Here is a 55,499-nt window from a genome sequence, read left to right on the forward strand (position 1 = left end):
GGTGCTTGTCAAGGCGGGAAAGATGCCTTGACAAGCACCTCCGCGCCGCGTTTTTGGCTTCGTATCGGGGTGCGGGGGTGGTGTGGGTGCCTGGTTGGTTGGGTGCATCGGCTGCGGTTCGGTGGGTGGTGGGGCTAGCGCCCCAATGTGGCATTGGGTGCGTGGGACGCACCGAACGCCACATTGGGTGCATCGCGGTAGCGGCGGCGGTGAGCGGAGTGGTCCGTGAAGGGCTCCTTGAGGGAATCAGATTCCCTCAAGGAGCCCTTCACGGACGGTGGCGGGTCGTGAGGGGAACCCTGACGGAATCAGATTCCCTGAGGGTGGCCCTCACGGAACGCTGGACCGGATGGCGGGTTTTGTCTACGCTTGGAGAATGACTTCCGCGTTTCCGGTCACTCGCACGCTTTCCAGTCGTCCTGTCACGGGGCCTCCGGTGGTGCTGATTCATGGGTTCGCCTCGTCGGCCGCGTGCGATTGGCCTGCGGAGTACTGGGCCGATCCGCTGGCGGCCGCGGGGCGGGAGACGATCGTGGTGCATCTGCCGGGACACCCTGGCGGGCCCAAGGTCGGTGCGGCGGCGGAGGTCACCGCGACTCGGGTGGTGGACGCGCTGGCGGAGTGCGCGGGAGCGGACGAGGTCGACGTCGTCGGGTATTCGCTCGGGGCGCGGCTCGCGTGGGATCTTGCTTCGCATCCCAAGGTTTCCGTGCGGCGGTTGGTGCTCGGCGGGTTGAGTCCGCAGGAGCCGTTCGCGGCGGTGGATCTCGTGGCCGCGCGCCAAGCTGTCCAAGGTGGACCGTCGCCGGATGACCCGTTGACCGGGGCGATCACGGCCATGGCGGCGGCGGGGGACTCGGCGTCGTTGCTGAATCTCGTCGAGGGGTTGGCCAGCGAGCCATTCGATCCGGGGGCGGGGGTTCCGCGGGTGCCGACATTGTTCCTCGCGGGGCGGCAGGACTTCATGGCGCACGGGATCGAGCAGCTGGTGGCGCGGGTGCCGGGCGCGCGGGTGCGGCAGGTCGCGGGGGACCACCGCGGGGCGTTGGTGGGGGTCGAGCTGCGGGAAGCGGTGTTCGACTTCCTCGGGGCCGAGACCGTCTGAGGAGTGTCGAAATGGCCTCGGCGGCGCAGTCGTGCCAGCCTGGGGGCCATGACGACACCGGCGCAGCTCCGCAGAACCGCCCTGTCCTACCCGGAGACGGCCGAGCTCGACGTTGACGGCACGGTCGCGTTCACGGTGCAGGGCAAGGAGTTCGCTGCCTTGCGACCGGACCGGCAGGTCGTGCTCCGGATGACTGCGTCCGATGTGGACGAGATGCGCGGGGAGCACCCGACCGCGCGCCGGGTCGCGCGGGCTGGGGTGCGGTTGCCGATCGGGGACATCAACGGGCAGCAGCTCAATCACTGGGTGCGCCGGGCGTGGCTGGCCCGCGCGCCGAAGCGGTTGGCGGCTCCGGTGGCCGCCGCGGGGACGGCGGTGGCGGGGGAGGTCGGCGACTTGCCCAAGGCGATCGGGAGTCCGGCCACCCGGGCGTTGCACGGTGCGGGGATCACGACCTTGGCGCAGACCGCCGAGTGGACCGACGCCGAGCTGCTGGCGTTGCACGGCGTCGGCCCGAAGGCGGTGCGTCTCCTTCGTGAGGCGCAGGGCTGATAGGCCCTCAGCGGCGCAGTCGGGCGGCTGTGGCCAGGATCGGCGTTAGCGCGGCGGTGGCCGCGGCGCCGAGCGGGGTGTCGGTGGCGAGGATCCATTTGACCGTCTTCATCGCCAGAGTTAGGACCTCGCTGCCGCGTTCGCGCATTTCGGCTTCGAATCGTGCGACGGCGGTGGTGCTGTCGGTTTCGGACAGGTGCTTGACCAGGCTGGCGGCGTCGCGAATGGCTGCGCCTGCGCCCATTCCGGCCGTGGGCGGCGTGGCATGGACGGCGTCGCCTAGGGCGGTGATCCGGCCGGTGGGCCAGGGGGCTAGGTCGGCCGCTCGGGTGGAGGCGGCGTTGAAGCGGAAGGCGGCGACGCTGTCCGGGTCGGCCTTGGCGATGACTTCCAGGGTGCGCTCGGCCCAACGGCGGTTGCGGAACGTCTCCAGGATCGCGGTCTGCAGTTCGCCGCCGCGGAGGGTGCGCAGGGCGTCGGTCGCATTCGACTCGGCGAGCATCGCGCCCCAGATGTAGGTGGGGCCCGTGGTGACCGACATCCGCAACTCGGGAGCGTCGAGTGCGGCATTGCCGACTGGGTCCAGGAAACCGACGTACAGCGCAGCCCCGTGCGGGGCGATCGCGGTGCCGGAGCGCGAGCGCAACCGTTCCTGTTCGGAGAGGCTGAGGTCTCGGCGGAGGGTGCGGCCGGAGAAGCCGACAATGCCTGCCGGGCGGTTGGTCGGGCCGCCTGCCAGGTGCCGCGCGACTACCGAGTGGGCACCGTCCGCGCCGACTATCAAGTCCGCTGAAACCGGTGTGCCGTCGGCGAAGAGGACTTGGGGGCCGTCGTCGCTGACGCCGGACACGGTGCGTCCGAGGTGCAGGTCCTCGCCGACTGCTTCGGCCAGCAGAGTGCGCAGGGTGATTCGGTCGACGTCCACGCTGCCGCTGCCGCTCAGGTCGGGGCCGTGTCCGAGAAGGCGGCCGCGGCGGTCCCAGAACGCGTCTCGTTCGCGGAGCCGGAGGGCCGAGCCTGACGCTAGCAGCCGCTGCATGATCTTTGGTTCCACCAGTTCTGCCAGTGCCGACTGTGCCCGGTCGTCCAAGGTGATGTGGTAACCGCCGGTCGCTGTCACGTCGGTGTCGCGGTCGAACACCGTCACCTCGAATCCCCGGCTGCGCAATCCCGCGCCCAACGCGAGACCGCCGATTCCGCCGCCGACTACCACTACTCGCATGCCTGACTGTCCTTCCGCTCTTTCTGGAACGGAACCGACCTTGCCCGGGGTAGTGGACATTGAGTGGCCAGTACATGATGGGGTGATGGCGAATACTTCCCACCGGGCGCTCCGGCTGCTGTCTCTGCTGGGGTCAGGACGGGTGTGGCCGCTGCGCGAACTTGCCAAGCGGCTCGAAGCCAGCGAACGCACTGTCCGCCGCGACATCGAGACCCTGCGCGGGCTCGGCTACTCGATCGCCACCGTGCACGGTCCCGACGGCGGCTACCGTCTCGGCGCCGGAAACACGTTGCCGCCGTTGCTGTTCGACCACGACCAGGCCCTCGCGGTGGCTGTGGCGTTGCAAACCGCGCCCAGCACGATGTTCGGATTAGGCGACGACGCTTCGCGCGCCCTGGCGACCTTGCAGCAGGTGATGCCTCCCGCGCTGCGGGCGTCGATGGAGTCCCTGCGCCTGACCCGGCTGCGGAACTACTGGGAATTCCCCGGACCGCCGATCGATCCAGCGGCTCTCACCGCTGTCGGAGCCGCCGTGCGGCACCGGCAGGTGCTCGTCGCCGAGATCCTGCGTCCGGACGGCACCCGCGCCGAACCCGGCGACGCCGACTTCGAGGCCGCGCACCGGATCGAGCCGCACCATCTGGTTGTCTGGGCCGCCCGGTGGTATCTGGCCGCTTACGACCGCACGGACCGGAAATGGCGAGTGCGGCGGGTCGACCGGCTGAAGGTTCGCCCGACCACACAGCGGTTCCCGGCCCGAGCGCTGCCTGTCGACGATCTCGCGCAGTTCGTGATGAGCACCCACGATCGCGGGGACACCCCCGCGGAGTGGGAGTGCACCGGATCCGCCCGTCTCAACCTGCCCGCGGCCGTCGTGGCGCGCTGGGCTCCGGGCGGCTCGGTGGCGGAAGACCTCGACGCCGGCCACTGCCGGCTCACGCTCGGGGCCTGGTCCTGGGCCGGGATCGCGGGCATCCTCGCCACTTTCGACGCCGAAATGACCGACGTCCGTCCGCCCGAACTCGTTGCCGCGTGCCAAGAACTCGCCCGGCGATGGACCGCTATGGGGACTCCGGCCCGGTAGGAGCGGGATCCGGCGGATCGCCCTCGAAGCCGTTGGCCCAGTAGCGGCCGCGCAGCGAGAGGTTCTGCAGCATCCCGGTGGCTTCTTCCGCCGACATCGGCGCGGGGTCCGTTTCGAGCCACCACCGCAGCACGGCGAGTTGTTCGCCGACCCACGCCCTCGCCAGCACGCCGAGGTCGATGCGCGGTTCGACCTCGTGGTGGTCGGCCCGGGACTTGAACACCGAGCGCACCGCGTCCGTCCGCGCGTCGGTGAACTGCCGCAGTGCCCGGCCGTCTCCTTCGCCGCGCAGGATGAGCAGGTACAGATCCCGGTTTTCGCGGGCGTGCCGGAAGAGTTCGAGCGCCGGTTTGCCGGTGAAGCCCACCGAGGACGCCGGGACCAGCGGGCGCAGCCGTTCGTCCAGGTCCTCCTGGAGTTCGGTGACGACGTGCCGCAGCAGCGCGTCCTTGTCCGGGTAATGGCTGTAGAACGTCGCGCGGCCCAGGTCGGCCCGTTCGGTGATGTCCTCCACCGTCACGTTGGCGTATCCGCGTTCGAGCACCAGCGACACCAGTGCGTCGCGGAGCAGGCCGCGCGTGCGGCGCGTCCGTCGGTCAGTGGTCGGCATGGGCCCCCTTCGGTCGTGACCGGCCGAGTGTAGCGAACTGTTGACACCGCGACCGTTAATAGACACAGTGTTCAGCATTGGTCAATCTGACGGATAACAGGGAGTCGCCGTGAACCTGGGCAGCTATGTCACCCGCGCCAGCACGTTCTGGCCCGATCAGCAGGCGCTGGTGTGCGGCGAGCGGCGGTGGACCTACCGCGAACTGGAAGAGCGGACGAACCGGCTGGCGTCCGCGCTGCTCGCGTCCGGCGTCGAGCCCGGGCAGGCGGTGGCCACCTTCTCCGGCAACAGCGCGGAGCTCGTGGAGACCGAGATCGCCTGCTACAAGGGCGGTTTCCTGCGCGTGCCGATCAGCGCGCGGCTGTCCGCGGGCGAGGTCGAGCACATCCTGGCCGACGCGGACGTGCGGGTGCTGCTGGTTGACGCCGAGCACGCCGACGCAGCCCGCAAGGCGGCCGCCGCGACCTCGTGTTCGCTGATCGACTACGACGGCCGCACGCCGGATGCCCAGTCTTATGCCGACGTGCTGGCCGCGGGTTCGCTGGAGCCGGTCGCGATGGAGGTGGCTGTGGAAGATCCGTCGGTCTTGCACTTCACCTCCGGATCAACCGGGAAGCTCAAGGCGGCGGTGCAGACGAGCGGGAACCGGCTGGCGAACATGCGCAAGCGGCTGATGAGTCCGGAAGGCGCGCCGTCCGCCTCGGAGCGGTATCTCGCGGCGGGGCCGATCACGCACGCCACCGGAATGGGTTTGCTGGCCGCGTTTTCGCGGGGCGCGACCGCGGTGGTGCTGCCGCGGTTCAGTGCCGAGGAGTTCCTGCAGGCGGTCGAGAAGGAGCGGATCACCTCGACGTTCCTGGTGCCGGTGATGCTGAACATGGTGCTGTCCCATCCCGCCGTTCACACCGCGGACGTGTCCTCGCTTCGCTGTCTGCGGGTGGGCGGTGCGCCGGTGTCGCCGCAGCGGTTGCGCGACGCGGTGGCGGCGTTCGGTCCGGTCGTCATGCAGGGCTATGGCCAGGGCGAGACCACCAGCGGCGTCACGGTGCTGACCTGTCAGGACGTGGTGCGCGGGATCGAGGAGGACCCGGAACTGCTGTCCTCGGCCGGTCGGCCGTTGTTCGACTCCGAGGTCCGGGTAGTCGACGACGAAGGAAGGCCAGTGCCCGCAGGGGAACTCGGCGAGGTGGTGGTGCGTGGCCCGGACTGCGTGACGGAGTACTGGCACGAACCGGACCTGTCCGCGGAGACGTTCCGGGACGGCTGGGTGTACACCGGCGACATCGGCTACCTGCGCGCCGACGGCTATCTGTTCATTGTGGACCGCAAGAAGGACATGATCATCTCCGGCGGCTACAACATTTTCTGCACCGAAGTGGAGTCTGTGCTCTACGAGCATCCCGCCGTTTCCGAGGCGTGCGTGGTGGGCGTGCCCGACGAGCAGTGGGGCGAAGCGGTGAAGGCGGTCGTCGTCCGCCGATCTGCGGTGACTGCCGAGGAACTGATCGAGTTCTGCGCGGAGCGGTTGGCGCGCATCAAGAAACCGCGTTCGGTGGATTTCGCCGACGAACTCCCGGTGAACCGCAACGGCAAGATCGACCGGCGCGCGGTGCGGGACCGGTATTGGGCGGGCGAAGCCCGGAAAGTCCACTGAGGAGGCCCGGCATGTCCTTCACTCTTACCCCGGCTTACGACGACAACCCACGCCTGGCGGAACTGGTCAGCCGATTGCGCGAATACCTGTCCGGCGAACTCGCCGATTACGAAGCCGCTCTCGGACTGACCCCGGAGACCCCGTTGACCCGGGCCGTGATCGAACCGGTCTGGAAACGCTGCCGGGAACTGGGTTTCTACGGCGTCCACCTGCCCAGCGAGTACGGCGGCCTCGATCTGAGCTACACCGAACTGGCCGCGCTGAAGGAGGAAGTCGGCGCGTCCGGCCGGATCCTCTACCATTGCGTCCTGGGCGACTTGGGCGGCCCGCTGCGCGCTGGCGCGATCTTCACGACGGCCACCGAAGACCAGCGCGAGCGGTACCTGCTGCCGGTGGTTCGCGGCGAGCGCGCGTGCTGCTTCTCGCTCACCGAGACCAACGCCGGGTCGGATGTGCGGGCCATGCACACCACCGCGACCCCGGACGGCGACGGCTGGCGGATCACGGGGCACAAGGTGTTCTCCTCAGCCGGTCCCATCGCGGACTTCTCCGTGCTGGTCGCCCGGATGGCGGGGGAGGACGAGAGCTACTCGGCGTTCGTGGTCGATCTGGACTCACCGGGCTGCACCGTCGCCGACGGCGAGGTTCCGATGTCTGGCCAGCACATCGAGTCCGACATCATCCTCGACGACTGCTACGTCGGCCCGCGGCAACTGCTCGGCCAGGTCGGCGACGGCCTGCGCATCGGCCTCGGCCGGGTCACCACCAACCGGCTGCTGCACTGTCCGACGGTGCTCGGCCACGCCCGCCGCGCGCTGGAACTCACCATCGAATTCGCCCGCACCCGCCAGGTGTTCGGCGGCCCGCTGGCGGCGCTGCAGTCCATTCAGCACAAGATCGCCGACATGGCCACCTCCTACTACGCGGCCCGCGCCATGACGTACGACGCACTGTCCGAATTGGACTCCGGCAGCAAACCGAGCACGGAGGCGTTCATGTGCAAGCTGTTCGTCGCGGAGAACGCCTTCCGCATCGCCGACGAGGCGGTGCAGATCCACGGCAAGGCCGGGCTCGTGCGCGGGGCCGAGGTGGAGTGGCTGTTCCGCCGTCTGCGGATGTTCCGCGTGCTCACCGGGTCGTCGGAAATCCAGAAGAACGGCATCGCCAAAGTCCTGCTCCTGCCGTCCGGGACCCAGCAGTGAAGCCCGCCGGCACCCGGCCGCGATCAGCCGCGGCGACGGACGGCGTGACCGGGAGCAGTTGGCTGCGCCGCTGGTCGGTGGTGGCGATGCTGCTGCTGTTCATGCTGATCAACTACGGCGACAAGGCCGTTCTCGGGCTGGCCGCGCGCCCGATCATGCACGAGTTCGGGCTGAGCCCGTCGCAGTACGGCCTGTTGTCCAGCGCGTTCTTCTTCCTGTTCAGCGTGTGCGCGCTGGGGGTCGGCTTCGCGTCGAGCCGGATCTCGACGCGGTGGATCCTGCTGGCGCTCGCGCTGGTCTGGGCAGTGACGCAGGTATCCGTGGTCGCCGCGAGCGGCGTCGGACTGCTCCTGATCAGCCGGATCGTGCTCGGCGCCGCCGAAGGGCCCGCACAGCCGATGGCGCTGCACGCCGCCTACAGCTGGTTTCCCAACGCCAAGCGCAACATCCCGAGCGCGCTGATCGTCGGCGGCGGCGCGCTGGGCGGGGCGATCGCGACCCCGCTGCTCACCGTGGTGATCGTGCACTTCGGCTGGCGGGCCGCGTTCCTGGCCATGTTCCTGGTCGGCTGCGTCTGGTGCCTGCTGTGGCTGGTGATCGGCCGCGACGGCCCGGTCGACCTCGCCCCGTCCGGCGCGGCGCCGGTCCCGGCGAGCCGGGTTCCGTACCGGCGGATCCTGCTGTCCGGAACGTGGCTCGGCGGGTTCACGGGCGCGTTCGGCGCGTACTGGACGTCGACGCTGATGGTTGCGTGGCTGCCGTCCTACCTCGAAATGGCGCTCGGCTACAGCGCCGGCGAGGCCGCCGCGATCACGACGATTCCGTGGGTGGCCGGGCTGATCCTGACCTTCACGCACGGCGCGATCACCCAGTGGCTGCTGCATCTCGGCGTGCCCAGCCGGATCGCCCGCGGCATCCTCGGCGGCTGCGTGCTGATCTTGGCGGGCTTGGCGATGGTGCTGCTGCCGACGGTCACGCAGCCCGCGCTGCGGATCGTCCTGATCGCCGTGGCGTTCAGCTTCCACGGCGTCACCTTCGCCAACGGCCAGACGGTCAACAGCGAGATCAGCCCGCCCGCGCAGCGAGGGGCGGTGCTGTCGGTCAGCGTTGCGCTGGTCACCGTCGCCGGGCTGGTCGCGCCGTATCTCACCGGTCGGCTCGTCGAGGCCGCCGACGGACCGGCCGCCGGTTTTGCGACCGCGTTCGCGATTCCCGGAGTCCTGATGATCGCGGGCGGGCTGGCCGCGCTGTTCTTCGTCCGCCCCGAACGCGACGCTCGCCGTATCGCGGCACTCGCCGTAGCCAAGGAGAAACCGTGACCACTCCGTACACACTGGACAATGCTTATTGGAGCCGCGGCTACGTCGACCCGGCGTTCGTCCGCCTCGGCATGACCAGGGCCAGGGAAACCGGCCCGACCCGGCGGGTGTGGCGCGGCTCCGGCCCGCGCTGGGACCTGCCCGAGGAGCCGCACAACCTCGACGACCTGATTGTCGGGCCGCTGGGGGTCACCCTGGCCGAGTTCCTGGCCAGCGCGGAAACCGACGCGATCCTGGTGGCACACCGGGGAAAGATCGTGTACGAGCGGTATTTCCACGGCATGCGGCCGCACGACGTTCACCTGTCCGCGTCGGTCGCGAAGTCGTGGACCGGGCTGCTCGCCGCGATGCTCCTGGACGAAGGCGTGCTCGACGCGGATCAGCCACTGTCTCACTACGCGCCTGAACTCGCAGGCACCGCATTCGGCGACGCCACGATCCAGCACCTGCTGCACATGGGCACCGTGATGGACTACAGCGGGCGGCCTTTCTGCAAACCCCTTGAGGCACAACGGTATTTCGCCGCCGTCGGCATCGTGCCCCGCCCCGCTGGGTACACCGGCCCGACGAGCGTCAAGGAGCACCTCGCCACCGCACGGGCCGTCGCACCGCCGGGAACCGAATTCCGCTACGACAACGGAAACACCGAGGCCGTCGCGGAAGCCCTCCGCCGCGTCACCGGCGTGAGCCTCGCCGATCTGTGGAGCGAACGGGTCTGGTCCCGATTGGGCGCCGACGAGGACGGGGCTTACTGCCTGGACCCCACCGGCACGGAGATCGCCTGCGGCCGCTACAGCGCGACCCTTCGCGACCTTGCCCGGATAGGGGAGATGCTGCGCAATGGCGGCGCGATCGGCGACCGGCAGACCGTACCGGAACGCGTCGTCGCCGACCTGACCAACGTGCCGCCCGGTCCCGCGCAGCGCGCCTTGCCGACTGGCGCCGCGTGGCCGATCGGCTACCACAATTTCTGGTGGGTCCCCGACGACGGCCACGGCACGTTCGGCGCGCGGGGCATCCACGGCCAGCGCCTGCAGGTCAGCCCGGGGCGGGAGCTGGTCATCGCGCACTACGGATCGCACCTGATGTCGCCGTCGGTCCCGGTGCCGCCGCTGGAAGCGGTGTTCGCCCAGATCAGCGACCACCTGGCCGGGTAATGCGACTCTGCTAGCGTTGCCTTGTGGTGCAGAAGATCCAGGTGTCCGAAGCGCGGTCGAGGCTGCTCGCGACGGCCACCCGGATCTTCTACGCCGAAGGCCTCCACTCGGTCGGGATCGACCGGATCGTCGCGGAAGCGAAGGTCACCCGGGCCACGCTGTACCGGCATTTCCCCGGCAAAGAAGACCTCGTCGTCGCGTACCTGCGGGGCGTCTCCGAGATGGAGCGCGACGGCATCGGCAAGATCCTCTCCGGCAACCCTCCCGCGGCCGACGCCCTGCGCGCCATCGCCGGATTCATCGCGGAGAGCATCCAGTCCGCGCACTTCCGCGGCTGCGCTTTCCTGAACGCGGCGGCGGAGTACCCGGACCCGAAACACCCGGTGCACCAAGCGGTCCTGGCGCACCGGGAATGGTTCCTGCGCACAATCACGGACCTCCTCGCCCAGATCGGCGACACTCCGCCGGAGCCCGCGGGACGGCATTTCGTGCTGCTGCGTGACGGTGCGATGGCGTCGGGCTGCCTGACGGACGCGGCTGCGGTGGGCGAGACGTTCCTGCAGGGCGTCGAGGGCATCCTGCAGTTCCGCCTCGACTCCGCGACGACGTAACACTTCGGAAAGACCCTTCTGCCTTGACGCTGTCCCGGCGTCGCGACAGGCTCAGAGAGAGACAGAACGTTCGTTCTACCTGTGCTTGGGAAGGATCCCCGTGACCATCGTTGACAAGCCCGCCGCCGAAACCTCGGCCCCGTTGCGTCGGCTGTATTTCGTCCGGTTCGCGTTCGCCGTCGTCTGGGCCGCGCTGCTGTTCCTCACCTCGAAGTCGCACGTCGGCCCGATCGGGGTCGTGCTCGTCGTCGGGTATCCGCTGTTCGACGTCGCCGCCGCGATCGTGGACGCGCGCTCGTCCCGCGCCGCCGGGTTGTATGTGAACATCGCGATCAGCCTGCTGGCGGGGATCGGCATCGCCGTCGCCGGCGCGTCCGGTGTTCCGGCAGTGCTGCGGGTTTGGGGCGCGTGGGCCGTCGTGGCCGGTCTTGTCCAGCTGGTCGTTGCTGTCGGCAGGCGCGGGATGGGCGGCCAGTGGCCGATGATCCTGAGCGGCGGCATCTCCGTGCTGGCCGGGGCGAACTTCGTCCTGAGCGCGGGCGCGCCGAACCCGTCGCTGGCGACGGTGGCCGGATACGCGGTCCTCGGCGGAATCTTCTTCCTGGTCTCGGCGATCCGGCTCGGCCGCGCTGGGGACGCTCAGCTCAGGCGAGCGTGAGGAAGAGCTTCTCCAGCTGTTCCTCGGTCATCGCGGTCTCGTTGCCTTCGCCGTCCGCGGAGACGCATTCGCGCAGGCCGCTGGCGATGATCTTGAACCCGGCCCGGTCGAGTGCGCGGGAGACGGCGGCGAGCTGGGTGACCACGTCCTTGCAGTCGCGGCCCTCGTCGATCATCGAGATGACCCCGGCGAGCTGGCCTTGCGCGCGGCGGAGCCGGTTGCGCACCTGGGTGACGGTGTCCTGGTCGCCGATCATGAGGTCCTCTTCCTGACTGGTCGGTGAAGTTCGGATGGGTTCAGGAGCGGCGCTTGCGCCACGGCCACGAGCGCGGCGGCCGCGGTTCGGCGGGATGTCCGGGGCACCACTCTCCGGCGGGCACGGCGGCTTTGACCTGGTCGACGTGCTGGCCGCAGCCGGCCCAGGTGGTTTTGCCGCAGGTGCGGCACGCAACGGGACGGCACATGGTCATCCTTCCGGGATCGTCGGTGCGCCGACGCGCGGCCGGCGGAGTTCGGCGAACGCCGGGACGGCGGCGGCCGCGCGCAGGGCGTCGAGCAGGGCGCGGCCCTCGGCAGGGGTGGGCAGTTCGGTGAGCACCGGGCCGAAGAAGGCCCTGCCGTCGATCTCGGTGATCGGGCTGCCGCCGGTTTCGCCGAGCGCGTCCTGGCTTGCCCGGTGCGCACTGTGCACGGCCGGGTCCGCGTCGACGGAATTCGCTTGGTCCGCAAGGTCTTCCGGCAATTCCGCGGCACGCAGGGCCGCGCGAAGCAGGGCGCGGTCGACCGGCTGCCGCTGCTCGTGAATGCGGCGGGCGAGCGCGAGATGGAACCGGGTGGCAGCCGCCGGGTCCTCGATCGCGGCGCGGACTCGGCCAGCGTGCAGCGAGTCCTCGACCCGCTGACGGTGCGCCTCCGGCACGGTCTGTCCTTCGTTGAGGACGGAGAGGCTCATCGGCCGCACCGAGAACTCGGGTTCCGCGTCGGCGAGCCAACGGTAGGCGAGCCAGGCGAACGGGCAGACCGGATCCGCGTAGAGCACCACCCCGGTCATGCCAGCTCCCGGTCGAGTGCGTCGAGCGCGGATCCGAGTCGTTCGGCGGCTTCCGCGGCGACCTCGGCGACGCCCGTCGCGACCTCGGCCATCATCGCGGGATTGACCGCCTCGACGATCGTGCCTCCGGCCTCGTTCTCGCGGACGACCACGTTGCAGGGCAACAGCAATCCGATCTCGCGGGTCGCGGTGAGCGCACGGTGGGCGAGGGGAGGATTGCACGCGCCCAGGATGGTGTAGCGCTCCATTCGCTCGTCCAGCTTCTCGCGCATGGTCGCCTGCACGTCGATCTCGGTCAGCACGCCGAATCCTGCCCCGGCGAGCGCGGTTCGCGTCTTGGCCAGCACGTCGTCGAAACCCGCGCCTTCGTAGGTGCGGGACAAACTCACCTGCACGGCTGCTCCTTTCCGTTGCCGTTGACAATACCCCCGGGGGCATTGCATATGCCCCCGGGGGTATCGGTCAGCGCGATGAGGGCAGTCCGCGCCGCGTGGGACCGGATCACCGCCCGGGACGGGCTGGTCGAGCGTTCGGCAGGTCGGGATGCGGCGAATGGCGTGAAACGGTCATCATTCGCTCCAGGGCGAAAGCCGGGTTGGGGCATGCCTGGACGGGGAGCACAAAGGGGCGGGATCTTCCTCATCGTTTCGGCGACCACGCGGGTCGTACTGCCGCCGCCCTGGGGACTAAAGACACCGGCAGCGCGGACGTCCGCCCGCAGTGACCGCGGGTCGCGCCGGAATAGCGTCGGCTGCGGGACGAGCGGTGCGACCGGACGCGAGGAGAACTCAGTGCGAATCCTGACCCTCAATCCTGGTTCGTCCAGTTTGAAGGCAGCGGTCGTGCACGACGGCACGGCGGTTGGCTGGGCTGCTTGGCAGAGCGAATTGTCCCGTGCCGCGGTCGACGCGGTGCGGCGGTGGCCGCGGCCGGACGCGGTGGCGGTGCGGTTCGTGCACGGCGGCGCGCAGAAGACGCCGGTGCTGGTGACCGACCGGGTGGTGGCGAATCTCGATCGGCTCGTACCGCTGGCGCCGATTCACCAGCCGTTTTCGCTGGAGGTCGCCGGGAAGGTCCGGGAACTGTTGCCGGGCGTGCCGGTGGTGGCTTGCTTCGACACCGCGTTCCACGCGAACCTGCCTGCCGCCTCCTCGCATTATCCGTTGCCGCGCGAGTGGACGCGGCAGAACCGGTTGCGCCGCTACGGTTTCCACGGGTTGTCGGTGCAGTACGCGGTACGCCGGACAGCGGAACTGCTGCGACGGCCCGTCGATGGGCTGCAGCTGGTGTGCGCGCACGTGGGTGCCGGGGTGTCGGTGACCGCGGTGCGCGGCGGGCGGAGCGTGGACACCTCGATGGGGTTCACCCCGTTGGAGGGGCCCGCGATGGCGACCCGGTCCGGTTCGGTCGACCCGGGATTGCTGCTGCACGTCATGAAGACCGCGCCGATGGGACCTGACGAGCTGGCCGACGCGTTGTGCCTGCGGTCCGGGCTCGCCGGGATGAGCGGGACCAGCGGCGATCTCGGCGAGGTGCGGGCGGCCGCGGCGGATGGGAACGCTGATGCCGCGCTGGCGGTCGAGGTCTACGTCCACCGGCTCCGCCGGGAAATCGGGGCCGCCGCAATGAGTCTCGACCGGCTCGACGCGCTGGTGTTCACCGGCGGGGTCGCGGAATACCAGCCGGAAACAGTCGCCGAGGTCGCTCGCGGTCTCGGGATGCTGGGAGTGCGGATCGGGACACTCGAACAGTCCGATGTGGACCGGACGATCAGCGCGCCGGGTTCGCCCGTGCCGGTGCTGGTGGTCCGTGCCCGCGAGGACCTGGAACTCGCCCGCGACGCGGAGGCCGTGCTCGCGGATCTGGGAAATGAGGTGCACCGTGCACGTACTGCTGACCGAAGCGAAGTTCGGTGACAGTGACGCGTTCTGTCGGCCGTTGCGGGACAACGGGTGCCGGGTCAGCCGGTGTCATTCGCGGGAGGGGTTTTGCCTCGCCCTCGGGCCGGGGACGTCGTGCCCGCTCGACGACCGCGCGGATCCGCCGGTGCTTGCCGTGGACGTCCGCGGCGCCGGGGACGAGATCACGACGCGCGAGTTCGGGATTGTGTGCGCGTTGCGGGCGCTGGTTCCGGTGGTGCTGGTGCCGCCGGAGCCGGGGCTTCCGGTGACGGTGCCCGCCGGACTGGCGGACCGGGTCACGGTCACCGATGCGGAGAGCTTGCTGGCGACCTGCCGGGCCGCGTCTTCACGGCCCGCGGGGGCGTTGAGATGACCGATGTCGCATTCTCCTGGGATCGTTCCGCGCGGGCGGTGCTCGCCGACGCGCTGGCGAGGCTGGATGTCCGCCGGTTCGTCGTCGAGATCCGGCCGGGGGAGCTGGCGATCGCGCGCGTCGGCCGTCTCCGGCACGATCCCGGCGGGCGGCACGTGCTCGCCGGATGCGGCACCGCGCTCTCGGCGGCCTGGATTGTGCTGCGGGGGCTGGGGATCCGCCCGGTGCTGTCGTTCCCGCACGATCCCGGCCGCCCGGACGTGCTCGCGGCGGTGACCCCCGGCGCGGACGACCCGGCGACCGTGAGCGACTGGGACCGGTATCTCGCCTTGCGGGCGGTCGCCGGACCGCCGCGGGGACGGGCGGTGCCGGTTGCCGATCCTGGCGTGCTCGCGGCGCTGGCGGGCGAGAACCCGTGGCCGCGCACCGAGGTGACGCGGCATGCGACCAGCCGGGGTCTCGAGGTGGTCGCGGACGGTGCGGGCTGTGTGGACCGCGTTCTGGTCGGCGCGGCAGTGCATTCGGTGCGGGTCGCGGCGGCGGTGCGCGGGTTGACGACCGAGGTGCGGCCCGGCGGACAGGGAAGCGCGCCACAGGCAGTAGTGCTGGTGTTCGAGGGCACGCGTCTTTGACCGCCGTGATCCCGGCAGGTAACGGGTTTCGGCTGCCGAGGACCTGTCGGCAATTCTCTTCCGGCGACCGCGCCGAAGCAGGCGCGAGTCCACTTCGGAATCCCCGTGCCGCCGGATCCGGTGACGTTGGTCCCTGCGCCCGGTGGCTTGCGGCCGGAGCGCGAACGGGGTGCGGCGCGGTTTGCTCGGGCAGTACGACACGACAGGAGTGACCGCCATGGAGAAGACAGCCACTGCGGCGGGTTGCCGGTCCGGCGAGTGGACGCTCGCCGAAGCCGAGGTGCTGGGCCGCTCAGTCCTGCGGGCCCCGTCCGCGCACCACGCGCAGCCCTGGCGAGTCGAGCTGACCGACGGCGCGGTGCTGCTGTGCGAGCGCGTCGACGTGACGTTGCCGCGGCACGACCCGCACCGGCGGGACCTGGCGATGTCCTGCGGGACCGCGTTGGCGAATCTCGAGCTGGCGGTCCGCGTGCTCGGCAGACGGGCGGAAGTGACCGTATTGCCGGATCCGGCGCACCCGGAGGTCGTCGCGCGGGTCGAAGCGGCGGAACCGTTGCCGCCCACTGACCAGGAGTTGCGGCGCTACGGGGCGATCATGGTGCGGCGAAGCCATCGCGGGGCGTTCACCGGACTGCCGGTCACCGCGGAGCAGACCGCGCGGGTTGTCGCGGCCGCGGTGACGACCGGGGTGAAGGCGGCGCCGCTGGACGGGACGGAGCGGCTCGCGAAGTTCTTCGAGCACGCCGCGCGCGCCCTCCAGGACGACGAGGCCTACCAGAGCGAACTGGCGCTCTGGACGGTCCGGGACGAGGCGTTCCCGCATCGGCATGGTGCGGGAACGCGGTCCACGGTCGAGCTGCCGTGGGGCGGGCTCGTGCGGCGGCGGGCGACGGTCCTGCCGGACCTGCTCGTGCGGCGGGAGCGTCTTGAAGCGGAAACGGTGCTGCTGTTCACCACCGCTGACGACGCGCGCGCCGACCACATCCACGCCGGTTACGCACTGGAGCGGTGCTGGCTCGAGGGGGTCACGCTCGGTCTCGCCGGCGCGGTGCTGACCCAGCCGCTGCGGGTGCCCGAGGTGCGTTCGGCGCTGTGCGAGGACTACCGGCTCGCCGGGTTTCCGCAAGCGCTGCTGCGGCTGGGGCGCTCGACCCGCGTCGCGCCGTCGAGCCTGCGTCGCGGCGTCGCCGAGGGCCTCGGCCGGAAGTGGCGATGAATACGTAACCGACCGGGTCGCCATCGAGGACGGCGCCGGGCTGCGTCGCGCCGGAAAGCTCTGGCGCACAAGGAAAGGACGGACCTGATGCGCGCACGTGATCTGATGTCCGCGCCAGTGTGGACAGTCGATCCGCAGACACCCGTCAAGGAGGCGGCGGAAATCCTGTCCGAGCACGGCTTCACCGCGCTTCCGGTGGTGGACGACGACCGGTTGATCGGCATCGTCACCGAGGCCGACCTGATCCGCGGCTGCATCCCGGTCGAGACGCGGTCGGCGTACCCGCACCATTCAGAAGCCGCTGAGACGACTGTCGGCGCGGTGATGACGTCTCCGGCGACCGCGATGTCGTCCGGCACCGACGTCGCCGATCTGTGCCAGGCACTGGTGGACGCGCGGATCCGGGCGATGCCGATCGTCGACGGGAGCCGGGTGATCGGCATCGTGACGCGCGGCGACGTCGTGCGCGTGCTCGCCCGCGAGGACAGCGCGATCGCCGCGGACGTGCGGCACCGGCTCGAGATTTACGGCGGCACCGGCCGCTGGAAAGTCGAGGTGCACGACGGGATCGTGCGGATCGTCGACCTTTTCGACGACGAAACCGATCGCCACGTCGCGACGCTGCTGGCACTGGCGGTGCCCGGCGTGGTCGGAGCGGACTTCGCGTCCGCGGAGGAGGTGGAGAGATGACTGGCTGGACCCGCACGGTGCTCGTCGGAGTCGACGGTTCGGAGGGCTCGGCGGACGCGGTCCGCTGGGCCGCGCGGCTCGCTTCGGGACGCGATCTCGAACTGGAACTGGTGCATTGCCTCCAGCTGGCCGGGCTGGTTTACGGCGGCGGCCCCGCTGAAAGCGCCGGGCTGTTCGCAAGTATCCGGCAGGACGGAGAGCGCATCGCGGCCGAGGCGCGCGAGCTGGCGCTTTCGGTGGACCCCTCCCTGGAGGTCAGCAGCGAGGCGTTGACCGATTCGGCGCCGGCCCTGCTGATCGCGCGGTCCCACGCGGCCCGGCTGGTCGTGCTCGGCCGCGCCGGGATCGGCGGGTTCGCGGGCATGCTGGTCGGAGCGACGACCGGGGCGGTCGTCAGCCACGCCGGGTGCCCGGTGGCGGTGGTCCGCGGGAGGCAGGGCGACGGGCCGGTCGTGGCCGGCGTCGACGGCGGCTGGAGCAGCGACGCGGTGCTCGGGACGGCGTTCGAGGAGGCCAGTTTCCGGCAGGTGCCGCTGGTCGCGGTCCATGCCTGGATCGACGTCGTCTACGACTCGGCCGAGAGCTCGGCGCGGCTCATGCCGCAGTGGGAGAGCCTGGAGCCCGCCGAGGAACGGCTGCTGGCGCAGCGGCTCGCGGGCTGGCAGGAGAAGTACCCGGACGTCGAGGTGCGGCGGAAGGTGGTCCGCGACCGGCCGCGGCACGTGCTGCTCGACGAGTCCAGCCGCGCGCAACTGCTGGTCGTCGGCAGCCGCGGGCGCGGCGGGTTCGCCGGGATGCTGCTCGGCTCGACCAGCCAGGCGATGGTCCACCACGCCTCCTGCCCGGTGCTCGTGGTGCGGGACTCGAGGCGGTGACCGCGGCTCCGGCAGCGACGCTCGCCGAGAAGGAATTGGCGCAGGTCGACGCCCAGTGGCGAGCCGCGAACTACCTTGCCGCGGGTCAGATCTATCTGATGGGCAATCCGTTGCTGCGGGAGCCGCTGACCGCTGGGCAGGTGAAACCGCGGCTGCTCGGGCATTGGGGCACCTCGCCCGGCCTGAACTTCGTTTACGCGCACCTCAACCGCGCGATCCTGGCGCACGATCTCGACGCGATGTTCGTGACCGGGCCGGGCCACGGCGGTCCGGCGCTGCTCGCGAGCACCTGGCTGGAGGGCAGCTATTCCGAGCTGTGGCCGGAGGTTTCGCGCGACGAGGAGGGGATGGACCGGCTGTTCCGGCAGTTCTCGTTCCCCGGCGGGGTGCCGAGCCACGTGTCCCCGCACGTGCCCGGGTCGATCCACGAGGGCGGCGAACTGGGCTACTCGCTCGCGCACGCGTTCGGAGCCGCGTTCGACAACCCGGGCCTGCTCGTCGCGTGCGTGGTCGGCGACGGCGAGGCGGAGACCGGCCCGCTGGCGGCCAGTTGGCAGGCCAGCCGGTTCCTGGAGCCGCGCCGCGACGGGGCGGTGCTGCCGATCCTGCACCTCAACGGGTACAAGATCGCGAATCCGACTGTCCTGTCCCGGATCCCGCCGTCCGAACTGGACTCGCTGCTGCGCGGCGCGGGCTGGGCTCCGGTGTTCGTGGAGGGCGACGAGCCCGCGGCGATGCACCAGGAGATGGCCGCGGCGCTGGACGCGGTGGTCGCCGACTGGGCTCTGATCCGCCGCGGCGACCCGTGGCCGATGATCGTGCTCCGGACGCCCAAAGGCTGGACAGGACCGGCCACAGTGGACGGTGAGCCGGTCTGCGGAACCTGGCGGGCGCACCAGGTTCCGTTGCCCCGGGTGCGCGAGGACCCGGCGCACCTGCGGCAGCTCGAAGAGTGGCTGCGGTCCTACCGGCCGGAAGAGCTGTTCGACTCCGCGGGCCGCCCGACCGAGGCGGTCACCGCGCTGATCCCCACCGGTTCGCGACGAATGGGCGCGAACCCGCACGCGAACGGCGGTGTGCTGCTGCGCCCGCTCTCGCTGCCGCCGGTCGCCGAGCACGCCGTGCAGACCTCGGCACCGGGGGAGCGGGCTTCGGAGCCGACCCGCGCGCTGGGCCGGTTCCTGCGGGAAGTGTTCCGCCGCAACGCCGAACGCGCGAACTTCCGGCTGTTCGGCCCGGACGAAACCGCGTCGAACCGGCTCGACGCGGTGTACGACGTGACCGCGAAGACCTGGGAGCTGCCGACCGGCCCGCCCGACGACCGCCTCGCCCCGGACGGGCGCGTCATGGAGGTGCTGTCGGAACACCTGTGCCAGGGCTGGCTCGAGGGTTACCTGCTGAGCGGCAGGCACGGGCTGTTCTCCTGCTACGAGGCTTTCGCGCACATCGTGGACTCCATGGTGAACCAGCACATCAAATGGCTGCGCGTGCACCGCGAGATCCCGTGGCGGAGGCCGGTGGCGTCGCTGAACTACCTGCTGACCTCGCACGTCTGGCGCCAGGACCACAACGGGTTTTCCCACCAGGACCCGGGTTTCGTGGACCACGTGGCGAACAAGGCCCCGGAGGTCGTGCGGGTGTACTTCCCGCCGGACACGAACACGCTGCTGGAGGTGGCCGCGCAATGCCTGCGCAGCCGGGATCTGGTCAACGTGGTCGTCGCGGGCAAGAACGAGACACCGGACTGGCTCGACGCCGAGGAAGCCGCCCTGCACTGTGCGCGGGGCCTGGGTATCTGGGAATGGGCCAGCACGCACTCGGACCGCGAACCGGACGTCGTGCTCGCGTGCGCGGGCGACGCGCCGACTCTGGAAATCCTTGCCGCGGCGGCGATCCTGCGCGAGGAGTTGCCCGAGCTGGCGGTCCGAGTGGTGAACGTGGTGGACCTGATGCGGCTGCAGCCGGAGGCGGAGCACCCGCACGGGCTGAGCGACTGGGAGTTCGACGCGCTGTTCACCCCGGACCGGCCGGTGATCTTCGCCTATCACGGGTACCCGTGGCTGATCCACCGGCTGGCCTACCGCCGGACGAACCACGCCGGGCTCCACGTGCGCGGCTACACCGAACACGGCACCACGACCACGCCGTTCGACATGCTGGTGCGCAACCGGATGGACCGGTTCCAGCTGGTGATCGACGTGCTGGACCGGGTTCCAGGCCTGCTCGCCACGACCGGGCCGCTGCGGCAGCGGATGACCCGCATGCAGGAACGGCACCGGCGCTGGATCACCGAGCACGGCGAGGACCTGCCCGAGGTGCGGGAGTGGCGGTGGTGGGGCCGGTAGCCGCCGTTTCCGCCGCGCCCCTGCTCCGCACCGGCGGATCCGATCCCGGATCGCCGGGTTCCCTGAGGGCCGTTGGTCCCTCGAATTCGGGACAGGTTCCGCTACTTCGCGAGCCCTCGGGGAGAGACGCTCGGTTCAGTACCCCACACCCGGAGACTTCCCATGAACGTTTTCCTGCCGCTCGTCGTCGACCAAGCGCTCGCCGCCGCGGTGCGCGCGCCGTCCCCGCAGAACACCCAGCCGTGGCGGTTCGTCGTCGACGGGCCTCGGATCGAGGTGTGGCTGGACCGCGACCGCGTCCTGCCGGTCGCCGACCCGGCCGGGCGCGAGGCTCGGTTGTCCTGCGGCGCGGCGGTGTGCAACCTGATGCTCACCTTGCGGGTCAACGGCGTGCGCAGCCGCGTGCGGATCGCCCCGGAGGCGGCTGACCGCGATCTGCTGGCGGTGGTTTCGATCGAGGGCAACACCCGTCCGTCCACTCTGGACAGACGGCTCGTCGAGGCGGTCTACCGGCGGCACACGAACCGGCGTCCGCTGTCCGACCGGGCAGTGCCGCCGTCGGCGCGGTCGCTGCTGCGCTCGGCCGCGCTGGGCGAAGGCGGCCACCTGGACTTCCTGGACAGCTCGGGCCGCTACGCCCAGGTGACCGCGCTCGTGCGCCGGGCGGAGACCGAACAGGCCACGGACGCGGACTTCCGTGCGGAAACCGCGAAGTGGACCGGTCGCGCGGCGGAGTGCCCGGACGGCGTGCCCACTGCCGCGTTCGGTCCGCCCGCGGACATCCCCGGCGTGGTGTCGCTGCGCGCGTCGCACGAGAACCGGTCGATTCCGCCGCGGCCGTTCGAGCAGGATCCGGTGCTGGCCGCAGTGCTGACCCGGGACCAGGGCATGGCGGCCGAGGTCCGCGGCGGGATGATCATGGAACGCGTCCTGCTGACCGCGACCGCCGAGGGGCTGGCGACGTCGTTCCTGTCCCAGCCGTTCGAGGCACGGTCGACACGGGCCCAGCTGCTGGCGGCCTTCCACGACCTGGGGCACGTGCACACGCTGCTGCGCATCGGATACGGGCTGCCGACGCGGATGACCGCGCGACGGCCCGCTGCCGAAGTGACGACGGTGCGGAGTTCGCCGGAAGTCCCGGCGTTGTGAGCATTCCGGCGCGCGCAGCAGGGCGGAAGTCCTCTGTGGACAGCGTGCTTGCGGGGCGATCCTGGTGGAGGGGTCGCACGAAAGGCACGAGAGATGGAAGCGTCGGCTGACCGCGTCAGGCAGTGGTGGCACCTGCTCGTTCCGGGACCCGCTTCAGTAGCGCGGGCTTCGGACCGATTCCAAGCCGGCCTTCTCGTCGCGCCGGTACTCGTCGGGCTGGCCGCGGTCCCGTTCTCGGCTGCCGCCGGGTCGGAGCTTTACCGGACACAGAAACCGGTCTCGACCCGTGAGCTGGCGCAGCGTAGCCAGGCGACCGCGGTGCTGCTGACCGACGGCCCGGCTACCACGGTAAGCGGACGCAGCGGGGTCTTCGCCGGCTCCGCGCTGACCGCCGCCTCCTGGCAGGCGCCGGACGGATTGCGCCGGGTCGGCGAGGTAGCGGCCGGCGAGGGTGCGCGGCGCGGCGACCAGGTCCCGATCTGGGTGGACCGGGCCGGAAACCCGGCCGCGCCGCCGCTGACCGCGTCCGCCGTGCTGGTCGACGCGGTGTGCGCGGCACTGGGGCTGTGGGTTTCGGTGTGCTTGCTGGTGGCCCTGATGTGCGCGGGCACGGTGTTCGCGCTGAACCGGCACCGGATGGCGACATGGCAGCGCGAATGGGATGCCGAACAGGAGAAGCACACCCATCCGTGAGCGTTCGGTTCAGCGGGCGACCGCCCAGGCGAGTACCAGCCCGACCGAGTTCGTGGCCACGTGCACGAGCGCCGGAGCGAGCAGACCGCGGCCGAGGTAGCGCCACCAGCAGAGGAAAACGCCCACCGCGGCCGCGGCGAGCATCGCCAGCAGCGAGACCACCGCGAGCGGCAGGCTGCCGACGGTCTGGCGCACCGCCTCGTTCTGGGTGAGGGCGAGCGACGGCAGCAGATGCCACAGACCGAACAGCGCGGACGCGCCGAGCACCGGCCGCCAGCGCCAGCGTTCGCCTCCGCCGAGCAATGCCGGGAGCACGCCGCGGAAGGCGACTTCTTCGACCAGGACGGTGCCGAACGGGATCCGGACCAGCGCGAGCCACATGAGCTGGCCGAATCCGTGCGAGCCGACCCGTCCGTCGTGGAACAGCACGCCCAGCGGCGGGAGCGCCGCGGCGAGACCGAACCCGAGCACCACGACGGCGAAACCGCCCAGCCCGAACCGGAGCGCCCGGCGCGCGTGCTGGCGGCTGAACCCGATCTCCGCCCAGCCGATGCCGACTGCGCGCGCGAGGAGCAGGAGCACGGCCGCAGTGACCGTTCCGCAGACTGGATAGGCCCAGCCGGGCAGTACCCGGTTGGCCAGCACGGTGGCCGTCGCGAGCAGCAGCACGGCAAAAGCCACCGCTACGGTCCGGTGAGCGGTGCCCTGCGGCTGTTTCGGGACAATGGCGGGGAAGGACATCGTGATTCAGTCTGCCTCGCGACGGCATCGACGGCTCGATCGCCCTTCCTCATCAGGTTCGCCGAGGCCTCCCGGCGGCTACGCTGCGTCCGTGCAGGAGACACGGCTCGACCTCGCTCGGATCCGGGCAGCCCGCCAGCAGATCGACCCAGTTTTCCTCGACACTCCGCTGTATCGCTGCGAGGCGCTGGAACCCGACCTCGGGTGCGCGGTGAGCATCAAGCTCGAAACGGCGAACCCGGTCCGCAGCTTCAAAGCGCGCGGCACCGAGGTGATCACCAGCTTGCTCGCCGACACCCGCTCGACGGCCGTCGTGTGCGCCAGCGCGGGCAACCTCGGCCAAGCCCTCGCGTGGTCCGGTCGCCGCAGAGGGCTCGACGTCACCGTCGTGGCGTCCCGCTTCGCCCCCGCGATCAAGCTCGATCGGATCCGCGCGCTGGAGGCCAAGTTAGAGCTGGTCGACGGCGACTTCGAGGAGGCTCGCGAGCGCGCGGTCGCCATCGCACGGCACGACGGCATCCGACTGGTCGAAGACAGCCTGGACGTCGAGACCTGCGAAGGCGCGGGGACCATCGGACTGGAACTGGTGGCGACGGAGCCCTCGTTCGACGCCGTCCTGATCGCGCTGGGCGGAGGCGCGATGGCCACTGGCATCGGTCAGGTGCTCAAGGCTTGTGCGCCTGAAATCGAGGTGATCTGCGTCCAGCCACAGGGCGCACCGGCGATGACCCGCTCCTGGCGCGAACGGCGCGTCGTCACGACCGACTCGACCGACACCATCGCCGACGGCGTCGCCGGACGGCGGCCCATCCCGGCAGTCCTGGACGACCTGCTCCTGCTCGCGGACGACGCAGTCCTGGTCGAGGAGTCTTCGATCGTCGCCGGGATGCGGCTGCTGCTCGACCGCGCTGGCCTCGTGGTCGAACCCTCTGCCGCACTTGGCATCGCGGCGATCCTCGAAGACCGCGCCCGCTTCGCCGGACGGCACGTGGCCACCATCGTCTGCGGCAGCAACGTCGACCCAGCCGCCTATCACCGCTGGGTCGGCGCGGCTTCGCACTAGAGGCCTGGAGGATCGGCTCGGTGACGGCGGAAGCAGCCAGACTCCCGGCAAAACGGACGAAAGCCCTTGCGGTGCTTGAGGAATCGCTGCCCGGTCAGGTGTGAGCGATCCCGCAACCATGTCCGTGGGCAATTGTTGCATACTGCATCAATGTCGTCGGGTGAGAGTGCGGGGAAACGCGGGCTGGTCGTGCCGGTGCGCCAGCCGGTGGGCCGGTGGGTGCGGGAGAGCCGGACCGGGCTGGTCGGGCTGGCGGTGCTGATCGGGGCGGGCGCGGGGCTGGGCGCGGTGGTGTTCCGGTGGCTGATCACCACGTTCACGCACGTGTTCTCGGGGCACGCGGACTACTCGGACGCGGGACGGGCGGCGCATTCGTGGTTCCCGGCGCTGGGACCGTGGTTCCTGCTGCTGGCCCCGGTGATCGCGGGCCTGATTTACGGGCCGCTGGTCTACCGGTTCGCCCCGGAGGCGCGCGGGCACGGGGTGCCGGAGGTGATGTACGCCGTCGCCGAGCGGGGCGGGCGGATTCCGGTGCAGGTGAGCGTGGTGAAGGCGCTGGCGTCGGCGTTGACGATCGGGTCCGGCGGTTCGGTGGGCAGGGAAGGTCCGATCGTGCAGATCGGGTCCGCGCTGGGTTCGGCGCTGGGCCGGGCGGCGCGGCTGCCGGAATCGCGGCTGCGGGTGCTGGTGGCGTGCGGCGCGGCGGGCGGGATCGCGGCGACCTTCAACGCGCCGCTGGCCGGTCCGTTCTTCGCGATGGAACTGATCCTGCGGGATTTCGCGGCGGAATCGTTCGGGGCGGTGGTGCTCGCGAGCGTGACGGCGAGCGTCGTCGGGCGGGCGGTGCTGGGGAACGCGCCGTTCCTGGACCTGCCGCCGTTCACGCTGCGCAGTCCGGTGGAGTATCTGCTGTTCGTGGCGCTGGGCCTGGTGGTCGGCGCGTGCGGGGTGCTGTTCACCCGGGTGCTGTACTGGATCGAGGACCTGTGCGACCGGCTGTGGCGCGGCCCGGAGTGGCTGCGCCCGGCCGTCGGCGGGATCTTCCTCGGCGGGCTGCTGCTGGCGCTGCCGCAGATGTACGGGGTGGGCTATCCCGTGCTGCAGAACGCGGTCGAAGGCAAGTACGTCTTCGGGTTCCTGCTGGTCCTGATGCTGGGGAAGATCGTGGCGACCAGCCTGACCATTGGGATCGGCGGCTCGGGCGGGGTGTTCGCGCCGTCGCTGTTCATCGGCGCGATGGCGGGCACCGCGTTCGGGATCGCGGTGCACGCGTGGTTCCCGTCGGTGACGGCGTCGCCGGGCGTGTACGGGCTGATCGGCATGGGCGCGGCATTCGCCGGTTCGGCGCGGGCCCCGATCACGGCGGTGATCGTGCTCTTCGAACTGACCGGGCAGTACTCGGTGATCCTGCCGATGCTGACCGCGATCGTGATCGCGACGGCCGTGAGCCGCGCGCTGAGCCGGGACACGATCTACACGCTGAAGCTCCGTCGCCGCGGCATCGATCTGGACAAACACCCCTCCGCGCGGCGATTGGCGGGCACGAAGGTCTCCGCGGTCACCGAACCGCTGCCGGAGCCGCTGCGCGAGGACCTGCCGCTGGAGCTGGCCGCGCACGCCCTCGCGCTGTCCGGCCACGGAATCCTGCCGGTCATCGACGAGGACGGCCGGTACCAGGGCTGCGCCACCGCCCGCGCGGTCGCCGAGGCAGTGGCCGAAGACCACGTAGGCAGGGTAGGAGATCTCGCCGAACTGCCTCCGCTGGTGACGAGCGATTCCACGCTCGCTGATGCGCTCGACGCGTTGAGCCAGGCGCCGGGAACCGGCCTTCCGGTGCTGACCGGGACTGACGAGCTGACGGGGTGGATCACGCACCAGTCGGTGCTGAGCGCGCTGGAACCCGCGGTGAACCGCCGCTGAGGAGCTGGCTCTCGGAACGGCGACCGCGTCCCGAGAGCTCCCGGCTGGAGATCGGCCGAAAGTGGCCGGTTCGTGGCCTGGCCTGTCCGGTTTCGAGCGGCGATCCTTGGCCGCATGGCGATACGGGCGCTCCACCTCGAAGAAGGACTCCTCCGGTGAGGTCCCTGTCTCGCGCTCCCGCCAGGCTGGCCGCCGCGGTCGTGACAGCTCTCGCCGTGCTGGCGCCACCCGCCGCGCACGCGGACGAGCAGGCCCCGCCTGTCCTCGCCGACGGGTTCGGGCTGACCCAGGTCGGTTCGGCGACCGGAACCGGCACCGACTTCGTCCTCACCGTGACCACCGCACAGGTCGCCGGCCCGCATCACCTCAAGATCATTCTTCCGGCCGGCTACGACTCCCACCCGGCCAAGCGCTATCCGGTGTTGTACTTCCTGCACGGATCCCCGGACGACCCGGCCGCCCAGGGCTATCCGGCGCTGACCGCCTCCAGTTCGGTGATCACGGTCATCCCGGACGGCGGCCACCGCGGCTGGTACGCGAACTGGCGTGACCGCAACACCGTGCTGGGCGCGCAGAACTGGGAGAACTTCCACCTCGACCAGGTGATTCCGTTCATCGACGCCAACCTGCGCACCATCGCGGCGAAGAAGGGCCGCGCGGTCGCGGGAGTGTCGATGGGCGGTTTCGGGGCCTTGCACTACGCCGAGGACCGCCCGGATCTGTTCAGCCAGGTCGCTTCGCTCTCGGGAGACATCGATCTGTCGGTGGACTCGATGGACTTGCGGATGGTCGCTGTCGCCACGGTGACCAACGCCGTCGGCGCGATCTGCGCTTCCGCGTCCGGCGCCGACAATTGCACCCAGGACTCCTACGCGCCTGGCGTGGACAGCGACGCCCTGTTCGGCTCGCCCTACCCGGTATTCGACGCCGATCGGCTGTGGAACGCTGCCGATCCTTCGACGCACGTGGACAAGTTGGCCGGTGTCGGAGTCTCGATCTACGTCGGCAACAACGACGCATTGGAATTCTGGCTGGAAGGCGCGGCGAAGCACGTCAAGGATCACCTCGACGCTCTTCGGATGCCGTACTACTACGTGGATTACGGCAACGGCGCGACGTGGGGAACGAACTGCAACGGCGGTCACAACGGCTACTGCTGGGAACAGGATCTCGTCGACTACCTCCCGCGCCTGGAAAAAGCTTTCGCCGCCTGAGTTCTCCGGCAAGGAAAACGACCCGCTGATTTCGCCTTAACCGCGAGGAAGGACGGTTCGATGGCGAGCAGGAGGAGACCGAGAACCGGATTGTCGCTGGCTTTCCCGGCCGCGGTGCTGCTGGCCGCGACGACGGCGACGGTCCCGGCCATGGCGACCGACCACGGGCCGGACCAGCCGACGATTCGCTACACCGAGTACGGCATCCCGCACATCATCGCGTCGAACTGGGAAGGAATAGGAGAAGGATACGGCTACGCCGCGGCCAAGGACAACATCTGCACTTTGGCCGACACCTACCTGACGGTCAACGGCCGCAGATCCCGATTCCTGGGTCCCGACGGCAAGGCGAGCCCGGGGGAGCACCAGAACACCACCACCAACCTCAACAGCGATCTGTATTTCCAGCGCATCAACGACAACCACGTAGTGGAGCGCCTGGCCGCCCAGCCTGCCCCCGACGGGCCGGAGCCGGAGGTGAAGGAAGCCATTCACGGCTACGTCCAGGGGTACAACCGGTACCTCGCCGAGACCGGGGCGGACAACATCTCCGATCCGGCGTGCCGCGGCGCCGCCTGGGTTCGCCCCATCGCGGAGTCGGACGTTTACCGGCACGCACACGCCGAGATCATCATGGGCAGCGCGGAGGCACTGCTGGACGGCGAGGTCAACGCCGCGCCGGCAGGGGCCGCCGCGCCGCCGCGGGCGCTCCCCGCGGAGGAGACCGCCCGCCGGATCGCCGACGCGGTGGCTGCCGCGCGCCGGCAGGGAATGGGCAGCAACGCGCTGGCGGTCGGTGCGCAAGGGGTGTCTGGGGGCACCGCCATGCTCCTGGCCAACCCGCATTTTCCCTGGCAGGGCAAGAACCGGATGTGGCAGAGCCACCTGACGATCCCGGGGCAAGCGGACGTCTCCGGTGCCAGCCTCCTCGGGTTTCCCGCGGTGAACATCGGGCACAACAACGACGTCGCCTGGAGCCACACGGTCGCGACAGTGGCCCCGTTCGGTCTTTTCGACGTGCAGGTGGATCCGTTGCACCCCACCGTCTACCTGGTCGACGGCAAGTGGGAGAACATGACCTCGCAGCAGGTCAGCGTCGAGGTGCTGAACAAGGACGGTTCGCTCGGCACGGTCACCAGGACGTTGTGGTCGACCCGGTACGGCCCGATCACCACTTCGCTCCAAGGCGTTCCGTTGCCCTGGGTGGTCAGCGCGCACGCGGTCCGCGACGTGAACATGGACAACCTCCGGGCGTTGAACACCTGGTTCCGGCTCGACCGGGCCAAGGACGTGCACGAAGTGGTCAGCACCCTGGAGCGGACACAGGGAGTTCCCTTCTTCAACACCGTCGCCGCCGACCGCAAAGGCAACGCGCTGTACGCGGACATCCAGGCCGCCCCGAACATCACCGACGAGCACGCGCAATCGTGTCTCACCCTTACCGGCCAGTTGCTGTTCAATCAGGTGAAGCTGCCTGACGTGCCGCCGATCTCCATCTTCGACGGCAAACGCGGCGAATGCGACTGGCCCAACGACCCGAACGCCGCCGCCCCCGGCGTCCTGGATCCGCACCGGCAGCCACGCCTGATCCGGTCGGACTTCGTCGGCAACGCCAACGACAGCGCCTGGCTGTCCAATCCCGCCCAGCCCCTGGCATACCCCCGGGTCATGGGCGATTCGGCGACCCCGCGGTCGCTGCGAACCCAGCAGCTGATCCTGACCGCGCAAAACCGGATCAACGGCGCCGACGGCCTTCCCGGCCGAGGATTCACCCCGGAGACCATGCGGCAGCTGCTGTTCGCCGACCGCAGCCGGGCGGGCGATCTGGCGCTTGATTCCGTGGTGTCGATGTGCCGCGACCTTCCGTTCGGGGTCATCCTGGTCGACGGCGTCCTGGTGAACGTGAGCGAGGCGTGCCCGGTCCTGGCCGGCTGGAAGGACCACAGCTACACCGTCGCCAGCCGCGGATCGTGGCTGTTCGAGAACTTCTGGTTCTACCTCTCCGGCGGCGATCTGTTCAAGAGCGTGCCGTGGCGGGTTCCCTTCGACGTCCGGGATCCGGTGCACACCCCCAATTCGCTCGACACCGGCAACTCCGCGGTGCACGACGCGTTCGGCCGGGCGGTCATCGCACTGCGCAATGCCGGCATCCCGCTCGACGCCCCGCTGTCGGACATCCAGAAGGTCACCCGCAACGGCGAGCAGATCCCGGTCCACGGTTCGCTTTCGGATTTGGGCGTGCTGAACGTGATCACGCCGGGCCAGAACAGCGACGGCAAACTGGACGTGGTCTTCGGCTCCAGCTTCGTCCAGGAGGTGCGGTTCGCCGCCGACGGACCGCCGCAGGCCTCCTCGGTGCTGACGTATTCCCAGTCGGCCGACCCGACCTCGCCGCACTACGCCGACCAGACCAAGTTGTTCTCGGCCGGCCAATGGGTGCCCGAGCGGTTCACCGAAGACCAGATCGCCGCCTCGCCCGCGCTGAAGGTCGTGGTCCTGAACTGAGGACCCCTGATTCCCGCCGTCATCCTCGGATCGCTTGAGCGGGCGGCAGATTCCCACTGAACGGAGAGGTTGCATGAGGAAGAAGAACATCGCGGCTCTGGTGACAGGTTTGCTGGCGATAACCGGGCTTTCGGTCTGGACCGGACCGTCGGCGCGGGCCGCCACGGCACCGTGCGACGGGACTTACTCGATCGCTGTCGGCGGGTGGCGGAGCCATTGGTGGGACGACCGGTTCTTCAACGTCACACAGCACGTCGGGTATCCGACCGACATCCCCAACGGCGCCAGCACCCAGGCCGGCGTCAACGAGCTGAACCGGCTGGTCCGCGAACAACGCGCGGCGTGCCCGGGCCAGCACGTCAAGATGATGGGCTACTCCATGGGCGCCGCGGTGGTGCACGTCTGGGTCACCACGAACTGGATGTCGTTCGACAACGTCAACGCCATTCTCGTCGCCGATCCGAAGCGGCAAGGACCTCCGGGAGCCGACGGCGGAACCGGAGTGTTCGGGCCCGCGGTAGGCGCTCCGCTCGCCGGGGTCGACCGGTTCTTCGGCAATGTGCCCGTCAAATCGATCTGCACCGTGGACTACGTCTGCGACACCTCCGCCAACCCGCTGGGGTACCCGGCCGACCACATCAACCACTACGACGTCGATTTCGACGGCAACCACCACAACGACAACGCGAACGAGCAGTGGTACAACGGCGTCTGGATGCCGTGGTAAGCCACCGATCTGGGCGGGGCCAGGCGTTACGGCGGCACCGGCGCTGAGATTCCGCCGGACCCAGCGATCTTCTCGCGCCGGGACGCGTCGGCTTGTGTCCACTGTGGTCAGTGCGGGGCGGAGTCGTCGTCGAGGGCGGCCAGCTGTCGGTGGACCCGGTCGGCGCGGTCTGTGCGGTGCTGGGTCTGGTAGAGCGCCAGCGCTTGCCGCCAGACCGCGCGGGCCTGCTCGCGGCTCCCGAGGGCGAGATACGGGTGCCCGAGCCCCTCGAGGGCTTCGGCTTCGAAGAAGGCGTGGCCGTGGTCGTGGCACAGGGCGAGTGCTTGCCGGTAGTAGTCGACGGCCATCGCGTGATCTCCGCGCCGGTGGGCGATGTAGCCGAGGCTGTCGAGGGTGTTGGATTCGGAGACGGGGTGGTGATGCCTGCGAAGCAGGGCGAGTGCGGCCTCGCAGTGGGCGCGGGCCTCGTCGAGTTCGCCGAGCAGGGCCGCGCTCCAGCCCATCATGTTCAGCACATCTCCTTGCCAGGCGGGCATTTCCAGGGCGTCGAAGAAGACGAGTGCGGCGCGCTCGTGCGCCAGTGCCTGGCGGTGGTGCCCGTGCTGGTCGCAGACCGCCGCGAGGAAGCGGAGAGCGTGGCCCTGGCTGAGCGGGTCGCCGGACTCCCCGGCCAGGGCGACCGCGTGCCGCAAGTGGTCCAGCGCGTCGTCGGGCCGGTCGAGCAGGGCGCAGGTCCAGCCGAGGAACCGCCGGGCGAGGCTCTGGGCGACGGGATCGGCGAACCGGTCGGCGGAGGCCGCTGCCGCGGACCAGACGGCGAGCGAATCGTAGTTGTGTCCCCTGCGGTGGAGGGACGGACTGAGCGCCCAGGCCAGTTGCCACACCTCGCGGTGCCAGCCGTTCTCGGCGGCGAGGCGTTGGGCGGCAAGCAGATTGGGGTGTTCCGCGTCGAACCATCGGATGGTCGCCGCCCGGTCCGCGGGCGGGCGCGGGCGGCAGCCGGGCGCCGGGGGAGCGAGCCGGACGGGCTGGCGGTGCGGGTCGAGCAGCTGGCCGCTTCCGCCCGCGCTGTGCAGGTAGTGCTCGACCAGACGTCGCAGCGCGGCGTCCCTCGTGCGCTCGGGCAGGTCGCGGCGGGCGACGGCCTCGGCGTGGAGCTTGACCAGGTCGTGCATGCGATATCGGCCAGGCAGGTGGTGGTGGACGAGCGAGACCTGCTCCAACGCCCGCAGCACCTCGGCGGTCTCGTCCTCGGGCAGTCCGGCCAGCCCGGCCGCGGCGGGCAGCCCGATGTCCGGACCGGGCGCGAGACCCAGCAGCGCGAACACCGTCGCCTGATCGGCGGTGAGCGCGCCGTGCGTCCAGGAGAGCGAGGCCCGGACGCTGGCGGCGGTGTCGTCGGCGTCGAGCGTGTCCAGCCGGTCGGAGGCGTGGCGCAGTTCGGCGGCCAGCGCCTCCAGCGGAAAGGAGGGCCGGACGGCCGCGCGAGCGGAAACCACGGCCAGCGCCAGCGGCAGCCCGGCGCAGCAGGACAGGAGCTCGGCGGCGGCGTCCGGCTCGGCGGCGAGCCGCTCGTGTCCGAGGCGGCTCGCCAGCAGCTGCCGGGCGTCGGCCGGACCGAGAACGTCCAGCGGCACCGGCTTCGCGCCGTGGGCGGCGACGAGACCGGTCAGCCGGTCGCGGCTGGTGACGAGCACCGCGCAGGACGAGCCGCCGGGCAGCAGCGGAGCCACCTGTGCGGTGTCCCGGGCGTTGTCCAGCACGATCACCATCCGTTTGCCCGCGGTGAGGCTGCGGTACAAGGCGGTCTGGGACGCCAGGTCGGGAGGGATCGCGGCGGGTTCGAGGTCGAAAGAACCCAGGAGCACCCGGAGGGCCTCCTGCGCCGTCATCGGATCGCCGTGGGGCGTGAAGCCGCGCAGATCGACGAACAGCTGCCCGTCGGGGAACCGCGGCACGTTGGCGTAAGCCCACCGCAGCGCCAGCCAGGTCTTGCCCACGCCGCCCCCGCCGATCGCCGACACCACTGCCAGCCCGCCCGACCCGAGCGCTCCGAAAGCCTTGTCCACGGACGCGAGTTCGGCACAGCGCCCGACGAATGTCCCCGCCTGGGCGGGCAACTGGCGCGGCGTCGAGCCGACCGGGCCCTGGCCGCCGCCCTCGGCGCCGGTCAGCGCGGCGGCCAGCAGTTCGTGCCGTTCGGCTGGGCTCGGGCAGAGGGCGTCGGCCAGCAGACGCGCCGTGGCCATGCGGGGCTCGCCGCCCTGTCCGAGCTCGAACCGCCTGATGGACCGGACGGACACCCCGGAACGCTCCGCGAGCCGCTCCTGGGTCAGCCGCGCAGCTTGCCGCAGCTGCCGCAGCAGCACGCCGAACCGGCCTGCCAACTCGTCTCCCCTTCGCCGGCGGTGTGAAGAACAGGACGCCGCTGGGTGCGACCCAGATCGAGGGGCAGGTGCCGTCGCGTGCAGAACCCCCCCTCCGACATGGTTGCGGAGGGTGTCGGGACGCGCAACGTCCGTAGCGGTGCTGGTGCCCGAACCGCGCGGACTCCTATCCCCGCTGGACTCTCGCTCAGCCGTCTTCGGTCGGCCGGAGCCCGTCCATCAAGAGGTCGAGCAGGCGACCGGCCATCGCCTTGTGCTCGGGTGAGCCGGCCACGGTGAAGATGGCGATGAGTGCGGCGGCGATGTCTTCGGCGGGGACGTCGGCGCGGAGTTCCCCGCTCGTCCGGCCGGGTTCGAGAAGGCCGTCGACGGCCGCGAGGAGTTCGGTTCTGGTGCGGGCGTGGGCGATCTCGCCGGATTCGACCATCGCGAGGAGCGTGTCGAGCATTCCGTTCTTGGTCGCGATCCAGTCCCCGAACAGGTCCATCCAGCGGCGGAGCGCGGCGGCCGGGCCGAGCTCGGCGAGCAGCTCGCGGGCACCGGCGGTGAGCCGCGAGACCTGGTCTTGGTAGACCGCGTCGACCAGTGACTCGCGGGTGGGGAAGTGCCGGTAGAGGGTCGCGATGCCGACCCCGGCTTCGCTGGCGATCGCGCGCATCGACGGCTCAGTCTCGGCCGAGGCGAACAAGCGGGTCGCCACTTCCAGCAGCTGCCGGCGGTTGCGGGTCGCGTCCGCTCTCGGCTTGGGGGTCGGCGCGGCAGCCAAAACGGATCACGCTCCACTTGTGCTAGCTTGGGTGACGGAAACGGAGCATAGTCCGTTTGTGTTGCTTCAGGAGACAGGTGAGCATGAAAGAACCCAGCGCCACCACGAGCAGGGCGGTTCAGTTCGCGTCGTTCGGCGGGCCGGAAGCCTTGAGCATCCGCGAAGTGCCGGTGCCGCAGGCCGGTCCGGGCCAGATTCGTGTGCGGGTCACGGCGGCTGGGCTGAATCCGATGGACTGGTTCATGACCTCCGACGCGGAGACCGCCGCGCGGTTCGGTTTGAGCCTGCCGTGCGGGTTCGGCACCGACTATGCCGGTGCGGTGGACCAAGTCGGCGACGGTGTGCGCGAGTTCGCGGTCGGTGACCGGGTTTTCGGCGGCGTCCTGTCCCGCGCGGTCGCTGATTACGTCGTCGTGGACGTCGCGGGGACCATCGCGGTGGGCGGCGAGGCGCACCGCACTCCGGACGGCGTCGACGACCGCACCGCCAGCGCCCTGGCTATCGCGGGTTGCACGGCGGCTGCGGCACTGGCGGTGGTCAACCCGGGCCCGGGCGACACGGTGCTCGTCGGCGGCGCGGGAGGCGGGGTCGGCGTGTTCGCCGTCCAGCTCGCGCGCCTCGCGGGTGCGCGAGTGATCGGCACGGGGTCGGCCACCTCCGCTGATGCCCTGCGCGCGCTGGGGGCCGAGCCGGTCGTCTACGGAGATGGTCTGGTCGAACGGATCCGTGCGTTGGCTCCCGCCGGCGTCACCGCCGCGATCGACTTGCATGGGACGGAAACGGCGCTGGCGGCCCGCGAACTCGGCGTGCCGGACGAACGCATCACCACCATCGCGGGCCAGATCGACGGCATCACTCCAGCGAACGGCGCCAACGCGGCGCCCGGCGCGATCGAGGAGATCGCCGGTTTGGCGGCGGCGGGACGGCTCCGGGTGCCGATCGCGGCGACCTTCCCAGTCGAGCGGATCCGCGCCGCGGTCGAGCTTCAGGCGGAGCGCCACGTGCACGGGAAGGTCGTCATCGACCTCTAGGAAACGGGAACCGGGTCCGGGGTTTTCGGGCTATCGCGCCAGAACCTGGCGGAGGACATCGCGCAGCGCCGAACTCGCGTACGCGTTCCTCGCCGCCGAGCGGGCCGGTGTACTCGCGGCCGAGGCCGATCCCGAATTCGGTGGCCAGTTTGCCCGCCGCGGCCAGCCAGTCCTGTCCGCCGATGCCGGTAAGGAAGACCTGGGCCGTAGATTCGGCAGAACCAGAATTCTTGATGCCGACGGCCGAAGGAGCACCACGCTGCCGCTAAGGTGTCGACTGCTCCGCGAAAATCCGGACGAAGACACGAAGCTGACACCAGGAGGTCAGGTGGCCCCGTCCCGTGTCGACGAGATCGCTCGGCTCCTCGGCTGGCGCGAAGAGTTCACGCCGGAAAAAGAGTGGTCAGACGTTGAACGCGAACTCGGCACACCGCTGCCAGCCGACTATAAGGAACTTTTGACCCGCTTCCCGGGCGGCGTATTTCGCAGGATCGCTATTTACAGTCCGGTCGTGACGGCGCAAGCCTGGATTGAGTACAAGCGCTGTCTTGACGAACTCCTGAATATCCTCGGCGACGAGGACCTCGAATACCTCACCGACGTCGACTACGGTCTCTTCCCCGAGCCTGGGGGCTTGCTGCCGTGGGGAACTGACGGTCAAGGCGGAACCTTCTGCTGGATCACCACATCGACCGACCCGGACGCCTGGAAGATCGCTTACCACAGCCAAGGCGCGGACGAGTGGCGCGAGTATCCAGGCCCGACCACGCGGCTTCTCTACGAAATCCTGTCGAACACCGGCGAGGAAAACCTTCTGGGGTGGGATTTCACCGGCATTCCCGTGGAGTACATCCGATCGGCCGCGCGCTAGCCGGGACTGTCCCGGGCTGCTGGCGTGTGGTTGCTCGGCATCGGCCTCGTCGGCAGGTGGCAGAAGCTGTCGCGACCGCGTTCGCCAAGTTCGCCGGTCCAGCAGTCCCGGCCGACTTCATCCCCGCCCGGCACGGGATCTTCCCGGCCGGACCGGACCGGCTTCGGCGGCAGTCAGAGGTCGAGGACCGTCACGGTCACCTGCGCGATGTCGCCGGGATCGAGACTTTCGGCTTTGCGCACCGCGCGTTTGACCGGGAGCACGTAGTCGCGCTCGCTGTCCGGGAAGATCGAGGTCCGCCAGGTAGTAGCGCCGACGCGGACCAGGACGCGCATCGATCCGAACCCGCGGCGCGGCCCGCCCAGTTCGCGGATTTCGTCCGAGATGTCGCCGGGCAGGCTGACAAAGGTCCAGGTGTCGGTCCGCCGCGCGTCCCAGATCCACAGTTCGGCGTCGAAGTGCACTTCCACTCCGTCAGCTTCGCACGCGACACCGACAGTTTCCGGGGCGAGCTGCGCGATCAGGCAGTCGTGAAGCGCACGACAGGCCGGTCAGCCGCGCGCTTCGGGAAGTTCGACGACGAACCGTGCCCCGCCGCCCGGTCTGCCCTCCGCCCACACCCGCCCGTCGTGGCGGTACACGTGGTCCGCGACGATCGCCAGTCCCAATCCCGTTCCCGAGTCGGGATCCCGCCGTCCGGCGTGCGATCCCCGGGAGAACCGCTCGAAAATCCGCTCCCGGAGTTCGGCGGGCACCCCCTCGCCCGCGTCGTCCACTTCGAGCCGGACGACGCCATTGCGTGCGTGCGCGGCCACGCGGACCGCACCGCCGCCATAGCGGGCCGCGTTGTCGAGCAGATTCGCCAGCACCCGGTCGAGGCGGCGCCGGTCGGCGGCTACCAGCAGGGGTTGCGCGGAGAGGTCCAGCGCGGGACGCGGGGCGGGGCTGCTCGCGACTCCGCTGCGGACGAGCGGGCCGAGGTCGACCAGTTCGCGTTCTTCGCCGTTGTCGGCCTGGTCGACGGCCGAGATCTCCAGCAGGTCGAGCACCATGCCGCGAAACCGGTGCAGTTCGGCCAGCAGGAGCTGCAACGCCTTCTGCGCGGGCGCGGGCATGGCGTCGCGGCGGCGTTCGAGCACTTCCGCGACGGTGGTCATCGTGGTGAGCGGCGAGCGCAGTTCGTGACTGACGTCGGCGGCGAACCGGGCGTCGCGGCGGACTCGCTGTTCCAGGGCGTCGGCGGTCGAGTTGAAGGTCTCGGCGAGCGGAGCGAGGTCCGGACCGGCCTGTTCGGGCAGGCGGGCGCGCATGTCGCCGCGTGCGATGCGGGCGGCGGTCTCGGTGAACGCGGCGAGCGGACGCAGCGCGCGCCGGGCCGCCCAGGCGCCGAGGACGACGCCGAACAGCCCGCACGCCACGGTGCCCGCGATGAGGATCATGCGCAGCTTGCGGAAGGTCCGTTCCAGCCCGAGCAGCGGATGAAGCTCAACGTAGAAACCCTCCTGGGTGGCGAGTCGTTGGGCGACCGCGAGGACCGGGACCCCATCGGCGGTGAAGCGGTCGTGCGCGGGCGCGCCGGGACGGGCCCGGGAGAGCAGGCCGGGCGGGAGGGTGTCGGGCGGGACCGGGCGCCCGGCGGTCTGCCAACCGCCGGGCAGGGACACGAGGATCGTCGAATTCGGTCCGGAGGTGAGGCCGGATAGCAGTTCGCCGAGACCGCCGGACTGGGAGCGGACCTCGTTGTCGACCAACCGCGCGTTGACCCGGGAATGACGGTCGGCGCTCTGCTGGCGTTGGTTCAGCAGGTACTCGGTGGCGAGGTGCCAGGTCGCCGCCGACAGCGCGCTCACCACGACCAGCAGACCGAGCCCGAACGCCGCGGAAACCCGCCAGCGCAACGAAAGCCGGGACCGATTCACTGCTGGGGCTTGGCGCGGTAGCCGATGCCCCGGACTGTCAGCACGAGGCGCGGACAGTCGGGATCCGGCTCGACCTTGCGCCGCAACCGCCTGATGTGCACGTCGAGCAGCCGGGTGCCGCCGAAGTAGTCGCGGCCCCAGATCCGGTGCAGCAGCTGCTCCCGCGTGACGACCTCGCCCTCGGCGGAGGCCAGCTCGGCCAGCAGCCGGAATTCGGTGCGGGTGAGGCGAATCGGGGTGCCGTCGCGGGAGACGGTCTCGTCGTGCGTGCTCAGCATCAGATCGCCGACCTGGAGGCAGCACCGCCGGACTGGCGCGGAGCGCCTGAGCAGCGCGCGAATCCGGGCCGCCAGCTCACCGGCGACGAGCGGCTTGGTCACGTAGTCGTCCGCGCCGGCTTCCAGGCCCGCGATGACGTCCTGGCTGTCGGCGCGGGCGGTGATGACGATGACCGGCAGGTCGCCGCGCACCCGCAGCTCCTGACAGACGGCGAACCCGTCCATGCCGGGCAGCATCAGGTCGAGCAGGACCACGTCCACGCGCACCGATTCCAGCATCTGCAACGCATCCTCGCCGCACGCGGCCTGCGCCACCATGCAGCCCTGGTCAGCGAGCGCGAGCGAAAGCGCTTCGCTGATCAGGGCGTCGTCCTCGACCAGCAAGACTCGCACCGTCATCGGGCCGCCCCTCCGCCGCAGAACATGCCCTTGAAATTGTTCCCTATCGCGGCAAGACCGGGGCCGATGCGGATTCCGTCGTGCATCGCGGCGGACGGCGGGGTTTTCAGCGGGTCCGGCCCTTGCTGCCAGCGGGCAGGCAGTGACCCAAAGAGGGTCCTTGGCCTCTCGGGCGGCCGGGGCGGTCGTTGCCACGATGAAGCATCAGCGGAATCTCGCACGACGGGAGAACGACAGTGATCTCGGCCCGGTACCTCGTAATCGGCGGCGTCGTGGCCGCACTCGCCGGCACGGTCATCGCGAACCAGCCAGCTTCCGCCCGAACGGCGTCCTGCCGGACCAGCGGATTGCACGTCGCGCTTGGCCGGGGAGAGGGGGCCGCCGGGCACTACTACGTGCCGATCGTCTTCACCAACTCCGGCAGCGGCGCCTGCGCCTTGGGCGGCCATCCCGGAGTTTCCTACGTCGCGGGCCCGGATCGGCACCAGGTGGGCGACGCCGCCGTACGGGAACCCGGAGTGGCGCCGAGGCTCACGTTGGCACCCGGCCAATCCGCCATGGCGTGGGTCGACCAGGTCGACGTCGACGTTTACGACCCGGTGAGCTGCGCACCTCGATCGGTCTACGGCTTGCGGGTTTATCCGCCGGGCAACACCGAGTCGGCGATCGTGGCGGAGCCCGGCGCGCGGGCGTGCGCGAAGCACATGCCGGGCCAGCGCCCGCTCGCTGTCCGGGCGGTTCAAGAGCGCTGACGGCGGAACGGCGCGCTGCCTTGTCCGGGCAGCGCGCCGTTCAGCTCAAGGCAATTGCCGTACCAAGTAATCCCACACTGCTCCCGCCGCGCGTGGGTGATAGATGTGCCCCTGACTCCTCCGGCGGTGACCAACTGTGCCACCCGCCGAACGACTGTGTCAGCAACTGCTGTTCACATGCCCGCTCCAGCACCACTGCGGCGACCGTCGCGCTCTCGACTGAATCGCCGACCGCCACGATCCCGTGGTTCACCAGGAACACCGCACGCGCATTGCCCAGTTCCGCGGCCAGGGACTTGCCCAATTCGGGCGTCAGGATCAGATCAGCGGTTTCCGGATAGCGAGGCACTTCAGGCGGCACGAACAGGTTCGCCGCATGGCTCACCGGCCGCAGTTCCTGTCAGGTCGCGGCCAGGGCGACGGCGTGCGGCGCGTGCGTGTGCACTACCGCGTTCACCTCGGGCCGTGCCGCGATGACCTCGGTGTGGATCGGGTATTCGCTGTGTCGCGGGCCGCCGCCGGAGACGACCTCGCCGTCGGCGTTGACCAGGTGCACCCGCTCCGGGGTGACCTCCTCCATGCCCCATTTGGCGGATTTGATCCACACGCCCCGCCCGTCGGCTTCGCGGCAGGAGACGTGGCCCCAGATGAGGTCGCCTTGTCCGGCGGCGGCCAGGATCCGGGACGACAGCGCGACGAGTTCCTGTTGCGTGCTGATCGGTGCACCAGCCCGCCGTTGACGCTCAGGGTCTGGCCGGTCAGGTCGTCGGCCCCAGCGCGGCGGTGCAGCGATTGGGCTCGCAGCATGGCCTCGCGTTGTTCCGGCGTCACGGTTTCCCGCGCGACTTCGGTGTAGACCGGGCCCGGCGAGAGGGTATTGACCCGGATGCCGAATTCTCCGAGTTCGCGCGCCATCGAGAACGTCATGCCGTGTCCGTGATCTCCCAGAACGGTTTCATCTTGCTGGCGGAGAAGATCGCGGCGTTGTTGATCAGGCCGTAGACCCGCCCGTGCGCCTCGGTCAAGAACGCAGCGAACTCCGCGCAGCTGGAGACCTCGAGGGCGTACGCGCTGGCTTTTCCGGGACCAGCAAAAGAAGCGGCGGTGGCTTGGACACAGCTTCGGTAGGAGGGTTCGTCCTCCGGGGCCAGCGCTGTCGGGCAAGCCAGTCCGTGAACGCGAAACCGGCGGCGAACGGGTCGTTCACCGCCGGTTCTGGCTATCGAGTGGCAGTCAGATCGTCCGCTGTGGGCAGCGGCACCGGCTCGAACATCGCCGGTTCGTCCTCCGGGAACAGGGCCGTCGGGCCGTACAGCCAGTCCGTGAACGCGTAGTCGTCTGTCGCGCGGGCGCGCAGCAGGGTGTTGCGCTGTTCCCGCTCGACGCCGTCAAGGTGCCAGAGGTTCCCCCAGGAACGGGCGGTCAGCACGACGCGGCGGCAGTGCTCCGTCCGGACTGCCTGGTATGCGGCCAGAATACCTTCCCAATCCCCAGTGCCGAGCCGTTTCGCGTGTTCGGCCAGGACCCAGCCGTCTTCGATGGCCATGATCGCGCCCTGGGCGAGGTACTGCAGGGGCGGGTGCGCGGCGTCGCCGAGCAGGGCCAGCCGACCGTCGACCCAGGTGGAGATCGGGTTGCGGTCGAACATGCGCCACCATTTGTCCCGCCACATCCGCGGGATCCCGGCTTGCACCGCGTCGCAGGTGGCGGCGAAGGCGGTGTCCAGCTCGCCCGGCGTGCCCCAGTCCTCCAGCCCGGCCACGGCCTTCGGCGATTCGAAAACGGCTACCTGGTTGAGCAAATCGCCGCCGCGGAGTCCATAGTGGACGAAGTGGCAGCGCGGGCCGACGTACACGACGACCTCGGACAGATTGACCGGCCGGCCGACCTCGTCGATCGGCACGGTGCCGCGGTAAGCGACGTACGCCGACGAAACCGGCTGGTCGTCCGCGAAGTGCTTACGGGCCACGGAGTGCAGGCCGTCGGCGGCGATCACGACCGGTGCGGCGTGGACGGTGCCGTCGTCGGTCACGGCGGTCGCGGGGTCGTGGGTGTACGACACGATCCGCTGCTCGGTAAGGAGTTCGACGCCCGCGTCGCGGCAGGCGTCGAGGAACAGCCGGTGCAGGTCGCTGCGGTGGATGACCAGGTACGGGAAGCCGTAGCGGCGTTCGAGGTCGCGCAGGTCGAGCGCGGTCAGGTCGCTGCCGTCGACGGCGTCGCGCATCACCATCCGGTCCGGGACGACGCCGCGTACCTTCGCGGTGTCCAGCAGGCCGTAGGCGTCGAGGATCCGGGTGCAGTTGGGGGCGAGCTGGATGCCCGCGCCGACCTCGCCGAATTCCTTCGCCTGCTCCAGGACCCGGACCCGCAGGCCGAGCCGCGACAGCGCGAACGCGGTGCTCAGCCCGCCGATCCCGCCGCCGACGACGAGCACGTCAGGGGTGTCCATGGCCTCTCCTCACAACCAGGGGCCGAGGTCGGGGACCCCGGCGAGCGAATGCGGACGTCCGGCGAGGTAGGCCGCGACGTCGGGCAGCGGCCCGTCCGGCACCGCGTCGAGACCGCGTTTGGCCTGGATCTCGGCGACGAGCGCGGACAGGAACGCCTCCGGCAGGTCGGCGAAGGTCAATCCGGTGCCGAGGTCGACCGCGTGCACGCACACCTCGCGGGCCCGCAGCCACGGGATCTCGGTAGCGGGAACCGTCCGGCCCTGCGCGGTGACCACTTCGGCCTGCCACTGCTCCGCCGTCAACGCGGCCATCGCCGACTCCAGGGAGCGCGCTGAATCCCGCAGCCACGCCGTGAGCTGGGCTTCGGGCCGCTGCGAGCCTGCCTCGATGTCGGCGTTGCGCTGCTCCGGCGAGGTGTACATCGGGGTGCGTTCGCCGGTCCGGGCCCAGTGCACGAGGTTGCCGAGGGCGTCGGCGTTGGCCGCGACATGCGCGGCGAGGTGCTTGCGGGTCCAGCCGGGCAGCGCGCTCGGCTCGGACAGCTCCGTTGCGTGCGTCAGGAAAAGCTCGGTCCCGAACGCTACCCACTTCCGGGAATCACCGGTCGCCATTAGGATTCCTTCACGATCTGGTTCACGCACGCGCCGATCCCGGCGACCTCGGTGACGACGGTTTCGCCGCCGGTCAGGTAGACCTTCGGGTCGCGCGCGTGCCCGACCCCGGCGGGGGTGCCGGTCGCGATCAGGTCGCCCGGGTTGAGCTGGACGATCGTCGAGATGTACTGGACCAGGAACACCGGGTCGAACAGGAGCGTGCCGGTGTCGTCCTGCTGCATGACACGACCGTCCACAATGGTCTTCACCTCGAGAGCGGGACGGACGCCGCCGACCTCGTCCGGCGTGACGACGTAAGGGCCGACCGGCGTCGAGGACTGCCAGATCTTGCCCTGTGTCCATTCGATGGTGCGGAATTGCCAGTCGCGGACCGAGACGTCGTTCATGACGGTGAACCCGGCGATCGCCGCCGCGGCCTCGCCCTCGCTGGCGCGCCGGACGGTCTCGCCGACCACCACGACGAGTTCGACCTCCCAGTCGAGCGCGTCGGTCTCGGCCGGCTTGACGATCGGGTCGGCCGGGCCGGTCAAGGTGTCGGCGAACTTGGGGAACAGTGTCGGGTACGCGGGCAGTTCCCGGCCCATTTCCTTGATGTGATTGGTGTAGTTGTGCCCGACGCAGACCACTTTGGACGGATTCGGCACGACCGGGGCGAGGTCCGCGCCCTCGGCGGGCCAGGTCTCGCCGGTCGCTTGGGCGGCGTGCGCTTCCCAGCCATCTTGGGCGAACAGGGCGCCGAGATCGGGGGAGCCGAGGTCGACGAGCACGTCGCCATCGAGGCGGACGGCGCGCGTGCCGCCGTTGACGCGGAGGGTGGCGAGCTTCATCGGAGAGTCTCCTGACGGTCGAGGTGGAGCGCCTCGAAGACAGGCGCGTCCGAGAAACGGAACAGATCGAGGGCGCCGGAGTCGGAGTCCGTGGCACCGGCCTCGGACTTCACCGAGAACGGCTGCCATGACGGAACGACGAACAGGTCCCCGCGCGAGACCGCCCACGACGTGTCGCCGACGGTCACCGTGCCGGAGCCGTCGAAGACCTGGCAGACCGACGAACCGGTCTCGCGCACCGGCGCGGTCTCGGCGCCTAGGGCCACGCGGTGGAACTCGGCGCGGATGGTCGGCAGGACGTCAGAACCGTTGTGCGGATTGGAAAACCGGACAGCCGCGTGACCCGGTTCGACTGTGCTGCCGTGGCCCTCTTTCTCCAGTTGCAGCTGATCGCGCAAGGCAGAGTCGGTGTGCTCCCACTTGTAAGCGAGCAACGGCGAACCCGGCGCGACAGTGTCGACGGGCAGCGGCCGCAGACCCGGATGCGCCCACAGCCGTTCAGAACGAGACCGCTTGGGCGTGGTTCGCTCAGCGTCGCTGATCGTCTCCCGGCCGAATTCGAAGAACTGGGCGTCGATGCCGTACTGGAACGGGATGTCGAGGCCGTCGAGCCAGGCCATCGGCTCGCGGGTGGCGTTGTGGTGCGCGTGCCAGTTCCAGCCCGCCTGCGGCAGGAAGTCGCCGCGGCGCATCGGGACCGCGTCGCCGCCGACGACCGTCCACACGCCCGAGCCTTCGACGACGAACCGGAACGCGTTCTGCGTGTGCCGGTGCTCGGGCGCGTCTTCGCCGGGCATCAGGTACTGGATCGCGGCCCACAGCGTCGGGGTCGCGAACGGACGGCCGCCGAGCCCCGGGTTGGCGAGCGCGATGGCCCGCCGTTCCCCGCCGCGTCCGACCGGCACGATCTCGCCGGCCTGCTCGGCGAGCCGGAGCAGGTTCTCCCACTGCCATCGGTGCGGCACCGCCCGCGAACGCGGGTGCGCGGGCATCAGGTCGCCGATCTCCGTCCACAACGGAACGAGCAGTTCCTGTTCGAAGCCGCGGTAGAGGTTCCGCAGGGCGGGCGTGACCGCGGGCTGGTCCGGTGCGTCGACCGCGGCGAGCTGAACGGGAGTTCGCGCTGGAGTGCTGGTCATGGGGTTATGGTGGGCGCGTCCCGGTCTGCGGAAAACGGGATTCTGGTGTGCGGAAAGGCGGCCCGGATGGACAAACGGTTCAAGGCCCCGCCGCCGTACGCGGTGGCGAGCGTCGACAACGCCCTGCGGATCGCGGCGATGCTGCAGCTCGAAGGCCCGTTGACGGTCTCCGAAGTGGCCGAGCGGATCGGCGTCGCGCCCTCCACCGCGCACCGGCTGCTCGCGATGCTCGTGTACCGCGATTTCGCCGTCCAAGACGCCAACCGCGCCTACCGCGTAGGCCCAGTGCTGGAGCTGGCCGCGCACTCGCAGTCGGCCGCGTCCAAACTGCGCGCGGCGGCGCTTCCGCATCTGCGGCGGCTGGTGGATCTGCTGGACGAGTCGGTGAATCTGACTGTCCGGACGGGGGACACGGCCCGGTTCATCGCGAGCGTGGAGTGCTCGCAGGCGTTGCGCGTCGGTTCACGCGAAGGGATGGTTTTCCCGGTCCATCAGACGACGGCCGGTCTGCTGCTGCTCGCCGAACTGCCGCCGGAGCAGGTCGAGGAGCTCTACGCGGTCGACAAGCCCGGCGAACGGCCGGACCCGGCGGAGCTGCGGGCGGACCTGGCGCGCGTGCGGCGCAGCGGTTTCGCGCTCAACCAGGGACGTTCGGAACGAGGTGTGGTCGCGGTCGGAGTCCCGGTGCACGGCGCGGACGAGACTGTCGTCGCCGGGTTGTCGGTGTCGATGCCGAGCGTGCGGTACCAGAAGGATCGGCTGCCGACGCTGGTAGCCGCGCTGCGTGCGACAGCGGCCGCGCTGGAAGCTGATCTGCGCGGGTAAACTCTATTCGAGCGCCGCCGCGAAAGCCGCGTGCACGTTGAGAAATTGCTGTACCGGCAGTTCCGCCGCGATCCCGGGCCGCTGCGGGGCCAGTCTTTTGGCCGCCCAAGCACTCCAGCGCACGTGCGCCTCAGCGACGCTCAGCTGGGCCGCTTCGGCGGCATGACGCGCGTTGACGCCGCTCAGGATCGCTTGATGCATCAGCGCGGGAGTCGAACGTTGTTCCCACGCGCGCAAGGACGCCATCGAAGAAAGCCGGTGCAGCGTCGAGGACACCGTCGGCGGCGCCGAACGGGGCAGCGGAAAACCACGTTCGAGCGGTCCTCTGGGCGGCGTCGCGCCATCAGCGTCGTCAGTGATCAAACTCGTCATCAGAGTCCCTCCGACGTGCGGTTACCCGTCCCGGGACGCGCGAAACCTTGATCGTCCGGCGGTGCGGGCGTTGCCGGGCAGCAGCGGGTCGATCTCGACCGGGTCCAGGTGCGGATCGCGCAGCAGGGAACCGAACGCGGCTTTCGCGACGGCCAGGATCGGCACCGCGAGCAGCGCTCCGACGATCCCGGCGATTTCGAGACCGAGCGCGATGCCCAGCACCACGGCCAGCGGGTGCAGCCGGACCGCGCGCCCGAGCAGCAACGGCTGCAGCACATGGCTTTCCAGCTGCATCACGGCGACGACGATCGCGAGCACGACGCCCGCCGCGACGAATCCGTTGGCGACCAGGGCGATCAGCACGGCGACCGCGCCGGTCACCACCGCGCCGACGATCGGCACGAACGCGCCGATGAAGATCAGCGCGGCCAGCGGCACCGCGAGCGGAATCCCGACCACCCAGATGCCGACGCCGATGCAGACCGCGTCCACACAGGCCACGGCCACAGTCGCGCGCACGTAACTGACCAGCGAGGCGAACCCGCGGCGACCGGCGACGTCGATCTCGTCCCGCGAGGAGGCGGGCACGATCCGCAGCAGGAAACGCCACACCTGATTGCCGCTGTGGAGAAAGAAAACGAGCACGAACAGCGTCAGCAGCATCTCGGTCAGCACGCCGCCGACGGTCGCGGCGGTGGAGAGCACGCGGGCGGAGAGTTCGGCCGTGTTGCCCTGGATAGCGTTGACCGCTTTGTCGAGCAGCTGCTGCAACTGGGGCAGGTGCAGCGGGCCGTGCTGCAGCCAGTTGTTGATCCTCGCGAGGCTGGCTCCGATCTGGCTGCTCAGCTGCGGCAGGCTCGCGGTGACCGTGGTGATCACCAGCGTGAGAACCCCGCCGAGGACGGCGAGCCCGACGACGATCGCGACGAGCGTGGCCAGCGCGCGCGGCACGTGCCAGCGCACCAGCCGTTCCACCAGCGGCGCGAACAACGCGGACAGGAGCAGGGCGATCCCGATCGGCACGGTGACGCTCGCGAGATAGCCGAGCGTCCACGCGACGGCGCCGAGCATGGTCAGGACGAGCAGGAACCGCCAGCTGGCCGCGGCCGCGACGCGCAGCGACCACGGCACTGCGTCGGCGGCGTCCCGGCGTCGATGGCGGTTCGCGCCCGCGATCCGGCGGACCGGGACGCTCATCCCGCCGCTGCCTCTGCCTTGGCCGACAACGGCTCGGCGACCATGGTGCCCGCGCCCAGGCGGTGGCCGGAGGCGACGGTGCCGACGAGCATCAGCCAGCGCCAGGACGGCCGGTCCATCCGCGCCGGTAAATCGGTTCGCGCCACGTAGATCACCTCGCGCCGCGAATTCCCGGCGGCGATCACCTCCAAACGGCGCGGCCGTAACCAGTCGACGGCGCGCGGCACGAACGGAGCAGCCCGGTGCAGTCCATTGTGGATTTTTGGAGCCGTGCGGTTACCTCTCGGCCAGCACCCGTTCCGCGATCGCGACCATGGCCTCGGTCAGCAGCGCCATCTGGTCCCGCATGGACCGTTCCGGTTCTGCCTGCCACGCGACGAACGCGCCGTCGAATCCGGCGATGCCGAAGTAGTCCAGCGCCTCGCCCACCTTGTCCGCCGTTTCGGCGCCGACGCCGGCCCACGACTGGGAGATCATCCGGCGCATGTGCCGCCGCCCGTCGGCGCGGACGCGTTCGATGATCTCCTTCACCTCGACGTCCGCGACCGCCTCGGCGCTCATCAGCAGGATCAGGTGCAGCCGCAGGAAGTCGGGCTTCGCGGCGAAAACCTCGCCGGTGCGCCGCAGGAACCAGCCGAGCAGTTCGGCGGGCGGCAGGTTCTCGGGCGGATTCGCCTGCGACTCGCGCAGGTGCCGGAAGAACTCGTACGCCCCGCGTTCCATGACGGCCGACAGCAGCCCGCCCTTGGACTGGAAGTGGTGGTAGATCGCGCTCTTCGGCAGGCCGGTCTCGGTGCTCAGCACCGACATCGTCGTGGCGGAGTAGCCGCGTTCGGCCATGATCCGCGACGCCGTGTCGAGGATTTCCTCCCGGGAACGCCGTCCCCGCCGGTTCCCGGCCCGCGCTGTGTCCACGCCGAGAGCATAGGGCCGCCGGTTTTCTGCACACCGGAATCGTGCGCGACGCGCTTGACGAACCCCCGGCCGAGGTGTGACCGTAGCCACTAATGAACCGAACGACCGGTCCAAAACTGTGGAGCCTGGGACATGACTGAGCACTACGACGCCGACGTCGCCGTCGTCGGATACGGCCCGACGGGCCTGGCCGGGGCGCTGACCCTGGCCGCGAAGGGCGCGCGGGTGGCCGCGTTCGAGCGGGACCAGGACGTCTACGCACGGGCGAGGGCGGTCACGATCAACGACTGGACGATGCGGATCCTGCAGGACCTCGGCGTCGACGACCGGGTCGAGCGCGTCGTCGAGCCGCAGCGAGCGCTGCGCTGGGTGACCTACGACGGCCGCGAGGTGATGCGCGTCGAGCATCCGCCGAGCACGCTCGGCACCCGAGGGAGCAAGCCGCGGTTCTACAACATCTACCAGCCCGCTCTGGAAGCTGAACTGCGTCGTTGCGGCGAGGAGCACTCCGGTCTGGACGTGCGGTATGGCGTCGAGGTCGTCGCGGTCGAGCAGGACACCAGCGGCGTGACCGTCACCGCGCGCGACCGCGGAACAGGGGAGGAGACCACCACCCGCACGCGGTACACGATCGCGGCCGACGGCGGTTCGTCCCCGGTGCGCAAGATGCTCGGCATCCCGATGCACGGCGACACCGGCGACACGCTGTGGATCGTCGTCGACTGCCGGGTCAAGCGCTGGTGGCCGGACCGCGATTTCCGCACGTTCTGGACCGACCGCGAACGCCCCGTCGTCGACATCGCACTGTCGGCGGGCAACCACCGCTGGGAAATCCCGCTCAAGACCACCGAGTCCGAAGCGGACTTCCCGACGGAGGCGCAGGTGTGGCCGCTGCTGCGCGCGCTCGGCGTGACCGAGGACGACGTCGAGATCCACCAGTTCGCGTTCTACCGCCACCACGTCCGGATGGCCGAAACCTACCGGCAGGGAAGGGTTTTCCTCGCCGGCGACGCCGCGCACCTGATGCCGCCGTGGGCGGGCGCGGGCATGCAGACCGGCATGCGCGACGCGTACAACCTTGGCTGGAAGATCGCCGGGATCGTCCGCGGCGAACTGGGCGAGGACTGGCTCGACACCTACGAGCCCGAGCGCCGTCTGTCGGCCGAGTTCTACACCGGGATGGCGATCGCGCTGGGCCGCGTGATCAAGCAGGAGGCGAGCCCGGCGGAGATCGAGGCGATGAACACCGTCCCGCCGAACCTCGTCACGCCCTGGGAACCGCCGCTGAACGCCCCGCCGACCCTCGCCGGCGGCTGGCTGCGCGGCGAGACCGGGGACGCGTCCGTCGTCGGCCGGTACCTCCCGCAGCCGCTCGCGTGCGACGCCGCCGGCCGGATCGACCGGCTGGACGCGTTGCTGCCCCGCGGTTTCGTCCTCCTCGGCAACGACCTCGACCCGGCGACCCTGCTCACGCCCGAGGAGAGGTCGGACTGGGACGCCCTCGGCGCGTCCTGCGTCGCCGTCCGCCCGCGCACCGGGTACACCCGCGCCGCTCATGACCTCGTGGATCTCGAGGACGCGTTGCTGCCCTGGTTCGACCGATACGGCGTCCAGGCGATCGCCGTGCGTCCCGACAAATTCGTCGCGGCGGCCGACAAGACCGGCCTCGCCGTCCCCGTTTCGCAGCGTTGAAAGGAATCTCCATGACTGTGAAAGAGCTCGCCTACGTTGTCTACGAGGCCAGCGACCTCGCCGAATGGGAGCGCTTCGCGGTGTCCCTGCTCGGCATGCAGCTGGGGGAGAAGTCCGCGGACGGCTTCACCCTGCGCACTGACGAGAAAGCACACCGCTGGATCCTCACCGAAGGCCCCGCCGACGACCTCGTCCGAAGCGGCTACGAGGTCTCGTCGGCGGCTGAGCTGGATTCCCTCGTCGCTCAGCTGCGGAAGGCAGGCGTCGAAACCGTCGAAGGCGACCCCGGGCTGGCTGCCGCGCGGAAAGTCGACCGGATCGTGCTCGTCACGGACCCGCTGGGCAACGTGCTCGAACTCGTCACCGGCCTGGCCGACGCCGAAACCCCGTTCCGCAGCGACCTGCTGCTCGGCGGCTTCGTCACCGGCACCGGCGGCGCGGGCCACCAGGTGCTGCTGGCCAAGGGCATCCCCCGCGAGACCTATCTGGCGTTCTACGAGGGCCTGCTCGGCTTCAAGCTCAGCGACATCATCGTCGAGGAGGTCGCGCCCGGGGTCGTCGCGGATCTGGCGTTCCTGCACTGCAATCCACGGCACCACTCCGTCGCGTTCGGCGACATGCCGCACCCGAAGCGGACGCACCACTTCATGATCGAGGTCGCCGACATCCGCGACGTCGGCCTCGCCTACGACCGGTGCCTCGACGCGAAACAGCCGTTCGAGATGACGCTCGGCATGCACCCGAACGACCACATGTTCAGCTTCTACGTCCGGACGCCGTCGGGTTTCTCCGTCGAGTACGGCTGGGGCGGCTTGCTGATCGACGACGAGACCTGGGAAGTCCGGACGCTCGATCACCTGCACTGGTGGGGCCACCGCGCGCCGGAAGCCGTCGCGGCACAGCTCGCCGGAGGTGCGCTCTGATGACTTCGCGTTACGTGCAGACCCGCGACTGGAAGATCCACTACCACGACACCGGCGAAGGCCACCCGCTCGTTCTGCTGCACGGTGGCGGCCCCGGCGCGACCGGCTGGAGCAACTACTCGCCGAATATCGAAGCGCTGTCCCGTAATTTTCGGGTGATCGCCCCCGACCTGCCCGGCTGGGGCGACTCCGACGGCGCGGACTTCGGGACGCTCGACCACGTCGAAGCCGCGACCCAGCTCCTGGACGCGCTAGGCATCGAAAAAGCCGCCTTCGTCGGCAATTCCATGGGCGGCCACACCTCGTTGCGGCTCGCGGTCGAGCGCCCCGAACGCGTGTCGCACCTGATCACGATGGGCCCGCCCATCCAGATGAAGCCGTTCTTGTTCGGCGCGGGCGGCGGCCCGACCGAAGGCCTGAAGATCATGTTCGAGACCTACTCCGACGCCACCCCCGACGGTATGCGCCGCTTGGTCGAAATCATGGTCTACGACAAGGCCCGGTTCGCGACGCCGGAACTGTGCCAGGAACGTTCCGACACGGCGCTCGCCCGCCCCGAACACCTGCGCGCCGTCGCCGCCGCGGCCCCGAAAGCCCCGATCCCGATCTGGCTGGACCTCGCGGCGGTCTCCGGGATCACCGCGCCGTCCTTGCTGATCCACGGCCGGGACGACCGCGTGGTGTCGTTCGAATCGACGCTTTTCCTGGCCGCGAATATTCCGGATTCGCGGGCGGTTCTGCTGAACCGGTGCGGGCATTGGGCGCAACTGGAACATGCGGACGAATTCAACCGGCTGGTGACGGATTTCGTACTGCACCACTGATTCCCGGGCTACGGGGCCGTCTCGTTGAACGAGACGGCCCCTATCCCTTCTGCCAGGGAAGCCCCCATTCTCGGTAGGTACTCGGGTCATCGGAATCCCTGGCAGAGGGGAACATCATGACGAGATCGAGAACCCTGGCAGCATTCGCGGCCGCTGTCCTGGCAGGCAGCGGTTTGCTGACCATTCCGACAGCATCCACCGCCACGCCACACCGAACCCAGGCGACCACCCTCGGCATGGCGTGGCGCGGAGCGGGCACGGACAACCTGATCTGGTGGTCAAGCTTCGACGGGAGTGCGTGGTCGCCGCAGCAGCCTTTGACCGATCGCCGCACGGAAGCGGCTCCTGCCTTGGGCCGCACCGGAGACGGGCAGCTGGTGATGGCCTGGCGCGGTGCGGGCACCGACAGCCTGATCTGGTGGTCGACCTACGACGGGAGTGCGTGGTCGCAGCAGCAGCCCTTGACCGACCGTCGCACGGAAGCGGCTCCTGCCTTGGGCCGCACCACCGGCGGACAGCTGTTCATGACCTGGCGCGGAGCGGGCACGGACAACCACATCTGGTGGTCGACCTACAACGGATTCGCGTGGTCGCCGCAACAGGCGCTGGTCGACCGGAGGACAGACCTGGGTCCGGCGATCGGGTGAGGCGGGTGCGCTGAGCGGTGCTTTTCGGTGGCGGACCGGACAGGGCGAGTGGATGGACAACGCGATCGGCGCGTTCCTTGCCCGGTGGCCGCGGGAAATCTGATCGTGCTCTGACTAGTCGATCGAACTTTTCTTGGCCAGAGCACGATCTTCCGCGACTCAGGCTATGACCTCGTCGCACCCAGCACGTCGCCGTTGTGCTGTCCGACCTCCGGTGCGGGCCGCGGCGGAAGCCGGTCCCCGTCCACCTGGATCGGCGACTTCGGCGCCCAATGCGCCCCCGCCCCGGGCTGGTCGACCTCCCCGAACAGCGCCAGTTCCCGCAGCGCGGCACCGCCATCCCGGCCGAGTTCGGCGAAGCTGCGGTACCGCTCCCACAAAATCCGGTGCCGCGTAAGCACTTCAGCCACCTCGGCGTACCGCGTCCGCCCGAACCACCGCGCCAGCAACGGCGTGATCACGTCCCGGTGCCGGTACCGGTCGGACTCGGTGGCGAACGAGATCCCCAGCGACTCGCTCAACCCGGCGAAGGCGTCGGAAAGCCCGGTCGCGGCCAGCATCTTCTGCCAGTGCCGTTCAGTGAGCAGCACGATCATCACCCGCACACCGTCGGCAGTCTCGAAATCATCGCCGTAAGTACCGTAGATCTCGTTGCCGGACTTCGTGCGCGCGTGGTCGGTCAGCTGCGCTTCGGCGAGATAGCCGAGATTCCCGGCCGTAGCGAGCGCGACGTCCTCCAGTGCGACCCGGATCGACCGACCCTCTCCGGTGACCTGCCGGTGCCGCTCGGCGGCCAGCAGCCCGATCGCGAGGTACAGCCCGGCGCAGACGTCCCACGCGGGCACCACGTGGTTCACCGGAGCCGAACCCGTGCCGGTGAGCAGCGGGAAACCAGTCGCCGCTTGGACGGTGTAGTCGACCGCCGCGCCGCCGTCGGCTCGGCCGTCCAGCAGGACGTGGATGAGGTCCGGGCGGCGAGCGCGCAAGGCTTCGTACCCGAGGTCCGCGTGTCGCGAAGTGTTCGTCACGACCACGCACGGGCCGCCGTCGACGATCAGGTCGGCGACCCGGCGACGGTCCGCTTCGGACTCGAGGTCGACGGCTACGGCGCGTTTCCCCTTGTTCAGCCCGGACCAGTAAAGGCTGGTCCCGGAGTCGGAAAGCGGCCAGCGCGTACGGTCGGCGGCGCCGCCGAGCGGTTCGACCCGCACGACGTCCGCACCGAGCTGGGCGAGCGTGAGGCCGCACAGCGGCGTCGCGACGTATGCGGACAGCTCGACGACCCGCAGTCCGGCCAGCAGCGCGGGGTTCATGCGTCGTGCACCCGGGAAAAGTCGGGCTTGCGGCGTTCGCGGTGCGAGGCGAGGCCCTCGTGCACTTCCGGACCGCCGAAACCGTAGAACTCCAGTGCCAGCGAGGAGTCGAAGATCGCCCCGGCGAGCTGGCGGTACCAGAGGTTGAGGCTCTGCTTGGTCCAGCGGATCGCGGTGGGGGCGCCGTTCGCGAGTTCGTGCGCGATCTCGCGGGCGGTGGGCAGCAGGTCGGCTTCCTCGTCGACGCACAGCGACACCAGGCCGATCCGCTCGGCTTCGGCTCCGTTCAGCGGGCGGCAGGTCATCAGGTAGTACTTGGCTTTGGCCATCCCGCATAGCAAAGGCCAGCACACCGCGGCGTGGTCGCCCGCCGCGACGCCGAGCCGGGTGTGGCCGTCGATGATCTTGGCGTTGGCGGTGACCACGGAGACGTCCGCGAGCACTCCGGCGACGAGACCGGCACCGACGGCGGGGCCGTGGATCGCCGAGACGATCGGCTTGGAGCAGTCGATGACGTTGTAGACGAGGTCCCGCGCCTCCCGCATGGTGCGGGAGCGCGCTTCGAAGTCGGTGGCCAGCTTCTCGACCAGATCGAACGACCCGCCCGCGGAGAATCCCTTGCCTTCGCCGCGCAGCAGAACGGCTTTCACTGCAGGGTCGCGGTCGAATTCGCGCCAGACGTCGGCGAGATCAGCGTGCGCGGCTTCGCTCACCGCGTTGAGGTTCGGGGCGTCGAGGACCAGTTCGAGGACGCCGTCCTCGTCCGGTCCGTCGATCCGCAGGTTCTCGAATCGTGCGTAGCGACTCATGCCGCTCCCTTCTTGCCGTCGCCGAGGAACAAGCCCTCGCGGTCGTATTTCCGCAGCTGCCGAACGTCGTCGGCGGTCACCTCGGGCAATTCGCGCAGGTCGTCCGCGACCGCGAGGTCCCAGCCGCACCGCGACCGGACGTGCGCGACGCGTTCGGCCAGCGGCTCCGGACCGGGCGCGATCGCGGTGAGCACCAGTTCGCCGTCGCGCTGGGTCAGGATGCCCAGATCGGTGACCACGGCCCGGACCCGTGCGCCGGGGCTGGTGACGTAACTGCAGTTTTCGATGAACCGCCGCGGGCTCATCGTCCCGACGACGTACGTCTCGTCCGCACCGGTCACGACGTCGTTCCCGCCGCCGGAACCGACGAGATACGGGCCGCCGACGACGCGGGTGGTGTTGATGTTGCCCTGCCGATCGATTTCCGCCGCGCCGACGCAGGCGATCGAGCGCGTCGCCGGGCCGTTCACGAGATTCCCCAGCGCCTGTTCGGTGTCGAGCAGCATCGAGGACGACGAGAAGTTGGCGAAGCTGAAGATGAACGGGTCGCCGGGCGTGGGCGAGTAGTCCCACAGGCCGAGTTCGGCCGCCAGCGCGACCTCGTGCCCGTCTGCTTTGGCCTGTTCGACGGCCACCCAGGCGGCGAGGTTCGCCAGACCGGCACCGGCGAGCACACCGTCGGCGCCGATTTCGGCGATCCGCGACCGGACGAGTGCGGCGAGCCAGGTCGCGGCGCGTTCCGGACGCGTCACCGGCCCGGTGTGCTCGCCGCGGCCGGTGGGCGGAGTCGGCTGGCCGAGGGTGCGGGTCAGGTTGCTGAGCCGCGCTTCGCCGAGTTTCGCCAGGTAGGTGTCGTGGTCGACGAGGATCCACTCGCGGATCCAGTCGTCGAAGTCCGCCGAACGGCTCGCTTCCCGCGCCGCGATCCAGAACTCGACGTCCTCGGCGTAGCCGTCCACCGGCAGCCGCGCGCCCTCGGTGCCGGGGAAGACCCCGCCGGGATGGGCACCGAATGGAGCCTCGACGACAGCCAGCACCCGGTGCGCCGGAATGCGAACGAACGAAGACCACGGGCGCAGGTCGTCGACGACCTTCTCCACCGTCGCCAGCACTCCGCGACGAGCGGCGAACGCGCCGATCGAGCCTTCGAACATCGGCGGCGCGATCGCCAGATTGCCCTGCCGGTCGGCGACCGCGGCGTGCACGATCGCGACATCCGGGGTGAGCGGCGCGACCAGGCCGACGCGGCCGAACGGCGTGTCGACCTCCGCGTATCCGGGGTTCTCGGTCATCGACGAATCACGCACCGAGCCGGTGACCACTGCGGGCACGCCGGTCGCAGCGGCGCGCAAACCCTGGATGTAGCTCAGGAACGACCAGTTCTCGACCTCGACCGAGCCGTCCGCATAGGACTGCTGGAACACCGGATTCGGCGTGAACACAGGAAACGAGTCTCCCGAGTAGACAGTCACGACCTTCTCCAGACACCCGGAGCGGAACAGCACCGCGCCGAGCGACGACAGGCTCGCCATGATCAGCGTGAACCGCGACGGCCGGTGCCAGTGCTGCCGCGCGATCTCGCGCATGAGCGCGCTCCAGCGGCTGTGTCCCAGGATGACGTGCAACGCGTCGCCCTCGCGGACATGGCGGGAGACGGCTTCGTCGAGGCGGCAGAATTCGGTCATCCGGCCACGACCACCAAGGTTTCGGCGACACACGCCGGCTTCGCCGCGCCTTCGAGTTCCACGGTGTACCGCGTGGTGACAGTGACCCCGGAGGCGCTGTCTTTCGCCTCGGCGAACGTCGCACGGGCGCGCAGCCGGGACCCGACCGGAACCGGGGACGGGAAGCGGACCTTGCCCAGCCCGTAGTTGATCCGCGCGGACCCGAAGTCGAGCCGGACCAGCTGCGCGCTGAAGAACGGGATCAGCGACAGGGTCAGGAAACCGTGCGCGATCGTCGACCCGAACGGTCCGTTCGCGGCCCGCTCGGGATCGGTGTGGATCCATTGGCGGTCGCCGGTGGCTTCGGCGAACGCGTCGATCCGCGCCTGATCCACGGCGAACCACTCGGTCGGCCCGATCTCCTCGCCGAGCGCGGCCCGGACTTCGTCGGCTGAGCTGAATACGCGGGTCATGCGGTCACCCGCTCGAAGACCGCGGCGAGGCCTTGCCCACCGCCGATGCACATGGTTTCGAGTCCGTACCGGGCTTCGCGGCGCTGCATTTCGCGGGCCATGGTGGCGAGGATGCGGGTGCCGGTGGCTCCGACGGGGTG

Annotated in this window: 56 protein-coding genes and 2 pseudogenes (1 of these 58 running past the window's edge); 31 read left to right on the forward strand and 27 right to left on the reverse strand. The window is 70.0% G+C overall.

Annotated features, from left to right (window positions below; genetic code table 11):
* Positions 1-376: 376 nt before the first annotated feature.
* Positions 377-1,105, forward strand: a complete 729-nt coding sequence (locus ABZX37_RS18470) for an alpha/beta fold hydrolase (protein WP_354740909.1) — start codon at positions 377-379, stop codon at positions 1,103-1,105.
* Positions 1,106-1,153: 48 nt separating this feature from the next.
* Positions 1,154-1,657, forward strand: coding sequence for a hypothetical protein (locus ABZX37_RS18475; protein WP_344274570.1), 504 nt, complete (start codon positions 1,154-1,156; stop codon positions 1,655-1,657).
* A 7-nt stretch (positions 1,658-1,664) separates the two neighbouring features.
* On the opposite strand, the gene ABZX37_RS18480 is transcribed toward ABZX37_RS18475, so the two are convergent.
* Positions 1,665-2,879: an FAD-dependent monooxygenase gene (locus ABZX37_RS18480; RefSeq protein WP_354740911.1), complete on the reverse strand. Its 1,215-nt coding sequence runs from the start codon at positions 2,877-2,879 to the stop codon at positions 1,665-1,667.
* 85 nt (positions 2,880-2,964) lie between these two features.
* On the opposite strand from ABZX37_RS18480, the gene ABZX37_RS18485 reads away from it, so the two are divergent.
* A complete protein-coding gene (locus tag ABZX37_RS18485; protein WP_354740913.1) occupies positions 2,965-3,963 on the forward strand; it encodes a WYL domain-containing protein in 999 nt (332 codons plus the stop codon).
* Here the strand turns inward: ABZX37_RS18485 and ABZX37_RS18490 are convergent.
* The gene (locus tag ABZX37_RS18490) at positions 3,941-4,573 is read right to left on the reverse strand and encodes a TetR/AcrR family transcriptional regulator (RefSeq protein ID WP_354740915.1); all 633 of its coding nucleotides are present in this window, start codon (positions 4,571-4,573) and stop codon (positions 3,941-3,943) included. The genes ABZX37_RS18485 and ABZX37_RS18490 overlap by 23 nt on opposite strands.
* A 109-nt stretch (positions 4,574-4,682) precedes the next feature.
* Here ABZX37_RS18490 and ABZX37_RS18495 point away from each other — a divergent pair, with 109 nt between their 5' ends.
* The 6 genes from ABZX37_RS18495 to ABZX37_RS18520 all read left to right on the forward strand — a co-directional run bounded on the left by ABZX37_RS18495 (position 4,683) and on the right by ABZX37_RS18520 (position 11,174).
* The gene (locus ABZX37_RS18495; protein ID WP_354740917.1) at positions 4,683-6,227 is read left to right on the forward strand and encodes a long-chain fatty acid--CoA ligase; all 1,545 of its coding nucleotides are present in this window, start codon (positions 4,683-4,685) and stop codon (positions 6,225-6,227) included.
* 11 nt (positions 6,228-6,238) lie between these two features.
* Positions 6,239-7,429, forward strand: a complete 1,191-nt coding sequence (locus ABZX37_RS18500; RefSeq protein ID WP_354740919.1) for an acyl-CoA dehydrogenase family protein — start codon at positions 6,239-6,241, stop codon at positions 7,427-7,429.
* Between the two features lie 44 nt (positions 7,430-7,473).
* Positions 7,474-8,748, forward strand: coding sequence for an MFS transporter (locus tag ABZX37_RS18505; RefSeq protein ID WP_354740921.1), 1,275 nt, complete (start codon positions 7,474-7,476; stop codon positions 8,746-8,748).
* Positions 8,745-9,905 (forward strand): serine hydrolase, encoded by a 1,161-nt coding sequence (locus tag ABZX37_RS18510; protein ID WP_354740923.1) that lies wholly within the window; start codon positions 8,745-8,747, stop codon positions 9,903-9,905. The genes ABZX37_RS18505 and ABZX37_RS18510 overlap by 4 nt, the downstream gene beginning before the upstream one ends.
* 26 nt (positions 9,906-9,931) lie before the next feature.
* On the forward strand, positions 9,932-10,516 hold the full coding sequence (locus ABZX37_RS18515; RefSeq protein WP_354741184.1) for a TetR/AcrR family transcriptional regulator: 585 nt from the start codon (positions 9,932-9,934) through the stop codon (positions 10,514-10,516).
* 100 nt (positions 10,517-10,616) lie between these two features.
* Entirely contained in the window at positions 10,617-11,174 is a 558-nt protein-coding gene (locus ABZX37_RS18520; protein WP_354740925.1) for a hypothetical protein, read from the forward strand.
* Here the strand turns inward: ABZX37_RS18520 and ABZX37_RS18525 are convergent.
* The 4 genes from ABZX37_RS18525 to ABZX37_RS18540 are packed head-to-tail and all read right to left on the reverse strand — an operon-like array spanning position 11,161 to position 12,620.
* Positions 11,161-11,430 carry a metal-sensitive transcriptional regulator gene (locus ABZX37_RS18525; RefSeq protein ID WP_354740927.1) on the reverse strand — a complete coding sequence of 90 codons (270 nt, stop codon included), beginning with the start codon at positions 11,428-11,430 and terminating at the stop codon, positions 11,161-11,163. The two genes, ABZX37_RS18520 and ABZX37_RS18525, sit on opposite strands and share 14 nt — an antisense overlap.
* 40 nt (positions 11,431-11,470) lie before the next feature.
* Positions 11,471-11,638, reverse strand: a complete 168-nt coding sequence (locus tag ABZX37_RS18530) for a hypothetical protein (protein ID WP_354740929.1) — start codon at positions 11,636-11,638, stop codon at positions 11,471-11,473.
* A gap of 2 nt (positions 11,639-11,640) precedes the next feature.
* Entirely contained in the window at positions 11,641-12,225 is a 585-nt protein-coding gene (locus ABZX37_RS18535) for a hypothetical protein (RefSeq protein ID WP_354740931.1), read from the reverse strand.
* Positions 12,222-12,620: a DUF302 domain-containing protein gene (locus tag ABZX37_RS18540; protein ID WP_354740933.1), complete on the reverse strand. Its 399-nt coding sequence runs from the start codon at positions 12,618-12,620 to the stop codon at positions 12,222-12,224. The genes ABZX37_RS18535 and ABZX37_RS18540 overlap by 4 nt, the downstream gene beginning before the upstream one ends.
* A gap of 396 nt (positions 12,621-13,016) precedes the next feature.
* On the opposite strand from ABZX37_RS18540, the gene ABZX37_RS18545 reads away from it, so the two are divergent.
* The 9 genes from ABZX37_RS18545 to ABZX37_RS18585 all read left to right on the forward strand — a co-directional run bounded on the left by ABZX37_RS18545 (position 13,017) and on the right by ABZX37_RS18585 (position 22,099).
* Positions 13,017-14,141, forward strand: coding sequence for an acetate kinase (locus ABZX37_RS18545; protein ID WP_354740935.1), 1,125 nt, complete (start codon positions 13,017-13,019; stop codon positions 14,139-14,141).
* Positions 14,107-14,499 (forward strand): hypothetical protein, encoded by a 393-nt coding sequence (locus ABZX37_RS18550; RefSeq protein ID WP_354740937.1) that lies wholly within the window; start codon positions 14,107-14,109, stop codon positions 14,497-14,499. Before ABZX37_RS18545 ends, ABZX37_RS18550 begins: the two co-directional genes overlap by 35 nt.
* Positions 14,496-15,131, forward strand: coding sequence for a hypothetical protein (locus tag ABZX37_RS18555; protein WP_354740939.1), 636 nt, complete (start codon positions 14,496-14,498; stop codon positions 15,129-15,131). The genes ABZX37_RS18550 and ABZX37_RS18555 overlap by 4 nt, the downstream gene beginning before the upstream one ends.
* A gap of 217 nt (positions 15,132-15,348) precedes the next feature.
* A complete protein-coding gene (locus ABZX37_RS18560) occupies positions 15,349-16,347 on the forward strand; it encodes a nitroreductase family protein (protein ID WP_354740941.1) in 999 nt (332 codons plus the stop codon).
* A gap of 87 nt (positions 16,348-16,434) precedes the next feature.
* A complete protein-coding gene (locus ABZX37_RS18565; RefSeq protein WP_354740943.1) occupies positions 16,435-17,037 on the forward strand; it encodes a CBS domain-containing protein in 603 nt (200 codons plus the stop codon).
* Positions 17,034-17,912 carry a universal stress protein gene (locus ABZX37_RS18570; RefSeq protein WP_354740945.1) on the forward strand — a complete coding sequence of 293 codons (879 nt, stop codon included), beginning with the start codon at positions 17,034-17,036 and terminating at the stop codon, positions 17,910-17,912. Before ABZX37_RS18565 ends, ABZX37_RS18570 begins: the two co-directional genes overlap by 4 nt.
* Complete coding sequence (locus ABZX37_RS18575) at positions 17,909-20,257, forward strand: phosphoketolase family protein (RefSeq protein ID WP_354740947.1); 2,349 nt, start codon at positions 17,909-17,911, stop codon at positions 20,255-20,257. The genes ABZX37_RS18570 and ABZX37_RS18575 overlap by 4 nt, the downstream gene beginning before the upstream one ends.
* Positions 20,258-20,419: 162 nt before the next feature.
* The gene (locus ABZX37_RS18580) at positions 20,420-21,406 is read left to right on the forward strand and encodes a hypothetical protein (RefSeq protein WP_354740949.1); all 987 of its coding nucleotides are present in this window, start codon (positions 20,420-20,422) and stop codon (positions 21,404-21,406) included.
* A gap of 93 nt (positions 21,407-21,499) precedes the next feature.
* Positions 21,500-22,099, forward strand: a complete 600-nt coding sequence (locus ABZX37_RS18585; protein WP_354740951.1) for a hypothetical protein — start codon at positions 21,500-21,502, stop codon at positions 22,097-22,099.
* A 9-nt stretch (positions 22,100-22,108) separates the two neighbouring features.
* Here the strand turns inward: ABZX37_RS18585 and ABZX37_RS18590 are convergent, their stop codons facing one another.
* Positions 22,109-22,840: a CPBP family intramembrane glutamic endopeptidase gene (locus tag ABZX37_RS18590; RefSeq protein WP_354740952.1), complete on the reverse strand. Its 732-nt coding sequence runs from the start codon at positions 22,838-22,840 to the stop codon at positions 22,109-22,111.
* A gap of 91 nt (positions 22,841-22,931) precedes the next feature.
* On the opposite strand from ABZX37_RS18590, the gene ABZX37_RS18595 reads away from it, so the two are divergent.
* The 5 genes from ABZX37_RS18595 (at position 22,932) to ABZX37_RS18615 (ending at position 30,269) form a co-directional block, all read left to right on the forward strand.
* A complete protein-coding gene (locus ABZX37_RS18595; protein ID WP_354740954.1) occupies positions 22,932-23,903 on the forward strand; it encodes a pyridoxal-phosphate dependent enzyme in 972 nt (323 codons plus the stop codon).
* A gap of 150 nt (positions 23,904-24,053) precedes the next feature.
* Complete coding sequence (locus ABZX37_RS18600) at positions 24,054-25,823, forward strand: chloride channel protein (RefSeq protein ID WP_354740956.1); 1,770 nt, start codon at positions 24,054-24,056, stop codon at positions 25,821-25,823.
* Between the two features lie 155 nt (positions 25,824-25,978).
* Positions 25,979-27,037 carry an alpha/beta hydrolase-fold protein gene (locus ABZX37_RS18605; protein WP_354740958.1) on the forward strand — a complete coding sequence of 353 codons (1,059 nt, stop codon included), beginning with the start codon at positions 25,979-25,981 and terminating at the stop codon, positions 27,035-27,037.
* 60 nt (positions 27,038-27,097) lie between these two features.
* Positions 27,098-29,542 carry a penicillin acylase family protein gene (locus ABZX37_RS18610; protein WP_354740960.1) on the forward strand — a complete coding sequence of 815 codons (2,445 nt, stop codon included), beginning with the start codon at positions 27,098-27,100 and terminating at the stop codon, positions 29,540-29,542.
* Positions 29,543-29,615: 73 nt separating this feature from the next.
* Positions 29,616-30,269, forward strand: a complete 654-nt coding sequence (locus ABZX37_RS18615) for a cutinase family protein (RefSeq protein WP_354740962.1) — start codon at positions 29,616-29,618, stop codon at positions 30,267-30,269.
* 107 nt (positions 30,270-30,376) lie between these two features.
* On the opposite strand, the gene ABZX37_RS18620 is transcribed toward ABZX37_RS18615, so the two are convergent.
* Together ABZX37_RS18620 and ABZX37_RS18625 are read right to left on the reverse strand one after the other, a co-directional pair.
* Positions 30,377-32,656 (reverse strand): tetratricopeptide repeat protein, encoded by a 2,280-nt coding sequence (locus tag ABZX37_RS18620; protein WP_354740964.1) that lies wholly within the window; start codon positions 32,654-32,656, stop codon positions 30,377-30,379.
* A 187-nt stretch (positions 32,657-32,843) separates the two neighbouring features.
* Positions 32,844-33,422 (reverse strand): helix-turn-helix domain-containing protein, encoded by a 579-nt coding sequence (locus ABZX37_RS18625; RefSeq protein WP_354740966.1) that lies wholly within the window; start codon positions 33,420-33,422, stop codon positions 32,844-32,846.
* Positions 33,423-33,505: 83 nt separating this feature from the next.
* Here ABZX37_RS18625 and ABZX37_RS18630 point away from each other — a divergent pair, with 83 nt between their 5' ends.
* Together ABZX37_RS18630 and ABZX37_RS18635 are read left to right on the forward strand one after the other, a co-directional pair.
* Positions 33,506-34,453: an NADP-dependent oxidoreductase gene (locus ABZX37_RS18630; protein ID WP_354740968.1), complete on the forward strand. Its 948-nt coding sequence runs from the start codon at positions 33,506-33,508 to the stop codon at positions 34,451-34,453.
* 328 nt (positions 34,454-34,781) lie between these two features.
* Positions 34,782-35,324, forward strand: coding sequence for an SMI1/KNR4 family protein (locus ABZX37_RS18635; RefSeq protein ID WP_354740969.1), 543 nt, complete (start codon positions 34,782-34,784; stop codon positions 35,322-35,324).
* Between the two features lie 173 nt (positions 35,325-35,497).
* On the opposite strand, the gene ABZX37_RS18640 is transcribed toward ABZX37_RS18635, so the two are convergent.
* The 3 genes from ABZX37_RS18640 to ABZX37_RS18650 form a co-directional block, all read right to left on the reverse strand.
* Positions 35,498-35,794 carry a DUF1905 domain-containing protein gene (locus ABZX37_RS18640; RefSeq protein WP_354740971.1) on the reverse strand — a complete coding sequence of 99 codons (297 nt, stop codon included), beginning with the start codon at positions 35,792-35,794 and terminating at the stop codon, positions 35,498-35,500.
* 81 nt (positions 35,795-35,875) lie between these two features.
* Positions 35,876-37,243: a HAMP domain-containing sensor histidine kinase gene (locus tag ABZX37_RS18645; RefSeq protein ID WP_354740972.1), complete on the reverse strand. Its 1,368-nt coding sequence runs from the start codon at positions 37,241-37,243 to the stop codon at positions 35,876-35,878.
* Positions 37,240-37,920 (reverse strand): response regulator transcription factor, encoded by a 681-nt coding sequence (locus tag ABZX37_RS18650; RefSeq protein WP_354740974.1) that lies wholly within the window; start codon positions 37,918-37,920, stop codon positions 37,240-37,242. The genes ABZX37_RS18645 and ABZX37_RS18650 overlap by 4 nt, the downstream gene beginning before the upstream one ends.
* A gap of 236 nt (positions 37,921-38,156) precedes the next feature.
* Here ABZX37_RS18650 and ABZX37_RS18655 point away from each other — a divergent pair, with 236 nt between their 5' ends.
* Positions 38,157-38,672, forward strand: coding sequence for a DUF4232 domain-containing protein (locus ABZX37_RS18655; RefSeq protein ID WP_354740976.1), 516 nt, complete (start codon positions 38,157-38,159; stop codon positions 38,670-38,672).
* 40 nt (positions 38,673-38,712) lie between these two features.
* On the opposite strand, the pseudogene ABZX37_RS18660 reads toward ABZX37_RS18655, so the two are convergent.
* From ABZX37_RS18660 to ABZX37_RS18685, 6 genes and pseudogenes are all read right to left on the reverse strand, one after another.
* Positions 38,713-39,465, reverse strand: a pseudogene (locus ABZX37_RS18660) (class II aldolase/adducin family protein).
* Positions 39,466-39,500: 35 nt separating this feature from the next.
* A pseudogene (locus ABZX37_RS18665) lies at positions 39,501-39,599 on the reverse strand (SDR family oxidoreductase); the annotation flags it as partial.
* A gap of 292 nt (positions 39,600-39,891) precedes the next feature.
* Complete coding sequence (locus ABZX37_RS18670) at positions 39,892-41,124, reverse strand: FAD-dependent oxidoreductase (protein WP_354740978.1); 1,233 nt, start codon at positions 41,122-41,124, stop codon at positions 39,892-39,894.
* Positions 41,125-41,133: 9 nt separating this feature from the next.
* Positions 41,134-41,736, reverse strand: a complete 603-nt coding sequence (locus tag ABZX37_RS18675; protein WP_354740980.1) for a maleylpyruvate isomerase family mycothiol-dependent enzyme — start codon at positions 41,734-41,736, stop codon at positions 41,134-41,136.
* Positions 41,736-42,566 (reverse strand): fumarylacetoacetate hydrolase family protein, encoded by an 831-nt coding sequence (locus tag ABZX37_RS18680; protein ID WP_354740982.1) that lies wholly within the window; start codon positions 42,564-42,566, stop codon positions 41,736-41,738. The genes ABZX37_RS18675 and ABZX37_RS18680 overlap by 1 nt, the downstream gene beginning before the upstream one ends.
* Positions 42,563-43,705, reverse strand: coding sequence for a cupin domain-containing protein (locus ABZX37_RS18685; protein ID WP_354740984.1), 1,143 nt, complete (start codon positions 43,703-43,705; stop codon positions 42,563-42,565). Before ABZX37_RS18685 ends, ABZX37_RS18680 begins: the two co-directional genes overlap by 4 nt.
* Before the next feature lie 66 nt (positions 43,706-43,771).
* On the opposite strand from ABZX37_RS18685, the gene ABZX37_RS18690 reads away from it, so the two are divergent.
* Complete coding sequence (locus ABZX37_RS18690; protein WP_354740986.1) at positions 43,772-44,530, forward strand: IclR family transcriptional regulator; 759 nt, start codon at positions 43,772-43,774, stop codon at positions 44,528-44,530.
* Between the two features lie 3 nt (positions 44,531-44,533).
* Here ABZX37_RS18690 and ABZX37_RS18695 read toward each other — a convergent pair whose 3' ends face one another.
* From ABZX37_RS18695 to ABZX37_RS18710, 4 genes are read right to left on the reverse strand one after another with little or no spacing between them, the layout of a single operon-like run.
* Complete coding sequence (locus tag ABZX37_RS18695) at positions 44,534-44,902, reverse strand: hypothetical protein (RefSeq protein ID WP_354740988.1); 369 nt, start codon at positions 44,900-44,902, stop codon at positions 44,534-44,536.
* A 21-nt stretch (positions 44,903-44,923) separates the two neighbouring features.
* The gene (locus ABZX37_RS18700; RefSeq protein ID WP_354740990.1) at positions 44,924-46,099 is read right to left on the reverse strand and encodes an AI-2E family transporter; all 1,176 of its coding nucleotides are present in this window, start codon (positions 46,097-46,099) and stop codon (positions 44,924-44,926) included.
* On the reverse strand, positions 46,096-46,326 hold the full coding sequence (locus ABZX37_RS18705) for a hypothetical protein (protein ID WP_354740992.1): 231 nt from the start codon (positions 46,324-46,326) through the stop codon (positions 46,096-46,098). The genes ABZX37_RS18700 and ABZX37_RS18705 overlap by 4 nt, the downstream gene beginning before the upstream one ends.
* A 49-nt stretch (positions 46,327-46,375) precedes the next feature.
* Positions 46,376-47,014 (reverse strand): TetR/AcrR family transcriptional regulator, encoded by a 639-nt coding sequence (locus tag ABZX37_RS18710; protein WP_354740994.1) that lies wholly within the window; start codon positions 47,012-47,014, stop codon positions 46,376-46,378.
* A 132-nt stretch (positions 47,015-47,146) separates the two neighbouring features.
* Here ABZX37_RS18710 and ABZX37_RS18715 point away from each other — a divergent pair, with 132 nt between their 5' ends.
* From ABZX37_RS18715 to ABZX37_RS18730, 4 genes are all read left to right on the forward strand, one after another.
* Positions 47,147-48,706, forward strand: coding sequence for an FAD-dependent monooxygenase (locus ABZX37_RS18715; protein ID WP_354740996.1), 1,560 nt, complete (start codon positions 47,147-47,149; stop codon positions 48,704-48,706).
* 11 nt (positions 48,707-48,717) lie between these two features.
* Positions 48,718-49,629, forward strand: a complete 912-nt coding sequence (locus tag ABZX37_RS18720) for a VOC family protein (RefSeq protein ID WP_354740998.1) — start codon at positions 48,718-48,720, stop codon at positions 49,627-49,629.
* On the forward strand, positions 49,629-50,453 hold the full coding sequence (locus tag ABZX37_RS18725) for an alpha/beta hydrolase (protein WP_354741000.1): 825 nt from the start codon (positions 49,629-49,631) through the stop codon (positions 50,451-50,453). Before ABZX37_RS18720 ends, ABZX37_RS18725 begins: the two co-directional genes overlap by 1 nt.
* Positions 50,454-50,569: 116 nt before the next feature.
* Positions 50,570-51,100, forward strand: a complete 531-nt coding sequence (locus tag ABZX37_RS18730) for a hypothetical protein (RefSeq protein ID WP_354741002.1) — start codon at positions 50,570-50,572, stop codon at positions 51,098-51,100.
* Between the two features lie 164 nt (positions 51,101-51,264).
* Here ABZX37_RS18730 and ABZX37_RS18735 read toward each other — a convergent pair whose 3' ends face one another.
* The 5 genes in view from ABZX37_RS18735 to ABZX37_RS18755 are tightly spaced (each overlapping or abutting the next) and all read right to left on the reverse strand, a layout consistent with a single transcriptional unit that may run on beyond the window.
* Positions 51,265-52,413 (reverse strand): CoA transferase, encoded by a 1,149-nt coding sequence (locus ABZX37_RS18735; RefSeq protein WP_354741004.1) that lies wholly within the window; start codon positions 52,411-52,413, stop codon positions 51,265-51,267.
* Positions 52,410-53,222 (reverse strand): enoyl-CoA hydratase/isomerase family protein, encoded by an 813-nt coding sequence (locus ABZX37_RS18740; RefSeq protein WP_354741006.1) that lies wholly within the window; start codon positions 53,220-53,222, stop codon positions 52,410-52,412. Before ABZX37_RS18740 ends, ABZX37_RS18735 begins: the two co-directional genes overlap by 4 nt.
* A complete protein-coding gene (locus tag ABZX37_RS18745) occupies positions 53,219-54,907 on the reverse strand; it encodes a CoA-transferase (protein ID WP_354741008.1) in 1,689 nt (562 codons plus the stop codon). The genes ABZX37_RS18740 and ABZX37_RS18745 overlap by 4 nt, the downstream gene beginning before the upstream one ends.
* The gene (locus tag ABZX37_RS18750; RefSeq protein WP_354741010.1) at positions 54,904-55,359 is read right to left on the reverse strand and encodes a MaoC family dehydratase; all 456 of its coding nucleotides are present in this window, start codon (positions 55,357-55,359) and stop codon (positions 54,904-54,906) included. Before ABZX37_RS18750 ends, ABZX37_RS18745 begins: the two co-directional genes overlap by 4 nt.
* Positions 55,356-55,499, reverse strand: partial view of an acetyl-CoA C-acetyltransferase gene (locus tag ABZX37_RS18755; protein WP_354741012.1) — the 3' portion only. Its footprint extends 1,071 nt past the window's final position; 144 of the gene's 1,215 nt are visible here — the last part of the coding sequence; its start codon lies off the right edge, out of view; it ends in the stop codon at positions 55,356-55,358. Before ABZX37_RS18755 ends, ABZX37_RS18750 begins: the two co-directional genes overlap by 4 nt.

Source organism: Amycolatopsis sp. NPDC004079 (assembly GCF_040610415.1).
GTDB classification, from domain to species: domain Bacteria; phylum Actinomycetota; class Actinomycetes; order Mycobacteriales; family Pseudonocardiaceae; genus Amycolatopsis; species Amycolatopsis halotolerans.

Excerpts from the sequence above, each read along its gene's own strand:
- ABZX37_RS18535 (WP_354740931.1), bottom strand. The coding sequence starts at position 12,225 with ATGACCGGGGTGGTGCTCTACGCGGATCCGGTCTGCCCGTTCGCCTGG.
- ABZX37_RS18590 (WP_354740952.1), bottom strand. The coding sequence starts at position 22,840 with ATGTCCTTCCCCGCCATTGTCCCGAAACAGCCGCAGGGCACCGCTCAC.
- ABZX37_RS18585 (WP_354740951.1), top strand. The coding sequence starts at position 21,500 with ATGGAAGCGTCGGCTGACCGCGTCAGGCAGTGGTGGCACCTGCTCGTT.
- ABZX37_RS18680 (WP_354740982.1), bottom strand. The coding sequence starts at position 42,566 with ATGAAGCTCGCCACCCTCCGCGTCAACGGCGGCACGCGCGCCGTCCGC.
- ABZX37_RS18500 (WP_354740919.1), top strand. The coding sequence starts at position 6,239 with ATGTCCTTCACTCTTACCCCGGCTTACGACGACAACCCACGCCTGGCG.
- ABZX37_RS18490 (WP_354740915.1), bottom strand. The coding sequence starts at position 4,573 with ATGCCGACCACTGACCGACGGACGCGCCGCACGCGCGGCCTGCTCCGC.
- ABZX37_RS18715 (WP_354740996.1), top strand. The coding sequence starts at position 47,147 with ATGACTGAGCACTACGACGCCGACGTCGCCGTCGTCGGATACGGCCCG.
- ABZX37_RS18610 (WP_354740960.1), top strand. The coding sequence starts at position 27,098 with ATGGCGAGCAGGAGGAGACCGAGAACCGGATTGTCGCTGGCTTTCCCG.
- ABZX37_RS18730 (WP_354741002.1), top strand. The coding sequence starts at position 50,570 with ATGACGAGATCGAGAACCCTGGCAGCATTCGCGGCCGCTGTCCTGGCA.
- ABZX37_RS18475 (WP_344274570.1), top strand. The coding sequence starts at position 1,154 with ATGACGACACCGGCGCAGCTCCGCAGAACCGCCCTGTCCTACCCGGAG.
- ABZX37_RS18720 (WP_354740998.1), top strand. The coding sequence starts at position 48,718 with ATGACTGTGAAAGAGCTCGCCTACGTTGTCTACGAGGCCAGCGACCTC.
- ABZX37_RS18750 (WP_354741010.1), bottom strand. The coding sequence starts at position 55,359 with ATGACCCGCGTATTCAGCTCAGCCGACGAAGTCCGGGCCGCGCTCGGC.
- ABZX37_RS18690 (WP_354740986.1), top strand. The coding sequence starts at position 43,772 with ATGGACAAACGGTTCAAGGCCCCGCCGCCGTACGCGGTGGCGAGCGTC.
- ABZX37_RS18530 (WP_354740929.1), bottom strand. The coding sequence starts at position 11,638 with ATGTGCCGTCCCGTTGCGTGCCGCACCTGCGGCAAAACCACCTGGGCC.
- ABZX37_RS18745 (WP_354741008.1), bottom strand. The coding sequence starts at position 54,907 with ATGACCGAATTCTGCCGCCTCGACGAAGCCGTCTCCCGCCATGTCCGC.
- ABZX37_RS18670 (WP_354740978.1), bottom strand. The coding sequence starts at position 41,124 with ATGGACACCCCTGACGTGCTCGTCGTCGGCGGCGGGATCGGCGGGCTG.
- ABZX37_RS18480 (WP_354740911.1), bottom strand. The coding sequence starts at position 2,879 with ATGCGAGTAGTGGTAGTCGGCGGCGGAATCGGCGGTCTCGCGTTGGGC.
- ABZX37_RS18740 (WP_354741006.1), bottom strand. The coding sequence starts at position 53,222 with ATGAGTCGCTACGCACGATTCGAGAACCTGCGGATCGACGGACCGGAC.
- ABZX37_RS18485 (WP_354740913.1), top strand. The coding sequence starts at position 2,965 with ATGGCGAATACTTCCCACCGGGCGCTCCGGCTGCTGTCTCTGCTGGGG.
- ABZX37_RS18600 (WP_354740956.1), top strand. The coding sequence starts at position 24,054 with ATGTCGTCGGGTGAGAGTGCGGGGAAACGCGGGCTGGTCGTGCCGGTG.
- ABZX37_RS18630 (WP_354740968.1), top strand. The coding sequence starts at position 33,506 with ATGAAAGAACCCAGCGCCACCACGAGCAGGGCGGTTCAGTTCGCGTCG.
- ABZX37_RS18685 (WP_354740984.1), bottom strand. The coding sequence starts at position 43,705 with ATGACCAGCACTCCAGCGCGAACTCCCGTTCAGCTCGCCGCGGTCGAC.
- ABZX37_RS18615 (WP_354740962.1), top strand. The coding sequence starts at position 29,616 with ATGAGGAAGAAGAACATCGCGGCTCTGGTGACAGGTTTGCTGGCGATA.
- ABZX37_RS18570 (WP_354740945.1), top strand. The coding sequence starts at position 17,034 with ATGACTGGCTGGACCCGCACGGTGCTCGTCGGAGTCGACGGTTCGGAG.
- ABZX37_RS18560 (WP_354740941.1), top strand. The coding sequence starts at position 15,349 with ATGGAGAAGACAGCCACTGCGGCGGGTTGCCGGTCCGGCGAGTGGACG.
- ABZX37_RS18555 (WP_354740939.1), top strand. The coding sequence starts at position 14,496 with ATGACCGATGTCGCATTCTCCTGGGATCGTTCCGCGCGGGCGGTGCTC.
- ABZX37_RS18470 (WP_354740909.1), top strand. The coding sequence starts at position 377 with ATGACTTCCGCGTTTCCGGTCACTCGCACGCTTTCCAGTCGTCCTGTC.
- ABZX37_RS18675 (WP_354740980.1), bottom strand. The coding sequence starts at position 41,736 with ATGGCGACCGGTGATTCCCGGAAGTGGGTAGCGTTCGGGACCGAGCTT.
- ABZX37_RS18735 (WP_354741004.1), bottom strand. The coding sequence starts at position 52,413 with ATGAACCCCGCGCTGCTGGCCGGACTGCGGGTCGTCGAGCTGTCCGCA.
- ABZX37_RS18580 (WP_354740949.1), top strand. The coding sequence starts at position 20,420 with ATGAACGTTTTCCTGCCGCTCGTCGTCGACCAAGCGCTCGCCGCCGCG.
- ABZX37_RS18700 (WP_354740990.1), bottom strand. The coding sequence starts at position 46,099 with ATGAGCGTCCCGGTCCGCCGGATCGCGGGCGCGAACCGCCATCGACGC.
- ABZX37_RS18650 (WP_354740974.1), bottom strand. The coding sequence starts at position 37,920 with ATGACGGTGCGAGTCTTGCTGGTCGAGGACGACGCCCTGATCAGCGAA.
- ABZX37_RS18695 (WP_354740988.1), bottom strand. The coding sequence starts at position 44,902 with ATGACGAGTTTGATCACTGACGACGCTGATGGCGCGACGCCGCCCAGA.
- ABZX37_RS18565 (WP_354740943.1), top strand. The coding sequence starts at position 16,435 with ATGCGCGCACGTGATCTGATGTCCGCGCCAGTGTGGACAGTCGATCCG.
- ABZX37_RS18525 (WP_354740927.1), bottom strand. The coding sequence starts at position 11,430 with ATGATCGGCGACCAGGACACCGTCACCCAGGTGCGCAACCGGCTCCGC.
- ABZX37_RS18725 (WP_354741000.1), top strand. The coding sequence starts at position 49,629 with ATGACTTCGCGTTACGTGCAGACCCGCGACTGGAAGATCCACTACCAC.